Raw genomic sequence first — 56,352 nt, 5'->3', positions numbered from 1 at the left:
ATCGGACTGTCCCGCCAGGTCACCCTGCGCCGCGAGCTGGACATCGCCGCCAACAACATCGCCAACGCCGACACCACCGGCTTCAAGGTCGAACAGCTGATGCTGGGGACCCAGGTGGAGGCCAAGGCGCGGAACGAAGGCGTGCGTCCGGGCGTCAGCTTCGTGCTGGATAATGGCGTGGGCCGCGACTTCGGCCAGGCGGCGCTGAAACAGACCAACCGGCCGCTGGACTTCGCCATCGAGGGCGAGGGCGCCTTCTTCGCCGTGCAGGACGGCGCGGGCGAGGCCTATACCCGCAACGGCGCCTTCACCCTGGACCCCGAGGGCCGGCTGACCACCCAGGACGGCAAACCGGTGCTGGGCGACGGCGGCGAGATCATGCTGGACCCGCAGCTCGGCGCCGTCAGCGTCGCCCAGGACGGAACCATCAGTCAGGACGGCCAGCCGGTCGGCCGGCTCAGCGTGGTCCGTTTCGATCTGCTGTCGGTGCTCGAGAAGGGCGGCGACGGCCTCTATCGCAACACCTCCAACGTCCAGCCGACAGACGCCCCCGAGGTGCAGGTGCGCCAGGGCATGCTGGAGGGGTCAAACGTCAATCCCCTCTTGGAAATCACCAATCTCATCGAGATCAGCCGCGCCTATGAGCGCGTCACCAAGATGATCTCCGACGCCAATGACCTGTCCAAGCGCGCCGTCGAGCGCCTTGGCAAGCCGAACTAAGGAGCCTCTAGATGCGCGCTCTCAGAACCGCAGCCTCGGGCATGGAAGCCCAGCAGCTGAACGTGGAGGTCATCTCCAACAACATCGCCAACATGAACACCGTGGGCTTCAAGCGGCAACGCGCGGAGTTCCAGGACCTGCTCTACCAGAACGTCGAACGGATGGGGGCCCAGTCCTCGACCCAGGGCACGGTGGTGCCGACGGGCATCCAGATCGGCGCGGGCGTCAAGGCCGGCAGCGTCTATCGGATCATGGAGCAGGGCACGCCCAGCATGACGGGCAACCCCTACGACCTGGCTATCGACGGTCGGGGCTATTTCCAGATCACCCTGCCGTCGGGCGACCAGGCCTATACCCGCGCCGGCAATTTCGCCGTGAACGCCGAGGGGCTACTGGTCACCGACGACGGCTATACGGTCGAGCCGGCCATCAACATCCCGCAGGACGCCATGGAGATCTCCATCTCCAAGTCCGGCCAGGTTCAGGTCGTGACCCAGGGCGAGCCCGAGCCGCAGGTCGTCGGTCAGCTGGAGCTGGCCACCTTCTTCAACGAAGCGGGGCTGGAGGCGATCGGCGACAACCTGTTGCTCGAGACCTCGGCGTCGGGCCCGGCGACCACCGGCGTGCCGGGAGAGGCGGGCTTTGGCCAGCTGCTCCAGGGCTACACCGAATCCTCGAACGTCGACGCGGTGTCGGAGATCACCTCGCTGATCGTGGCCCAGCGGGCCTATGAGATGAATTCCAAGGTCATCACCACCGCCGACGAGATGCTGAGCGTCGCCTCGCAGGTGAAGTCATGATCCGCGTTCTCTTCCTGATCGCGGCGCTGTTAATGGCCGCGCCCGCTTTCGCCGGCCCCGTCGAGATGTGGGTCGAGCCGACCGACGACGATGGCCGCGTCACCCTGAGCGACCTGTTCCCCCAGGCCGGATCCGCAGGCGACACCCTGATCGCTCGCCGCAGCGGCCCGACCGTGGTGCTGGACGCCCGCATGGTGCAGACGCGGGCTCGGGCCGCCGGTCTGGACTGGGCCAACACCACCGGCCTGCGCCGCATCGTGGTGCGCGCCGGGGCCGAGGGCGTCACGCCCGCCTCGGCCGCCGGTCAGGCCGCCGCCTCAGTGTCGCGCCCCGGCGCCACGGTCGAGGCCCTGACCTATGTCCGCTCGCTGCGCGCGGGCGACATCGTCCGGCCCGAGGACGTGGCTTGGTCCGAGGTCCAGGCCCATCTGGCCCAGGCCGGTGGCCCTCAGGACGCCGAGGCCGTGATCGGCCTGTCGGCCCGCCGCGCCCTGCGCGCCGGCGCGCCGGTTCAGATCCGAGACCTGACCGCGCCCCAGGTGATCAAGCGGAATGATCTGGTCCAGGTGGCCTTCATCCAGTCGGGCGTGCGCCTGACCATCACCGGCCGGGCCATGGCCGACGCCGCGGTCGGCGAAAATTTCCCGGTCCGGAACACCACGTCCGACCGCACCATCGAGGCGGTCGCCACCGCCCCTGGTCAGGCCGTGGTCGGCGCGGCCGCCCGTCAGGCCCGCACCCAACAGTTCGCCGCCCTCCGCTAGGATTGGATCGCCGTATGCGTATCGCCGCCGTTTCCGCCGCCGCTCTGGCCACGCTCGCCCTGGGCGCCTGCTCCACCGCCATGGAGGCCGTGCGCGGGCCCGAACTGGCTCCCATGGCCTTTCCCGCCGCCATGATCCCGGCCCATCAGCAAATCCTGCCGCCCCAGGCCCCGGCCTATGCGCCCCAGCGGGCGAGCGCCAACAGCCTGTGGCAGGCCGGCTCTCGCAGCTTCTTCGGTGATCAGCGGGCCCGCAACATCGGCGACATCCTGACCGTCGCCATCGAGATCGACGACCGCGCCCAGACCCAGAACACCACGTCGCGCACGCGCTCGAACGAAATCAATTCCGGGATCAGCAACTTCTTCGGCATCGAGACCGAGGTGGCTGACGCCGTCGGCGGCGCCTTCGACCCCTCGGCCCTGATCGGCTTCGGCGGGGGCTCGACCTCGACCGGCACCGGCGTGATCAGCAGGGCCGAACGGATCAATGTCACCGTCGCGGCGGTGGTCACCCACGTCATGCCCAACGGCAATCTGGTCATCCAGGGCCGCCAGGAGGTGCGCACCAACCGCGAGGTGCGCGAGCTGACCGTGGCCGGCATCGTGCGGCCGCAGGACATCTCCAGCGCCAACACCATCAATCACACCCAGATCGCCGAGGCGCGCATCAGCTATGGCGGCCGCGGCGACGTCAGCCGCATCCAGGGCGCCCCGGCCGCCCAGTCGCTGGTCGAGCGCTTCAACCCGTTCTGAGGCGATCAGCCCCTCGGCGTCACGTCGCCGACCCGGGTCGGCTGGCCGCCGAACTGGTCGGCGTATTCGGGGCCGAGCAGATTCTGGAAGGTCGAGAGCGGCAGGACGATCTCATAGGATCCCTCCGCATAGGGCCCGACCATGTAGGGACCGATCAGGAAGGTCAGGCCGCCGGCCTTGCCGGGCGTTGTCGAGGCCGCCAGGGCGTAGGGCGTGGCCGACGCCTTGGGGCAGGCCCAGTCGGTTCCGCCAGGCCGGATGGTCGGGGCCGAGGGGTCGCGCGCCTTCTTGGCCGCGTTGATGGCCGTGCACAGCGCCTGGTCCAGCCGGGCCATGTCGGCGCCCGGGGCGAACAGGGTGTCGGCCCTGACCGGCCGACCCAGCGCCTTGTCCCAAAGCATCGCCGAATACAGGGTGTTGCCGTGCGCCCCCCCGGTGAAGTCGTAGTCGGTGCGGGCCAGGCTGATCAGGCCGTCGGTCTCGGCTGTTTCGGTCCAGGTGATCTCCTTGGCGTAGGGCGGCAGGTCCTCGGCGCCGCCGAACTCGGTGCGGTCCGCCTGGGCGCCCTCGTTGAAGGTGGCCAGCTCGTCGACGCCCTCGCGATACAGCCGCGAGACCAGTTGCGGCTGGTCCTTGATGGTTTCGGGCAGGGTCAGCTCGACCGCCGCATACGGGGTCTCGCTCTGATAGGTCAGGGGTGTCTCGGTGGCGGGCGCCGGGGCGCCCGTCTGTTGGGTGTCGGTCTCCGCCTCGCGCCGCTGGCAGGCCGAGACCGCGATCAGGGCCGCGAGGGCTGGGACGAGAAGGCGGGCGGATCGACGCATGGGAAAACTCCGGAGGCGGCGGGGAGGACTTTCAGACGGTCAGGGCGCCGATCACGATGGCGACCAGCAGGATCAGGCCGGCCTCCCGGTTCGACTTGAACAAGGCTAACGCCCGCGCTGGATCGTTCAAGCTCATCTGGCGCACCTGGTTCAGCAGATGGGCCGCGAAGGCAAGCAGTCCGAGATAGAACATCGGGCCCAGACCCGCCGTCGCCCCCGCCGCCCCGGCGAAGATGACGGCGATCAGATAGAAGAAGGCCACGCCGTCGCGCGCCTTGGGCCCCAGCCGTCGCGCCGACGATTTCACCCCGACCAGGGCGTCGTCCTCGATGTCCTGCAGCGCATAGAGAGTATCGTAGCCGAGGGTCCAGAACAGGCCGGACAGATACAACATAACCGCCGGCTGATAGGCCGAGCCGTGCAGGCGGATGCCGAACTCGCCCGCGATCGGGGCCTGCCACCAGAAGGCGCGAAACTCCGCGATCGCCTCGGGCGGCAACAGGGCGGCGGCGGCCAGCGGCAGGGCGGCGGCGAATCCCATCAGGGCGCCCCAGTTGAAGGTCAGGCCCAGCCACGCCTGGGGCCACCAGGTGATCCGCTTCATGAAGGGATAGGCGGCGACCAGCACGAGCGAGGCCAGGCCCAGCTGGATGGCCGTGATCGGCAGGGTCAGCAGGATCAGCAGGCTGACCAGGCTGCAGCCGACCACGAAGGCCCAGGCCTGTTTCACCGAAATGCGTCCGGACGGGATCGGCCGCGCCGCGGTGCGCGCCACCTTCGCGTCGATGTCGCGATCGACGATGTCGTTGTAGGCGCAACCGGCAGACCGCATCAGCACGGCGCCGAGGGCAAAGCCGAGGAACAGCCAAAGTTCGTAAGGGCCAGGGAGGCGCTTGTACTGCGACAGGGCCAGGGCGATGCCCTGCCACCCGGGCAGCAGCAGCAGCCACACCCCGATGGGCCGATCGACCCGCCCCAGCTTCAGCCACGGCTTCAACCCTTCCGGAGCGCGCCGGTCCACCCAGTTGTCGCCGGCGTCGGGAAGGGGCGCGGAGGTCATGCCGCTGTCCTAAGGCGCGTGGCGTCGGAGGGCCAGCACGCGCATGAAGTTCTTGCTTTGTTCTCTTTTCGGCGCCATGGTCTCCGTCATGGTCGAGACGGCGAAGGGACGCGGGGCGCGGAGCAATGCCAGCGGACGGTATGAAACGGATCGCAGGGAAGCCTTCGATGATGGCTGGGATGCCGACGACGTCGAAGCCCCGCCCCTGCGCACCCAGCTCATGGCCGAGCACCCCAAGACCATCATCGCCAAAAACACCTCGCCCGACATCGGTTTCGACCGCTCCATCAACCCCTACAAGGGCTGCGAACATGGTTGCATCTACTGCTACGCCCGTCCGTCCCATGCCTGGATGGGCCTATCCCCGGGCCTGGATTTCGAGAGCCGCATCTTCTTCAAGCCCGAAGGCGCGCGTCTCCTGGAACAGGAGCTGTCCCGGCCCCGGTACCGCTGCAAACGCATCAACATAGGCGGCAACACCGACCCCTATCAGCCGGTGGAGCGCGAGACGGGAGCGACCCGCGCGATCCTCGAGGTGCTGCAGCGGTTCAATCACCCGTTCTCGATCATCACCAAGTCGGTGCTGATCGCCCGCGATCTCGACATTCTGGCCCCGATGGGTCGCGACGGCCTGGCCTCGGCCTATGTCTCGATCACCACGCTGGATCGGGCTCTTGCCCGGGCGATGGAGCCGCGCGCCTCGACCCCCGCAAAACGGCTGGAGGCGATCAGCCGTCTGGCCGAGGCGGGCGTTCCGGTGGGCGTCGGCTTCGCCCCGGTCATTCCCGGCCTGAACGACCATGAGCTGGAGGCCGTGCTGGAGGCGGCGGCCAAGGCCGGGGCGACCAGCGCCATGTATGTGACGCTTCGCCTGCCGCTTGAGATCAAGGATCTGTTCCAGGAGTGGCTGGCGGACGCCCGGCCGGACCGGGCCGCGCGTGTCATGTCCCTGGTGCGCCAGACGCGCGGCGGCCGCGATTACGACCCCGACTGGAACACGCGGATGAAGGGGGCAGGGCCGCTGTCGGAACTGCTCGCCGTCCGCTTCAAGGCGGCGGTGAAGCGATATCGACTGGACCAGCCGCGCCATCAACTGGACGAGACGAAATTCCGCGTGCCGCCCGAGATGAAGCGCCAACTGGAGCTGTTCTGACCAGCGTCAGCGCCGGAAGACCCCGACCAGTTCGACATGGGTCGACCACAGGAACTGATCGACCGGCGTCACCCGCTCCAGCCGCCAGCCCGCGCCGACCAGGGCCCGGGCGTCGCGAACGAAGGTCTGGGGGTTGCAGGAGACGCCGACGATTACTTCGGCCTTCGTCCCACTCATCTGCTCGACCTGGGCCTGGGCGCCGGCGCGGGGCGGGTCGAAGACGATGGCCTCTACGCCCTTCAGGTCGAAGGGACTCAGCGGGCGGCGGAACAGGTCGCGGGCCTGGGCCTCGATCGGCTTCAGGCCCGAGGCCGTGGCGGCGCCGGCCTTCAGCGCGGCGATGGCCGAGGCCGATCCGTCGGCCGCAATGACTGAAGCGACCTCGGCCATGGGAAAGGTGAAGGTTCCGGCGCCGCAGAACAGATCCGCGACCCGTTTGACGCCCTCGATCGCCTCGACCGCGAGCCGGGCCATGGCGGCCTCGGCCTCGGGTGCGGCCTGCAGGAATCCGCCAGGAGGCAAGGGCACGGTCGCCCGGCCGAAACGGACCGTCGGCTGGCGCTGCATGGCCAGCACCTCGCCATCCAGGCTGAGCCGCGCCAGATCGGCCTGCATCGCCAGACGCACGGCATGCTGGGCGCGGTCGCGCGACCAGCCGCGCTTCTCCACGCCGGTGACGTCCAGATCGAGCCCGGTGTCGGTCAGGGTGACATGCAGGGTCGGGGCCGATCTGGCGCCGACAAGAAAGGCTTCGGCCACCTTGCGCAAGGCCGGCAGTGCCGCGACCAGGCGCGGGTCCGACACCGGACAGGTCTCGATCGGCACGACCCGCCAGGACCGCCGCGCCTTGAAGCCGAGCACGACCTGGCCATCCTCTCCGCGCCGCGCGTGCAGCGCCAGCCTGCGCCGGCTGGCGGGCGAGACCGGGATGATGGCAGCCACCTCGGCGTCCAGACCCTCGCGCTCCAGGGCCTCGACCACCAGCGATCGCTTCCAGTCCAGATAGGGCCCGGTCGCCCAGTGCTGCAGCGGGGCCACCCCGGTTTCGGCGTGGGCCGTTGAGGCCACCGGGACCCGGTCAGCGCTTGGTTCGAGCACGGTCAGGCCATCGGCCCGGCCATCCACGACCCGATCGACCCGGACGCGCTCGCCAGGCAGGGCGCCGGGCACGAAGACGCGCCCGTCAGACCCTGTTGCGAGGCCGTCGCCCTGGTGGCCGACGCTATCGATGAGGAGATCGAGGCTCATCGCTCAGGCGCGCCTCAGCCCTTGGCCGCATAGCCCTTTCCGCCGTTGGACGGACGGCGACGGCGGAACTTGAACTCGCCCTTGGGCTTGGCGGCGCCCGCCTCGGCCGCGACCGGCTTGGGACCGCGATCGGCGGCCATGGGGTCGAAGGCCGGACGGGCGGCGGCCGGACGCTCGGCGTGGTGGGTGCGGTCGCGCGGCGGACCCTTGCGGACACGGTGCGGCTGACCCTTGCCGCCCTCGGGACGGACGCCGTCACGGCGCGGATTGCGGTTGCGCCCACCCCGGCCCTGTCCTTCGGACTTGCCGGCCGAGTCGATGCTGGCCTTCTTGCCCACGCCGGCGGCCATGATCGAGGCGTCGAGCGCGGCCAGGGTCTTGTCGTTGCGACGGTCCTGGGTCGGGATTTTCTGGCGGGTGACCTTCTCGATCTCCTTGAGCAGCTTCATCTCGTCGCCGGCGACGAAGCTGATCGCCGAGCCGTCGGCGCCGGCGCGCGCGGTGCGGCCGATGCGGTGGACATAGCTCTCGGGCACGTGCGGCAGCTCGAAGTTGACCACGTGGGTGACCTTGTCGACGTCGATACCGCGCGCGGCGATGTCGGTGGCGACCAGGACGCGCAGCTTGCCCTGTTTGAAGGCCTCGAGCGCGCGCTCGCGTTGGGGCTGGCTCTTGTTGCCGTGGATGGCCCCGGCCTCGACGCCGCCGGCTTCCAGATAGGCCGCGACCTTGTCGGCGCCGTGCTTGGTCTTGGTGAAGACCAGGCAGCGCGTGTAGGCGGGATCGGAGAACATCTCGGTCAGCAGGGCGCGCTTCTTGCCCTGTTCGACCCAGACGATCGACTGCTTGATGCGTTCGACGGTGGTGGCCTGGGGCGTCACCTGGACCTTGACCGGATCCTTGAGCAGTTCGCCGGCCAGCTTGCCGATCTCGGTGGGCATGGTGGCCGAGAAGAACAGGTTCTGGCGCTTGGCCGTCATGCGGCTGACGACCTGGCGGATCGGCTTGATGAAGCCGAGGTCCAGCATCTGGTCGGCCTCGTCCAGCACGAAGATTTCGGTGGCCGACAGGTCGATGTTGCGCTGCTGGATATGATCCAGCAGACGGCCGGGCGCGGCGACCAGGACGTCGAGGCCCTGCTGCATCGCGCGTTCCTGGGCGCCGTATTTCACGCCGCCGAAGACGACCGCGACGCGGAAGCCCAGATGCTTGCCATAGGTCTTGAAGCTCTCGCCGATCTGGGTGGCCAGTTCGCGGGTGGGCGAAAGGATCAGGCAGCGCGTCGTGCGCGGCACGGGCGCGGTGCGGTTGGCGGCCAGGCGGTGCAGGATCGGCAGGGCGAAAGCCGCCGTCTTGCCGGTGCCGGTCTGGGCGATGCCCAGCAGGTCCTTGCCCTGCATCACGTCAGGGATGGCCTGAGCCTGGATTGGGGTCGGGGTCGTGTAGCCCTCGGCGCTGAGCGCCTGAAGGAGGGCGGGGTTGAGGCCCATGGCCTCGAAAGTGGTCTTGGTCACGTGAGTGCGTCTTTCGAATGCGATCGCGCGCAAACGAGCCTGTTCATCAGGACCGCGCACGACCGTCCCGACGGATCGGGAGGAGATCGGGCGCCGTCCCGCGTGTCCGGACGACGAATGAATCTGAAAATGAGCCGGCCGCTCGACAGTCAGGCCTTCGTTTCTGAAGACCCACACGCGCTGGAGCGCGCCGGACATCGCATGGTGCGATGCACAATCATGTGCGCCTCGATTGCGGTGAAGTCAAGGCAAGCGGTCGGCCCGTCAGTTTAGTGTGCGCCGTTCAGCAGGCCATAGACCTCCTCATAGCGGCCGTCGATCTCGGCGAAGCGCAGCGGCTTGACCCGCTCCACCAGAATCTCGCCGCGCGGCGTCTCGCCCCGCTCGATCAGTCCGACAACTTCGGAGATGTATTCGGCCAGCGGCATGGAGGCCGGGTTTTCAGCATGGCCGGGCATCAGGTCGGTGGCCACCCCGGGCGGCGCCAGTTCCAGCACCTCGATCGCCGTGGAGGCCAGCTGGGTGCGCAGGGATTGGGTCCAGGAATGGATCGCCGCCTTGGTGGCGTTGTAGGTCGGGGTGGCCACCAGCGGGGTGAAGGCGAGACCCGAGGTCACCGTCATGATGGTCGCCTGGGGCTGGGCCTTCAGGTGGGCGATCAGGGCCGAGGTCAGGCGAATAGGGCCCAGCAGGTTGGTGGCGACGATGGCCTCGGCGGTCGCGGTCTCGAAGTCGTCGGCGGCGATATCCTCGGGACGCATGATGCCGGCGTTGTGGATGACGGCGTTCAGACCGGGGTGGTCGCGGGTCACCTCGGCGCCGAAGGCCCTGATGGCGGCGGGGTCGTCGATATCGAGCGTGGCCCAGGCCATGCCGGGATTGGCGTCGGCCACCGCCTTCAGCGCCGCCTCGCGGCGGCCGGCGATGATGATCTTCGCGCCGCGCGCGTGGAAGGCCTCGGCAAGGCCCTGGCCGATGCCCGAGCCGCCGCCGGTGATGAGGATGGTGGAGGTCTTGATGTCCATAGTCTGTCTCCCTGGGGCTGGACCGTGCGGAAACCCCAGCTATGGTCATCACTCTCTGATGGGAAGTAGGCACCGAAACCTTCCCTACGCACCGTTTGGAAAGCATCAGCCATGACGGCTCTCGCCCCCGCCCGTATTAGGAGCCCCGAGACCGGTGAGACAGCCGATCCCAGGGTCGAGGCTCTGGTCAACGACGTCATCGGTCGGGTGGCGGACAAGTGGACCATGCTGGTTCTGGAGGTGCTGGCCGAGCATGGCGAGCAGCGCTTCACCCAGGTTGGCGCCCTGGTCGGCGGCATCAGCCAAAAGATGCTGACCCAGACCCTCAGGGCCATGGAGCGCGACGGGCTGGTTGTGCGCACCGTGCATCCGGTCGTGCCGCCCAAGGTTGAATACCGGCTGACCGATCTGGGCGGTTCTCTGGCCGAGGCCTTCTGCGGCGTCTGGACCTGGGCCGAGGCCAATGTCGAGCGGATCGAGCGGTCCCGCGCCGCCTTCGACGAGGCGCGGCGATGAACGACCCCATCCGTCCGCTCGTCATGGGCATCGTCAATGTGACGCCGGACAGTTTCTCCGATGGAGGGCGTCTGACGGATACCAAGGTGGCGATCGCGCACGGACTGAGGCTGATCGAGCAGGGCGCCGACATCCTCGACATCGGCGGCGAAAGCACCCGGCCGGGGGCCGAGCCGGTCGGGCTGACCGAGGAGCTGGATCGCGTTCTGCCGGTAATCGAGGGGCTGGCCGCGCGGACAGACTGGGCGATCAGCGTCGACACCACCAAGCCGGAGGTGGCCGAGGCGGCGGTCGCGGCGGGCGCGTCGATGTGGAACGACGTGTCGGCGCTGGCCGCGCCCGGGGCGGCCGAGACGGCGGCGCGGCTGGGGTGCGAAGTGGTGCTGATGCACAGGCGGGGCGACCCGCGCACCATGCAGGACGCCCCCCACTATGACGACGTGGTCGCCGAGGTGATCGCCGAGCTGTCCGCCTTCGCCGAGGCGGCGATCGCGGCGGGCGTGGCGCGCGAGCGAATCTGGCTGGACCCCGGCATCGGCTTCGGCAAGACGGCGGCGCACAATCTGACCCTGGTCCGCTGTCTGGACCGGCTGGTGGCGCTCGGATTTCCGGTGCTGTTCGGGGCCAGTCGCAAGCGGACGATCCAGGCGATCGATCCGACCGCGACCGACGCTGATGACCGTCTCGGCGGATCTCTGGCCCTGGCGCTGGAGGCGTCGCGGGCGGGCGCGCGGGCGATCCGGGTCCATGACGTGCGCGAGACGGTTCAGGCCCTGAAACTGCAGGCGGCGATCCGCGAGGCTTGACGGCGCGACGCCGTGAGGGCGATGCAGGGTGACGAACGGGAGGCCGGATGGCGGGACGCAAGAAGACCCTGGCGCGGCGGCTGGCGACGCTGGTCTTCCTGATCGCCCTGATCCCCTTCGCCGGGGTGACGATCCACGCCGTTCTGCCTGTGCCCGTCACCTCGCTGATGGTCATCCGCGCCTTCGAGGGCGAGGGGCTGGACTATCGATGGCGGGGCTTTGACGACATCTCGCCAAACCTAGTGCGCGCCGCCATCGCCGCGGAGGACGCCCGGTTCTGCAGCCACTCCGGCTTCGACATGGAGGCGATCCAGAGAGCGCTGGCGGCCAATGAGGCGGGCGGCAATCTGCGCGGCGGCTCGACCATCAGCCAACAGACCGCCAAGAACGTCTTCCTCTGGCCCGGCCGCAGCTGGCTGCGGAAGGGGCTGGAGGCCGGCTACACCGTGCTGATCGAGGCGGTGTGGTCCAAGAAGCGGATCGTCCATGTCTATCTGAACGTCGCCGAGTTCGGACCGGGCGTGTACGGCGCCGAGGCCGGAGCGCGGCACTGGTTCGGCAAGTCGGCACGCGACCTGACGCCCACCGAGGCGGCGCGGATGGCGGCGGTGCTGCCCAGTCCCCGCCGTTACAACGCCGCCAGCCCCGGCCCGTATGTGCGGCGGCGGGCGTCGCGCATCCAGGCGGCGATGGGGACGGTGCGTGGCGAGGGCCTAGACGCCTGCGTGTTCGACGGCTCAGCGCCGCCGGCGGCTTCGGACGACGCACGAGACAGGTCGGCCCGCCGGGCGCCGCAAGCGCCGTCGGCCCCAGCCCCTCAGGCCGCAGAGCCGACCCCCACGGCGCCGGACAGTGATGACCAAATCGAAGGTCCTCGGCCCTATCTGGCTCCCGACCCGGCTGAGGCGCCGCTTGAATCCGCGTCGCCGGTCAGCGCCGCCCCGGTAGCCGCGCCCGTCGAACCAGCGCCGGCCGAGCCCTGAGCCGACCGGTCCAGCCGGGGGTCACTCCTCGTCGGCGTAGATGGCCACCTCGGCGTCGCTGTCGGACGACACCGCGCCGCGATACATGCCCGAAGTGTTGAGCGCGAAGGCATGCCCGCCGTCCGCGCCCATGACGATGACGCCGCCGTCGCCGCCGATCTGGCCGACCTCGGCGATCTCGGCCTCGCCCGCCGCTTGGGCGTCGTCGCCGCGCCCTATCCGGCCGCAGATATCCCGCGCCACCGTCGCCCGGATGAAATACTCGCCCGAGCCCGTGGCCGATACCGCGCAGCCCTCGGCGTTCGACGCATAGGTGCCGGCGCCGATGACCGGCACGTCGCCGACCCGGCCCCAGCGTTTCATGGTCATGCCCCCGGTCGAGGTGGCGGCGGCAAGATTGCCGGTCGCGTCCAGGGCCACGGCGCCGACCGTGCCGAACTTGCGCTCATTCAGGGGCGGGGCGGGAAGATCGGCGCGGTCCTCGCCTTCGGCCGGAGCGCCCTGGGGTCGTTCCGGGATCGGCAGGCCGGCCTCGGTCAGGGCGCGGACAAGGCCCTGCCAGCGGCGCTCGGTGAAGAACCAGGCGGGCTCGACCTGCTCCAGATCCTGTTCGGCGGAGAAGACGTCGGCGCCCTCGCCGATCAGGAAGACGTGGGGCGACTGCTCCATCACCGCGCGGGCGGCCGCGACCGGGTGGCGGGTGCGGGTCAGCCCGGCCACGGCCCCGGCGTTCAGGGTCGCACCGTCCATGATGGCGGCGTCCAGTTCGTTGCGTCCGGCGGCGGTGAAGACCGCCCCACGCCCGGCGTTGAACAGGGGATCGTCCTCCATCGGCTCGATGGCGGCCTGGACGGCATCCAGCGCGGAGCCACCGTTGCGGAGGATCTCGGCGCCCGCCTCCAGCGCGCGGCTCAGGGCGGCGCGATAGGCGGCGTCCTGCTCGGGGCTGAGGTCAGAGCGCTCGATCACGCCCGCCCCGCCGTGAATGGCCAGCGACCAGCGCAAAGCCCCGTCCTGGGCGACGGCCGGCGCGGCGATCAGGGCGAGGGCGAGCGCGGTGGCGACGGATTTCATGCAAGGGCTCCCAAGGACTTCGCGGCCACTGTGGACCGCGAAACGTCGCCGTCAAACCCTCAGCGCACCCCCGAAGTCGGCGGCTTTGGCGGTAGGGGTCCGTTCTTTCGCTCCCACAGCTTGCGCCAGATCAGGCCGCCGACCGAGGGGACCAGGCCGACGACGACCGAGATCAGGACGATCTGCAGAAAGCCCGCGAAGGGCCAGACGTTGACCGCCAGCCCGGCGGCGATCCCGGCGAAGCCGGGGCCGAGCCAGGGCAGCCAGTGGGGCGGCTTGGGCACGCCGCCGTCTCCCTAGGCGTCGACCTTGATGACGCCGCGCCGGATCTGGTCCAGCTCGATGGAGTCGAACAGGGCCTGGAAATTGCCCTCGCCGAAGGCCTGATTGCCCTTGCGCTGGATGATCTCGAAGAAGATCGGACCGAAGGTGTCCTGGGTGAAGATCTGCAGCAGGATGCCGTCTTCGTCGGACCCGTCGATCAGGATGCGGTTCTCGCGCATGCGCGCCACGTCCTCGCCGTGGTTGGGCAGGCGTTTGTCGATCAGGTCGAAATAGGTCTCGATGGTGTCCTGGAAGGGGATGCCGCGCCGCTTCATCTCCTCGACGGTCTCGAAGATGTTGTCGGTGGCCAGGGCGATGTGCTGGATGCCCTCGCCGTTGTAGCGACGCAGAAACTCCTCGATCTGGGAGTTTTCGTCCTGGCTCTCGTTCAGCGGAATGCGGATGGCGCGGTCAGGCGCGATCATGGCCTGGGACAGCAGGCCCGTCGCCTTGCCTTTGATGTTGAAATATTTCTGCTCCTCGAAGGCGAAGACATCGCCGTAGAAGCCGGACCAGTTGCGCATCTGGCCGCGCCGGACGTTGTGGGTCAGGTGATCCAGGGTGTGCAGCCCGACGGTGTTCTCGGCCTCCTTCGCCTGCCAGCCGTCGACCTCGTCCCAACCCGAATAGAGCGAGCCCTTCGAGCCGTAGTCGTCGATGAGGTAGAGCAGCGAGCCGCCGATGCCCTTCAGCGCATAGGCGCCCTCTCCCAGCGCGCCGCCCTGTGAACCTTCCGCCGCATGGGCGCCGCGCTTGACCGCGCCCTCGAAGGCCGCCTTGGCGTCCGAGACGCGGAAGGCCATGCCGTTGGCCGAGGGGCCATGATCCCTGGCGAACTCCTCGGCCTGACCCTGGGGCGTCATATGGAGCAGGAAGGAGATATCGCCCTGTTTCAGCCGGATCACGCCGCCGTCGGGGCGGGTGTGGGAATGGGTGAAGCCCATCAGCTCCAGCCGTTCCTTCATCGACTTCGGATCGGGGCCGGTGAATTCGACGAACTCGAAGCCGTCGACGCCCAGCGGATTGGCGGCGTCGATAGCGGCGGCGGTGGTTTCGGTGCTCATGGGGAGCGTCTCCTGAAATCTCGAGGGGGCGGTCCGATGCGCGCGCGACCCTGCACGCCGGCGCGGCCGCCGATTGACCGGGAACCTAGGCCCTCGCCCTTGCCCGAACAAGGCGAGGCGCAGGATGCAGGTCGCGTGAGGGGCTGAAACGAAGAGGTGAGGCGCACGGTCGCGTCCCCTTACGTCCCGAGCAAATCCTGCTATCGCCGAAGCATGAGCGATACTCCTCCCGGCGGCCGGCATAGCGATACGGGCCACCACGGCTTCATCGGGATGATCCGGTCCCTGGCGGACGGCGCGGGGCCGGACGGCATGACCATCGGCGAGATCCGCGACCGGCTGGACGAGCGCTCGTTCGGGCTGATGATCCTGATCCTGGCGGTGCCGTGCCTGGTGCCGGCGCTGTATGGCGTGCCCCAGATCGTCGGCGTGCCGATCATCGTCCTGGCCGGCCAGCTGTTGTTCGGGCGCGAGGAGCCGTGGCTGCCGGGCTGGATGCTGCGACGCACGGTCTCCAGGGCCTGGCTGGAGCGCATGGCCGACTTCGCCGAAAAGCGCATGGGCTGGTTCGAACGGCTGAGCCGGCCGCGGTTGAAGCTGTTCGCGGAGGGCTTTGGCGAGAAATTCGCCGCCGTGTTCATGATCATCGCCACCCTGACCATCGTGCTGCCCATGACCAACACCGTGCCCTCGGTGGCGCTGAGCCTGATGTCGGTCGGCCTGATTCAGCGCGATGGTCTGTTCGTGCTTGGCGGGGCCATCGTGGCGGCCGGATGGGCGCTGGCCCTGATCACCGTCATCGTCGGCCTGGCCTTCGGCGCCAGCTGGGTCGCCGGCCTGGGTCTTCCCTCCCCGTTCGGCGGGTGAACGGCCGCATCGACGGCGGCGCGCGGGCGGTCTAGAAGCGCTGACGATGCGCCCGGCCTATCGCCTCCTGACCCGCTGGTGGACCGCCTTCGCCGCCCTGGCCGCCCTGGCCATGCTGGGCGGCGCCCATGCGTTCGAGCGGTTCGGCGGGCTGGACCCTTGCCCCCTGTGCCTGCGCCAGCGCGAGGTGTTCTGGGCGGCGCTGGCCGTCGCCGTGCCCGCCACCCTGTGGACCGTGTTCAGCCGCGCGACGCGAGGCACGCCGCGCGTGGGAGCCTTCATGCTGTTCGTGGTCTTCGCCACCAGCGCCATCACCGCCGGCTTCCATGCTGGGGGCGAGATGGGCTGGTGGGCCCTGCCGGCAAGTTGTCAGGCCGGCGGCGAGCTGGCCGACATCGCGGCCCTGCAGGCCCTGGCCAACGGCACGGCTCCGCCGCCGGAATTTCCGAACTGCGGCGAGGTGGCCTGGAGCCTGGGCGGGATTTCGATGGCGGGATGGAACGCCCTGATCTCGGCGGCCCTGGCCATCTTCAGTGTCTTGGCGGCCAAGCGGCCCAAGGACGCGCGCGCCCCGCACGAGCCGCTGGTGGTCGCGACAGAGCCCCGCCCGGAGACCGCTCGGTGAGCGCCCGCGACATCCCCCTGCCCCGGCCCGGCCTCGGCGCACCGCGCGCTCGTCTGGCCGAGATTCTCAGGGTCGATCACGCCGGGGAATACGCCGCCGTCCATATCTACCGGGCCCAGCGCGCCGTGCTGGAGGGGCGCCGCGGCCAGGAGGCGATCAGCCGCGACCTAGCGGAGATGGAGGGGCATGAGGCTGTCCATCTGGCCCGGTTCGACGCCTTGTTGAACGAACACAAGGTGCGACCCACCGCCCTGATGCCCCTATGGCGACTGGCGGCCACGGCGCTGGGGGCCGGCACCGCCCTGATCAACGACAAAGCCGCCCACGCCTGCACAGAGGCGGTCGAAAGCGTGATCGAGAAACACTACGCCGACCAGATCGCCGAACTGCAGGACCGCGACCCGGTGCTGGCCGCCGAGCTGACCCGGTTCCGCGACGAGGAGCTGGCTCACCACGACCACGCCATTGAGCACGGCAGCCGCGAGGCCCCGGCCTATCGCCTGCTGTCGGCGGTCATCAAGGCCGGCTGCCGCGTGGCCATCAAGGCGTCGGAGAAGGTCTAGCCGGCCCCGGCGCGGTGAGCGCGCCGATCACGCCGGCCAGGACGGCGCCGGCGGCGCAGGCGAGCATCACGGCGCGAAAGGCGGCATGAAAGGCGTCGATCGCCTCTGGCGGCAAATCGGCGCCGCCGGCCATGACTTCGCCCAGCAGCGCGCGGGCCTGGGGATCGCCCGTCCCGGAAACAAACACCGCCGACAGGACGACGCCGAGCAGGGCCACGGCCAACAGGCCGGCGACGCGCGCCACGGCGTTGTTGACCCCCGAGGCGACGCCGGCGTGGCCGGGTTCGACCGCGCCCATGACCGCCGCAGTCAAGGGGCCGACCGCCAGGGTCATGCCGATCGCCAGCACCGTCATGCCAGCCAGCGGCCCGTCGACATAGCCGGCGCCGGGAGCGGGCCAGGCCAGCAGCGCCAGGCCCAGTCCGGCCAAGATCGGCCCCAGTCCCAGCGATAGTCGCGCGCCGAACCGGTCGGCCAGCCGACCCGCCAGCCCCGAGAACAGCCCCATGACGACGGCGAACGGCAGCATGGCGGCCCCCGCCAGGGTGGCGCTGAACCCCTGTACGCGGATCAGGTCGAAGGGCAGGAAGAACATCGCCCCGCTCAGGGCGAAATAAAGGAGCAAGGTCAGCAGGTTGACGCCGCTGAACACCGGCGAACGAAACAGGCCGAGGGGCATCATCGGATGACGTTGTTGAGCCTCGGCGATGACGAAGCCCGCCATCAGGGCCATGCCGCCGACCCCGGCCGCCAGCACCCGAAGGTCGCGCCAGCCGAGATCGGGGGCGACGGTCAGGGCCCAGGTGACCCCCGCCAGCCCGGCCATGGCGAGGACGGCGCCCAGCCCATCCAAACCTTTCGCCGTCTCGTCGCGGCTCTCCGGCACGACACGCCAGGTCACGATCACCGTCAGCACGGCCAGGGGCAGGTTGATCCAGAAGATCAGACGCCAGTCGGCGTGGTCGGCCAGCCAGCCCCCGATCAGCGGGCCGACCATGCCGAACAGGGCGCCCGCGCCCGCCCAGGTCCCGAAGGCTCTGCCGCGCTCCTCGGGCGGGAAGCTGGCCCCGATCACGGCCAGGGCGCCGGGCGTCAGCAACGCAGCGCCAAGGCCTTGCAGCGCGCGCCCGGCGATCAGCAGCTCGACCGTGGGGGCCAGGCCGCAGGCGGCCGACGCCAGGGCGAAGACGACGACCCCGATCAGGAAGACGCGCCGCCGGCCGAACCGATCGCCGGCCGCCCCGCCGATCAGAACCAGGGCCCCCAGGGTCAGTAGATAGGCGTTGGACACCCACTGGACGGCGGCGGTTCCGGCCTGGAGATCGCGCTGAATGCTCGGCAGGGCGACGCCCAGCGCCGATCCGTCGATGAAGGTCAGGGAAGATCCCAGAACCGTCGCCGCCAGCACCCATCGCTTTCTCGTCGGACTGAGCCCCGTCTCGGGTCGTGGGGCGGCCTGGACTTCGCCCCGGTCGCACGGGCCATGGAGATGGCTGGCCATGGCCCGTGCGCCGGCCTGTTAGTTCGGCACCAGGCTCATGTCGCGGCGGGCCATCATCTTGTCGAACTCGGACCAGACGCCGTCTGCGCCATGCCAGGCGCCTTGGGTCGCGGCCTTGGAATATTCGGTGGCGCGGGCTTCGAAGAAGTTGGCGTGTTCGACGCCCGACAGCAGGGCCTGCAGCCAGGGCAGCGGGTTCTCGCGACGACCGCCGTACAGCTCCGGCAGGTCCAGCTGGCGCAGGCGCCAGTCGGCGATGAAGCGGATATAGGCCTTGATGTCCTCGGGGGTCATGCCCTGGACCTCGCCCGCCTCGAAGGCCAGGTCGATGAACTTGTCCTCCAGCTTCACCACGGTCGCGCAGCACTGGACGATGTCGTCGGCCACGGCCTTGGTGACGCAGCCGGTTTCCTTGTTGAAGGCGTGGTACAGTTTGATGATGCCCTCGCAGTGGAGGCTCTCGTCACGCACCGACCAGCTTACGATCTGCCCCATGCCCTTCATCTTGTTCTGGCGCGGGAAGTTCATCAGCATCGCAAAGCTGGCGAACAGCTGAAGCCCCTCGGTGAAGCCGCCGAACATGGCCAGGGTCCGGGCGATGTCGGCCTCGGTGTCGACGCCGAATTCCTGCATGAAGTCATGCTTGTCGCGCATGGCCTCGTATTCCATGAAGGCGCCGAACTCGCTCTCGGGCATGCCGATGGTCTCGAGCAGCAGGGCGTAGGCCGCGATATGGATGGTCTCCATATTGCCGAACGCCGACAGCATCATCTTCACCTCGGTCGGTTTGAACACCCGACCGTATTTTTCCATGTAGTTGTCGGCGACCTCGATGTCCGACTGGGTGAAGAAGCGGAAGATCTGCGTCAGCAGGTTGCGCTCCCGGTCGTTGAGGTTCGCCGCCCAGTCCTTGCAGTCCTCGCCCAGCGGCACCTCCTCGGGCATCCAGTGGACCTGCTGCTGCTTCTTCCACATGTCGAAGGCCCACGGATAGCGGAAGGGCTTGTAGGCCGCCGAGGGGGTCAGCAATCCGGCGGTGACGGGCTTGATGAGGGTGTGGGCGTTCATCGGCGCGACTCGCGAAACGGGGTGGGGAAACAGGCGTTCACCATGCGTCCGACCACGCGCGGCGCCAAGCCGAAATGCGGCTATTTAGCGATCACTTTTTGGGCGACCACTAGATGTGGTGTCTAGCTGTCTGATTTCCGGGGAGGAATTTGGGGATGACCTATATCGTCCACGGCGCGTCCGGCTCTGGCTCCATGCCGGTCGAGGCGGCCCTGACCCTGATCGGCGCCGACTATCGGGTTGTCGAGGCGGTGACCTGGGAGGGCGAGACCGAGCGCGACAAGGTCGCCGGGGTAAATCCCATGCGTCAGATCCCGGTTCTGACCGCACCGGAGGGCGAGGTGATGACCGAGAGCGCCGCCATCCTGATGTGGCTGGCCGAGCGCCACCCCGAGGCCGGCCTGGCGCCCCTGCCCGGGGGCCCCCGCCGGGGCCAGTTCCTGCGTTGGATGAGCTTCATCCCGGCCTCGATCTATTCGATGTACTGGGTTCGGGACGAGCCGGAGCGGCTGCTGGGCCAGCATGTCGATGTCGCTGGGGACACGCTGCTGGAGCGCACCGCCGATCGTATCGCCCATTGCTGGGGCGTGATGGAGAGCCAGACCGACCCCGGCCGCTTCATCCTGGGTGACGACCTGACGGTGCTGGATCTCTACGTGACCGTGGCCAGCCGCTGGACGCCGCGGCGAAAGCGCTTCGCCGAGGTCGCGCCGCGCCTGCATGAGGTTGTTCGCCGGGTCGATGAATGGCCGGCGCTGAAGGATTTCTGGGCCGAGCGCTTCCCGTTCGAAGAGGACGAGCCGCGCTGATCGCGGCGTCGAGGTCTTGACGCAGCCGCCCGGCGCCGGGCCTTACAAGCGCATGGCCAAGACCGTCCGCCTCGACCGCCTGCTGGGCAACCTCGGCTATGGCTCGCGGGCCGAGATTCAGCGGTTAGCACGCGCCGGCGGGATCGAGCTGGACGGAGCCGATCTCAGCGATGCTTCGAAGCGGATCGCCGTAACCCCGGACCTGAGCGCGCGGATGACCGTGGACGGCCGCCCGCTGGATCCGCCGCCGGGGCTGGCCATCGTGATGCACAAGCCGCTGGGCATGACCTGTTCCAGGAAGGAGGATGGGCCGCTGGTCTATGACCTGTTGCCCTCGCGCTGGCTGAGGCGCGATCCGGCGATCTCGACCATCGGGCGGTTGGACAAGGAGACCTCGGGCCTGCTGATCCTGACGGACGATGGCGATCTGCTGCACCGGGTGATCTCGCCGCGCCGCCATGTGGCCAAGGTCTATCGCGCCACCCTGGCCCGACCGCTGACGGGGATGGAGGCCGCGTTGTTCGCCTCGGGCGAGCTGATTCTGGAGGGAGAGGACAAGCCCCTGGCGCCGGCGGTTCTGGAGCCGGTCTTGGCGACCGAGGCGCGGCTCACGGTGACGGAGGGGCGCTACCACCAGGTGCGGCGCATGTTCGCCGCCGCCGGTAATCACGTCGAGGCGCTGCACCGCGAGCGACTGGGCGGCCTGGCCCTGCCCGATGACCTCGCGCCAGGTGATTGGCGGCTACTGACGGAGGCTGAGATCGCGTCGATCTTCGCCGATCCATCCAAGGCTCTCGGGGAACCTTGATCGCCGCCGCGCCCTTTGGCTCCGCTTCCTTGGAGCAGACATGGGCGCCACCGACAAACGCGATCTGAGGACCGGGCGTTCTCTATGGGCGGACAGTCATGGCCTGGGCGTACCGGTCAAGCCGCTGACCGAGGCCGTGGCCTGCGACGTGGCCATCGTCGGGGCGGGCATCTCCGGCGCTTTCATGGCGCGCGAACTCAGCCGCGACCACGCGGTTGTGGTGCTGGATCGGCGGCCGCCGCTGATGGGCTCGACCATCGCCTCGACCGCCATGCTGCAGTGGGAGATCGACCTGCCGTTGACGGCCCTGTCCGAGCGGATCGGGCCCCGGGACGCCAACCGCGCCTATCGCCGGTCGAAGGCGGCGGTGGAGGCCCTGAAGCGGATCGTCGATCGCGAGGGCATCCGCTGCGGCCTTAAAGACAAGGCGACCCTCTATCTGGCCGGCGACGAGTACGGTTCGCGCGCCCTGGACGCCGAGGCCGAAGCGAGGGCGGCGCTAGGCTTGGACAGCGTCTATCTCAAGCCGGCCGAACTGCGCGAGCGTTTCGGCCTCGACCGCACGGGCGCCATCCTGTCCCAGGGTTCGGCCAGCGCCGACCCGGCGCGACTGGCGGCCGGGTTGCTGCGTCGCGCAGCGGGCGATGGCGCGCGGATTTTCTCGCCGGTCGAGGTCTGCGAGGCGGCCAGCGACCCCCAGGGCGTCACCCTGCTGACCGATGTCGGCCATGCGGTCAGGGCGCGCCATGTCATCTTCTGCTGCGGCTATGAGTTTCCCAAAGGGGTGCCGACGCCCGGCGCCGAGGTGATCTCGACCTGGGCTCTGGCCACGCACGAACGCACGCCCTGCCCCGCCTGGCTTAAGGATACGCTCGTCTGGGAGGCGTCAGACCCATACCTCTATTTCCGCATGGGCGGCGATGGTCGCCTGATCGTCGGCGGTGAGGACGAGGCCTCGCCCACGGCGCACACAAGCGAGGCCAAACGGCGCGCCAAGTGCGAGACCATCTCGAGGAAACTGAAACAACTGCTGCCCGAGCTGGAATTCGAAGTCGACTACAGCTGGGCCGGGGCTTTCGGCGAGAGCGCCACCGGACTGCCCTCGATCGGCCCCGTGCCCGCGATGGACCACGCCTGGGCCGTGATGGGCTTCGGCGGCAACGGCATCACCTATTCGGTCATCGCCTCCGAGGTGGTTTCGGCGGCGATCCGGGGCGAAAGCGATCCGGACGCCGATCTCTACGTATCTTGATCACCCATCACCGAGCGTGACTTCGCCATGACCCAAGCCAAGATCTGCGGCCTGACCACGCCGGAGGCTCTCGACGCCGCGCTGGACGGCGGGGCCGCCTATGTCGGCGCGGTGATCTTCCCGAAGAGCCCGCGCCACATCGACATCCTGGCGGCCCGAACCCTGTTCGAGCGCGCGCGCGGACGGGCCCAGGTCGTGGCCGTGCTGGTCGATCCCGACGACGAACTGCTCACAGAAGTCGGGCTGATCCTCAGGCCAGACCTGATCCAGCTGCATGGCGCGGAGACCACCGAGCGCTGCGCGGAAGTGGCGCGCCTGACCCGTGCGGGGATCATCAAGGCCGTGTCGGTGTCGGGGCCGTCGGACGTCGAAGGGGCGCTTCCCTACGAGGCCGTGGTCAAACACCTGATGTTCGACGCCCGGCCGCCTGAGGGCGCCGCCCTGCCCGGCGGCGTGGGGGCGCGGTTCGACTGGTCCGTGCTGAGCGGACGCGCCTTCGACAAGCCGTGGTTCCTGGCCGGGGGGCTGGACCCCGCCAATGTGGCCGAGGCCATCGCGGTCACCGGCGCGCCGCTGGTCGATGTCTCCTCTGGCGTGGAAAGCGCGCCGGGTGTTAAGGAGCCGGCCCTGATTTTGGCCTTCCTGAAGGCTGTCCACGCCGTCTCCCCGCGGCAGGAGTGATCGTGACCACCCTTCCTAACGACTACGCCTGGCCCGATGCGGAGGGTCGCTTCGGCCCCTATGGCGGGCGCTTCGTGGCCGAGACGCTGATGCCGCTGATCCACGAGCTGGACGCGGCCTATGAGGCGGCCAAGGCCGACCCGAGCTTCCAGGCGGAGCTGGACGGCTTCCTGACCGACTATGTCGGCCGCCCCAGCCCGATGTACCTGGCCGAGCGCCTCTCCGAACACCACGGCGGGGCCGACATCTGGTTCAAGCGCGACGAGCTAAACCACACCGGCGCCCACAAGGTGAACAACTGCATGGGCCAGATTCTGCTGGCCATGCGGATGGGCAAGACGCGGATCATCGCCGAGACCGGGGCCGGCCAGCACGGCGTGGCGACCGCCACTGTCTGCGCCCGCTTCGGTCTGCCCTGCGTTGTCTACATGGGCGCGACCGACGTCGAGCGGCAGCAGCCCAACGTGTTTCGCATGAAGCTGCTGGGCGCCGAGGTCATTCCGGTGACCAGCGGCCGGGCGACCCTCAAGGACGCCATGAACGAGGCGATGCGCGACTGGGTCAGCAATGTCGCCGACACCTATTATCTGATCGGCACGGCGGCGGGGCCGCACCCCTATCCGGCCATGGTGCGCGACTTCCAGGCGGTGATCGGCCGGGAGGTGCGGGCGTCGATGCTGGCGCGGCGCGAGAAACTGCCGGACGCCTGCGTGGCGGCCATCGGCGGCGGGTCCAACGCCATCGGCCTGTTCCATCCCTTCATCGCCGACGCCGGGGTGCGGCTGATCGGGGTCGAGGCGGCGGGCAAGGGGCTGGACGGGCCGGACCATGCCGCCAGCCTGCAGGGCGGGCGGCCGGGCGTGCTGCACGGCAACCGCACCTATCTGCTGCAGGACGACGACGGCCAGATCCTGGAAGGCCACTCCATCTCGGCCGGGCTCGACTATCCGGGCATCGGGCCTGAGCATGCCTGGCTGAAGGACATCGGCCGCGCCGAGTACCGCGCCGCCACCGACGCCGAGGCTCTGGAGCAGTTCCAGCTGTGCGCCAGGCTGGAGGGAATCATCCCGGCCCTGGAGCCCAGCCACGCCCTGGCCCGCGTCGGCGAGATCGCCCGCGAGGTCGGCAAGGGCGGCGACGTGGTGCTGAATATGTGCGGTCGCGGCGACAAGGACATCTTCGCCGTGGCCAAGCATCTGGGAGTGGAGTTGTGACCACCGCCCGTATCGATGCGCGCTTCGCCGCGCTGAAGGCCGAGGGTCGGGCCGCGTTCGTGGCCTATGTCATGGCCGGCGATCCGTCCCGCGACGAGGCGCTGGAGATCCTGCGCGGCCTGCCCGCCGCCGGGGCCGACATCATCGAGCTGGGCTTTCCCTTTTCGGACCCGATGGCCGAGGGGCCACCTATCCAAAAGGCGGCCTTGCGGGGCCTCAGGGCCGGTCTGACGCTGAAGGGCACGCTGGATCTGGCGCGGGCCTTTCGCAATGGCGACGCCGACACGCCCCTGATCCTGATGGGCTATCTCAATCCGATCGAGACCCACGGCTATGAAGCCTTCGCGCACGACGCCGCCGATGCGGGGGTTGATGGGCTGATCGTGGTCGATTGCCCGCCGGAGGAGGCCGGGCCGCTGTCCGACGCGCTGGACGCCCATCAGGTGTCGCTGATCCGGCTGGCCACTCCCACGTCGGACGACGCCCGGCTGAAGGTCATCGCCGAAGGGACGTCGGGCTTTGTCTATTACGTCTCGGTCGCGGGCGTGACCGGGGCCAAGGAGGCGGTGGCGGGTGACGTGGCCCCGGCCGTCGAGCGCGTGCGCGCGGCCTTCGGGCTGCCGGTCGCGGTCGGGTTCGGCATCAAGACGCCCGAACGGGCCGCCGAGATCGCCCGGGTGGCCGACGCCGTGGTGGCGGGCTCGGTGCTGGTCGATGAGGTGGCGGCGGCGCTGGCCGCGAACGAACCGGCCGCGCCCCGCGTTCTGGCCAAGGTGCGTGCGCTCTCCGACGCCGTGAAGGGTGCGCGCCCCCTAAAGAGCGTCTAGGAAGCCGACATGGCCGACAAGAACAAGCCCCAGGACGGTAAGCCCCAGCCCGAGAAGCGCGGCGGCTGGCTGTCGCGGTTCGCCCCCGGCGTCCGCAAGATCGTCACGCGCCGGGACACGCCCGACAATCTCTGGGTCAAGGATCCGGATTCCGGCGAGATGCTGTTTCGGGCCGATCTGGAGACCTCGCTATGGGTCACGCCATCGGGCCGGCACATGCGGATCGGCGCCAAGGACCGGCTGCGCTTCACCTTCGACGAGGGCCGCTACGAACAGCTGCCGACGCCCGAGGTGCCTGAGGATCCGCTCAAGTTCTCCGACGGCAAGCCCTATCGCGAGCGCCTGGCCGCCGCCCGCAAGGGCACGGGCGCGCGTGACGCCATGGCCATCGGCGTGGGCGAGATCGGCGGCGTGCCGGCCGTGGCTCTGGTCCAGGACTTCAAGTTCATGGGCGGCTCGCTGGGCATGGCGGCGGGTGAGGCCTTCATCGCCGCCGCCCGCGCGGCGATCGAGCGCGACTGTCCTTTGGTCTGTTTCACCGCCGCCGGCGGGGCGCGGATGCAGGAGGGGGCGCTGTCCCTCATGCAGATGGCCCGCACCACCCTGGCCATTCAGGAGCTGAAAGACGCGGTCCTGCCCTATGTGGTGGTGCTGACCGACCCGACCACGGGCGGTGTGACGGCCAGCTACGCCATGCTGGGCGACGTTCATCTGGCCGAGCCAGGCGCCCTGATCGGCTTCGCGGGCCCGCGGGTGATCGAAACGACGATCCGTGAGAAACTGCCGCCGGGGTTCCAGCGCGCCGAGTATCTTCAGGAAAAAGGCATGGTGGATCGCGTCGTGCCGCGCGGCGAACTGCCCAAGGTGTTGGCCGACGTCCTGTCGATCCTGATGGGCGGGCGTCGCAAGGCCGCCTGACGATCACAACCTCGCTTTGCGGCGCCTGCGACTTGGGTTAGCCCTGTCCTCATGGACACGGGGGTGACATCGAAGGGGCCGCACGCCGCGTCGAGCTGGCTGCGATGGATAACGCCGCCTCGGGAGCTGCCTCGGCCCACGCCAGTCGCGCGCCGCCTCATCGACCTGTTGTGGTTCGCCTGCCTGATCTTCGCGGTCGGCGTACAGATCGTGGCTAATACCTTCTACGTCGAGCGGGTAACCAAGGTTGAGCCTGCCTTCGCGGCTCTGGGCCTGACGGTCGATGATACCGATCGCCGGATGTGGGCGGTCCTGCCTAACTTTGACGAAACTGGCTTTTCCCCCTGGGCCGGCTTTCCCACGACCATCGACGGGCGAGACATCACCGGTCTGCCGCCCGAAGCCGTCGCCAACATGATCGCGGGGCCGGATGGCGGCGTCGTGGCCATGGGCATGCTGGACCTCGAGACCGAGCAGGTGATGGTGCGGCGGCTGGTCCGATCCGAGGCCAATCAGGCGGCGGTCTACCGGGAGAATCAGCGCCCGCTGATGCTCGGCGCCGCGGTGTTCGATGTCATTCTCGCCGTCGCTCTTGTCGCGGGAGGCGTGCTGCTGCGCTGGCGACGTTTCGATCAGCCGGTCGCGATGGTGTTCAGCTTCGCCCTGCTGCTGCTCGCCACGGTGGGCACGACGATCTTCTGGGAACGACTCCATTTTCCCGAAGGTGAGGCCATGGTCGACGCGGCCTGGCTGGCCCTGTTCCTGGTTGGAATTCCGGCGCTTCCAAACGGTCGCTACACCCCGTCGTGGGCGCGGTGGTTCATGGTTGTGGGCCCTGTCGGCGGCCTGATCCTCGGCATGCCGCATAGCCCCGTCGAACTGTCAGAGACCGCGCGCGTGGGTCTGCTCGCCGCCGCCTTCGCCTGTGTGGTGATCCGCTTTCGCTACACTCCCCGGGGGATCGAACGCCAACAGATGAAGTGGGCGTGCCTAGGCCTCGCCGCAGGTCTGATTCTCTATCTGCTGAGCCAGGTCGCCAAATGGGTGGTGCTGCTGCCGGATGTTCTCGGAACCGTTCTGGTGGTCCTGATCTGGGCGGAATTCATCCTTCATCGCAGCGCCTTCACGGTGATGGGGGCGGGCGTGCTGGTGGCGCTGCTGAACTACCGGCTCAACGACGCGGACGCCGCGATCGGACGATCCACAGGCTATGCGGTGGTGACCGGCGTTATCGCCATAACCTGGGCGTTCGGGGCGGCCTGGATCGACACCACTCTGACGCTGGTCACCGGGGCGAGCAACCCGACGCTGGCCACGGGACTCTCGACCCTGGCGGCCATGGCCATCCTTGCCCCGGCGCAGACGCGGGTGCTTGCCTGGATGGAATCGCGGTTCCAGCGCGCGCTGGTCCGACTGCGCGACCTCCCCGCCCGGCTGGCGAGACTGCGGCATCACGCCGATCCTCACCCTGTAGCCGACACAGCGCTGAAGGCTGTGGTCGAGGGCGTCAACGCCACCCAGGCCGCGCTGGTAGCCGAGGGCGAGGCGGGACTTCGGGTGCTGGCCGTCCACGGCCTCAGCGAAGAGCGAGTGCTGGCGGACATGCTCCTTGAAGCGGATCACCGTAGGTTGGCGGTTCGGTATCCGCTGCGAGACATGGATGAGCACGTCGGCTGGCTGCTGCTGGGGCCGAGGTCTGACGGCGCCAGCTACAGCGGTGACGAGCGCCGCGCGCTACACCTGATCCTCGACCCACTGGCCGACGCCATTCGGCTGACCACGCGCCGGCACGACGAGACGGCCGCGCTGAAATCGGTCATCGCGGCCATGGAGGCTCGCGTGGCCAGGGTCGAGGCTGAGCGGACCGCCACCGGACGCGCCCGGCGTCCGGCCCGGCCGCGAAGGCAGCCGGCGTGACCGCCGCGGACCCCTTCAGTCGTCGGCTTCTGGAGCGTCATCCGCAGAAGATCGATCTGTCGCTGGACCGCATGCGCGCGGTGTGCCGAGCGCTGGGCGACCCCCAGGACCGGCTGCCGCCGGTGGTTCACGTCGCAGGCACCAACGGCAAGGGATCGACCGTCGCCTTCCTGCGCGCCATGGCGGAGGCGGCCGGTCTGACGGTTCATGCCTATACCTCGCCGCACCTTGTCCGGTTCAACGAACGCATTCGGTTGGCAGGCACGCTGATCGACAACGCCACCCTCGCGGCCGCCCTCGATGCGGTCGAGGCGGCCGAGCGGCGGTCGGGGGTCAGGGCGACGGTGTTCGAGGCGACCACCGCCGCGGCCTTCCTGACCATGGCCGAAATCCCCGCGGACCTCGCCCTGATCGAGGTGGGGCTGGGCGGATCGTTGGACGCCACCAATGTGATCGGACGACCGCTGCTCAGCGTCATCACTCCCGTCGATCTGGACCACGCCGAGTTCCTGGGGCCGCATCTGGAGGGCGTGGCGGCGGAAAAGGCCGGGATTCTCAAGCCGGGCGCTCCAGCGGTGATCGCGCGTCAGGCCGAAGTGGCCATGGCGGTGATCGCCAGACGCGCAGAGCAGTTGCACGTGCCCATGCGCACAATGGGCGAGCATTTCGATGCCTGGGGCGAGCGCGGCGGTCTGGTATTCCAGGACGACGCCTGTTTCCTCGATCTGCCCGCGCCCGCCCTGGTCGGTCCGCATCAGATCGACAACGCCGGCCTGGCGGTGGCTGCGGCGCTGGAGCTGGATCTACCCGGCGAAGCCATCGCCGACGGACTGACTGAGGCGCACTGGCCGGCGCGGATGCAACGGCTGACGGGCGGCCCCCTGGCCGAGATGGCGACCCGGTTAGACGCGGAGCTGTGGCTGGATGGCGGGCACAATCCCCACGCCGCCCGCGCCCTGGTGGAGACCGTCGCCGAGCGTCACGCGAGATCGCCACGCCCCTTGGCGCTGATCGTCGGTCTTTTGACGTCGAAGGACGCGGCCGGGTTTCTGGGGCCATTGGCCGACCTGAACGCGCGGGTGCTGACTGTCAGCTTCGAGTCCGGCACTGCTTGGGACGCGCGCGATCTGGCCGATCAGGCGCGGGCGTCAGGGCTGGACGCGGACGCGAGCCCTGGAGTCGAGGCCGCGTTGCATCAAGCGCTCGTGGAGGGCGCGCGCCGCATCGTCATCTGCGGGTCGCTGTATCTGGCGGGCGAAGTGCTGGTGCTGTCTCCCGACACTTGGCCGGTGTGACTGCGAGCCTTTAGGCAGCCTCGCTCTTGGAGACGCCAGCCTCGGCCAGCCATTCGACGATCTTGCCTTTGGGCAAGGCGCCGACCTTCATCGAGGCCATCTGCCCGTCCTTGAAAAGCATCAGGGTCGGGATTCCCTTCACGCCCAGACGCGAGGGGGTCATGGGGCTGTCGTCGATATTCAGCTTGGCGATGGTGACCTGCTCGCCCAGTTCGTCGGAGATCTGCTCCAGGGCCGGGCCGATCTGCTTACAGGGCCCGCACCACTCGGCCCAGAAATCGACCAGCACGGGGCGGTCGGCCTTGAGCACGTCGGTGTCGAAGCTGTCGTCGGTGATCTTCACGGTGGCCATGCGGCAAGTCCCCTGTCAGCGCCGGATGGCGCGAGTGTCCGAGCCCAGATGTGGGGCGATTCCGGATGGATTCAACGGGTGGCGAGAAGGGCGTCGTCCATCATCGCCGCCGGGACTTCCATCAGCTTCGGCCCGTCGGTCCAGACCAGGGCGGCCTCGACCGGGCGGTCGTGATAGAGGCGGGACAGCACGGCGCGATAGGCAGCGAGCTGCAGAACATAGGCCGGGGCGGCGTCTTCGATGCGGTCGGGGGCGGGGCGGTTAGTCTTGAAGTCGATCACCAGCACCCGGTCGGGCGTCACCACCAGCCGGTCGATGCGGCCGGAGATCGATACGCCGGGCGGCAGGGCCTCGGCCGCGCCGGCCAGAGCGACCTCGGCGCGCGAGCCCGGACCAAAGACGGCGGCGAAGCGGGCGTCATCCAGCACGGCCAGGGCTGCGGCGATCATCTCGGCGCGGGCGTCGTCGCCAAGGCCGGGCTCTCGCGCCAGCAGGCGTTCGGCAAGGGCCGCGCGGGCCTCGGCCGCCACCTCCGGCAGGGTCTGGAGCAGGCGGTGGATCAGGTCGCCGCGCCGGTAGCGATCCAGCCGCCCGTCGGCACCCCGCGCCAGGGGCGAGGGCGCGGCCATGCCCTCCGAGCCCAGCAGGCGTGACGGCGACAGATGGCGCGCGCCGGCCTCGCGAGGCGGCGGCTCGGCCAGCCAGGCGGGCAGAGCGTGGGTGTCGGAGGTCGCCTCGGCGGCATGGCCCAGCACCGGCGGGCGCTGGCCGTATTCGAGGATCACCCCGGCCTCAGTTTCGACCGAGCGGCCGTCCAGTCCGGTGATCGCCTCCTCCAGGGGACCGCGCCAGGCGACTCCGGTGTCGGTGCGGTTGGCCGCCAGCCGGCCACCGACGATCAGCCGGTCGCGGGCGCGGGTCAGGCCGACATAGAGCAGGCGGAGCGACTCCTCCTCCGAGCGGCGTTTCCTCGCCTCTCGCGCCACGGCCGAGGCAGCGCAGTCGCGGCTCTGGGAGGCGCACCACAGGAAGCCGCCTTCGTCGGTCGCCAGCAAAGCGTCGCCGCGGGGCTCCTGAAACAGGGTGTCAGGCAGGATGACGATGGGCGCCTCAAGCCCCTTGGAGGCGTGGGCGGTCATGACCCGGACCTCGCCGCGCGGCTGGTCCATCTCGCGTTTGACGGTCTGGTCCAGTTCGGCGAGGGCGGCGGTGAATCGCTCCAGATCGACCAGCCCGCGCCCTTCAGCCGCCTGGGCCTGATCGAGAAAGGCGTCCAGCGCATCGCCCGCCTCGGCGCCCAGCCGGGTCACGAACCGCTGACGAACGCTGAGGCCGGTCCCGTCGGTGCGGGCCAGTAGTCGGGCGTAGAGATCGAACGGCGCGGCCCGTCCGGCCTCTTCGGCGAAACCGCTGATCAGGGTGCGGGCGGCGGCCCATTCCGGACGCTCGCCGGCGCGGGCGACCAGCGCCGACCAAAGCGATCCCTTTCGCCCATGCGCCAGGTCGAACAGACCATTTTCGTCGATGTCGCAAAGCGGGCTGCGCAGCACCCCCGCCAGGGTCAGATCGTCGGCCGGATAGAGGGCGGCGCGGCCCAGAGCCAGCAGGTCCTCGAACACCGGATGTTCCGACAGGCGAAGGCGATCGGCGCCGGCCACGGGCACGCCCGCCTGCTTCAGGCCACGCAGCACCGCCTCGAACATGGCGCCGCGCTTCTTGACCAGCACCAGAACGTCGCCATAGCCGGCCGGCCGCCAGCGGCCCCGGTCGGTGCGGTCGCCGGCGTGGACGCCCTCGCCGGTCTCGACGACCCGCTTTACCGCCTCGACGATGCGCATGGCGGCGCGGCGATAGGCGCTGTCGGGCGAGGGGGCGTCGACAGGGGCGTCCCAGGCGTCGCGGTCCTCTTCCTTGGTCTCCTGCTCGACCGGCCAGACTTCGATCAGTCCGGGCAGGTCGCGCCGACCGGCCTCGTGGCGGATCACCGGATCGGCGGGATCGCCCGCCAGACCGCGGCCAGGGCTGAGAGCGGAAGCGCGCTCGGGCGTGGCGAAGACCCGGTCGACGAAAGCCAGAACCTCGGGGGTCGAACGCCAGGACTGGATCAGCTCCACAGCCTGAAAGCGCCCGCCGGCGCCGGTGATCAGCCGATCATAAGCCTGGCTCTCGGCCAGCAGCCGCTCGGGCGCCGCGCCTTGGAAGGAGAAGATCGACTGTTTCTCGTCGCCGACCACGAAGACGGTGCGGCCCCGCCGCTGTTCGGCCAGGTCGGCGCGGGCTCCGGCGCCGGCGAAGAATTCGGCGGTCAGGGCGCGGGCGATGTCCCACTGTTCGGGCGAGGTGTCCTGGGCCTCGTCGATCAGGATGTGGTCGATGCCGCCGTCAAGCTTGTACAGCACCCAGGCCGCGCCCGGCCCGTCGGTCAGCAGCCAGCGGGCGTGGGCGATCAGGTCGGAGAAATCCAGCGCCCCGCTCTCGGCCTTGGCCGCTTCATAGGCCCCGGCGTAGGCGTGGGCCAGCAGCATCGCGGCCAGGCTGTCCTCGGCGACGGCGACGGCCCGGAGCCTGTCGAGCACGCCGCCGATGCGCGCCTGTTCGTCCAGCAGCCAGTCGCACAGGTTGGCCTTCTTCGCCGCCGCGCTCTTGCCGCACCAGGTGGCCAGCGAGCCGGTCCCGGTGAAGAACAGCGAGGTCAGGACGGCGGGGTCGGGCGCCCCGCCACGCGCGGCAGCCTCGGCCAGCGCCAGCATCTGGGCGCCGCGCTTCTGGTCCCCGGCGGCGGAGGCGTCGGCCAACACGCGAGCCGCCTCGCGCCAGCGGGCCTCGTCCCAGTCGGGGGCGGCGAAGACCTCGGCCAGAATCTTGTCAGGGTCGGCGTCGAGATAGCGCTCGAAGCCGACGCTCTGGGCGATGCGGTCGGGCAGGGTCTGGATTCCGCCGTGGGCGTCCACGAAGGCCGCGATGGCGTCGCGTTTCGCCTCGAAGGTCAGGAACATGCCCTCGAAGCTCTTGAAATCCAGCTGACCGGCGAACCGCTCATAGGCGGCGGTGAGGCCGGGCGGATCGTTATCGAGCGAGGCCTCGGCGACCCGGTCGCGGGCGCGGGCGCGGATGGCGGCGGCCTGGACCTCATCGATGACGGTGAAGCGCGGCGAGACCCGGGCCTCGACCGGGAAGCGGCGCAGCAGCTGTTCGCAAAAGGCGTGGATGGTCTGGATCTTCAGCCCGCCGGGCGTCTCCAGGGCGCGGGCGAACAGGCGGCGGGCGCGAGACAGCCGCTCGGCGTCCATCGGCGCGTCATTGCCCTCCAGCTCGCGCAGTTCGCGGGCCAGTTCGGCGTCCTCGGCCACGGCCCAGGCGCCCAGCTTCTGATACAGCCGCCGCTGCATCTCGGCCGCCGCCGCCTTGGTGAAGGTCAGGCACAGGATGGCGGCGGGCGCCGAGCCGGCTAGCAGCAGCCGCGCCACCCGATCGACCAGGGTTTTCGTCTTGCCCGATCCCGCGTTGGCCATGACGAAGGCGTTCAGCGTCGGGTCGGCGGCGATGGTCTGGGGGTCGCGGGCGATTAGCGTCTCGGTCATTCCTCGCCTCCCTCCGCGGCGATCGACCATTCGCGCACGCGGGCCAGATGGTCGTAGTCGGACACTGATTTCTGGGCGAACTGGGGCGCGGTTCGCGAGCCATAGGCAGTGCGGTCGTCGGCGAAGCGTTCGACGCGGGCGATCAGCCCTTGGTACGCCCGCTCCGCCAGGGCCTCGGCGCCGTCGTCGCCGGAGACATCGGACACTGGGTCCTTCGCGCTGTCCCGGCCGCTGACCGCGACATAAATCAAGGCTTCGGGTGCGGGTGCTCCCAGACCCCCAAACGCGCCGCGCGCGGACATGGCGGCGGTAAGCGGCAGCTGGGCCGCGAAGCCCAGCCGGACCTGTTTCTTGGTCGGCGCCGCCCCAGTCTTGAAGTCGATGACGGTCAGGCGGGCGTCATGAAGCTCCAGTCGATCGGCCTTGGCCTCTAGGGTGAAGGTTCCTGCCAGGGTCGGGATGGGCAGCTCGGCCCGTTCTTCGACGAAGACGCGGCGGCCGGTTTCGCGGCGCTCGGTCTCGAACGCCACCATGAACCGCCCGGCGCCCTCGGCCAGGGGGCGTTCGCGGGCCAGGGCCGCGCGCGGCATGCCCTCGCGGGTCAGGGCGTCCATATAGAGGTCAGCGAAACGCCGGACGCCGTCGCGCGCGCCCTCGCTCTCCCACTGGCGGGCGAAGACCTCGATGGCGTGGTGGATGGCCGTGCCCCGGATGCGGGCGTCGACCCGCTCGTCCGGCCGCGACATCTGGCGCAGGTTCAGCACATAGCGGACATAGGTCGCATAGGGGTCGCGCACCCATTCCTCGACGCGCGTCACCGACATGGCCATGGGCCGGGCGGCGACGGGCGGGCGCGGCTGCGGACGCGGCGCGGGCCTGAGCGACGGCGGGGACGCGGCCGGGGCGGCGTCCAGCGTCCGGGCCCAGGCCTCGATCTCCGGGCGGCCGGGCAAAGTACGATCCGCGCCGCCGACCAGGATCTCCAGCCGCCACAGCCAGCGCGACTTGACCGAGGGCTGGCCGCCCCGACGTTCGGTATGGACCAGCACCACTTCCGGGGCGGCGGCGGCCTGGGCGAAGTCGTGGGCCGACAGGCCGATGCGGCGCTCGGGCGACGGCAGGTCGATGGCCGCGCGCATCGGGCGCGACAGGAAGGGGTCCAGCCCCGCCCCCGCCGGCCAGACGCCCTCCTCCAACCCGGCCAGGACCACGGTGTCGGCCCGCGCCAGCCGCGCCTCGATGGCCCCGAGAATTCGCAGGCGCGGATGGACGTCGCCGCCGGTGCGGACGACCTCGGCCGCCAGCATCCGGCCCAGCATTTCGGCATAGGTCGGGGCGTCGAGCGGGCCGCTGGCCGCGCCCTCGGCGATCAATTGAGCCAGCAGTCGGGCGACTGCCTCGCCGTCCGCGCCGCGCCAGGCCCGGCCGGGGCCGCCGCAGACGGCTTCCGCCGCCTCGACCAGACGCCGGGTCCAGTCCGCCGCATCGGCGGGTGCTCCGTCGAACAGGGGCGCGAGCTTCGGCTCGACATCGGCGGCGAGGGCTGCGGCGCGGTCCAGAGCCTCCAGCCTGTGCGGCGGGGGTTCGCGGCCGTCGTCGCGCGGCGCGCGGGCGGCTTCGAAGCGGGCCTTGAGCGCGTCCCAGTCGCCGGGACGCGGCCCGCGCAGGCCGTATCGCTCCAGATCCGAAAGGGCGGCGTCGGTCTCCTCAACTCGCACCGCCGGATGTTTCAGCACGGCCAGTAGCGCGACGCCCGACAAGCCGTCCGCCATCAGTTGCGTCAGGGCGCCGATCAAGGCCCCCGTGGCTGTCCGGGACAGGGGCTCGCCGGTCGAGCTGTCGGCCTGGAGGTCCCAGCGCGCCAGCCGCGCCTGAACCCGGCGGGCCAGGGCCTGATCGGGGGTTATCAGGGCGGCGGTGCGGCCAGGCGTTTCCAGCGCCTCGCGCAGCAGGGCGGCGATCAGCCCGGCGCTCTCCTCCTCGGTGCGGCCGGTGACGAGCCCGAGGCCCTGAAGCCCGGCCGCCAGAGGGTCGGCCGCGTCCCGGGTCATCTCGTCAATGGCGTGGCGCCAGTCAGCCGTGGCCTCGGGCGGCTTAAGCGCTTCGGCCAGCAGGCGACGACGGGCGCGGCCCCGAGCAGTGGCAGGGGGCTCCTCGGGCGCGGGCCAAGGCCGGACCTGATCGCGCGAGACCCCAAAGTCTTCGATTAGGGCCTTCATCGCCCCCTGCGGATGCTGGTCCTCGACCCTGGCCCAGGCGGTGTCGGCGAGGTCGAGGTCGAGGCCGGGCAAGACCACACAGCCCAGCGGCGCACGGGCGGCGGCGTCCAGCACGGCGGCGGCGGCCGGGACGGTGCCGGTTGAGCCGGCGGCGATCACCGGATGCGCGGGCGGCCGCTCGGTCCAGCTGTCCGCTAGCCGGCGCAACAGGGTGACGCGCCGCGCCGCCGGATCGATCAGACCCAGTTCACGCAACCGCTCGGGCCAAGTCTCAAGCGCGATGGCCAGGAGGGCGGCGGACTCGCGCCAGTGTTCGGCCAGGTCCGCCTCGATCAGGGCGCCGACGCGGGCGGGGTCCTTCACCTCCTCGATCTGACAGGAGTCGAGAAAACGTCCCAACGCCTCGGCCATCTCCAGCGACGCGAGGGCGCCTAGTGGTCGGTGGAAATGGGTGCGCACCAGCCCGGCCAGCTCGAACCGGCGGGCCAGGGCGCCGATGGCGGGCGGCAGGCCGGCCTCGATCTCGCCCGGCGCGAAGGGGGCCTCGTCCTCCTCCAGATCGCCCAGCGGCCGCACCTGCGGCAGCAGCACCGGACGGCCGTCCGACGCCACGCCGAGCGCCTCAGTGAAGGCTCGCGCGGCGCGACGATTGGGGAGCAGGACCACGGCGTCCGACAGGGTCTCGGGTCGATCCTCCCCCAGCCACGCGAGCACCCCGGCCGCCAGATCGCCCAGGAACGGCCGGTGCGCCGCGATGGAGAACCAGCGTGGGCCGGGGACGGCGAAGGGGTCGAAGCGGGTCATAAAGCGGCCCTATCGCTCGCCGCGCGGCGGCTCGCTGCTTGAGGGCGCCCAACAGTCACGCGCTGTTCCTCAATCTGGCCTCGGCCTCGTCCCGCGCCTGGGGGTCGCCGACGTGCATCCAGTCGCCGGACAGCACGCAGCCGTAGAGACGCCCCGCGTCGGCGGACCGTCGCCACAGGGGGCTGAGCGAAAAGGGGCCGTCCGGGCCGGGGTCGGCATAATCGGGCCGGGTGATGTGCACGCCCATATAGGCAAAGGGGGCGCTGGCGGCCTCGCCGCGGAAGGTCAGTTTTCCGTCGTCAGCCAGGAAGAAATCGCCGTCGCCTTCGAAGCCGATCGTGCCCTCGCGCCGGGCCAGCAGCAGGGCGGCGTCCATTCGCTCCGGATCCCACAGGCGGACCAGATCGCCGAGCGCATCCCCCCGGTCGATCCAGACGCTGTCGATATTGGCCACGAATACCGGGTCGTCGCCCAGAAGAGGCTGGGCCTTCTTGAGGCCGCCGCCGGTCTCGAGCAGTTCGGCGCGTTCGTCGGAAATGACGATCTCCGGCCCGCGCCCGCGTGCTTTCAGATGCCCCTCCAGCCGGTCGGCGAACCAGTGGGCATTGACCACGGCCCGCTCGACCCCCGCTTCGGCCAGCCGGTCCAGCACATGGTCGATCAGGGCGCGCCCGCCGACCTCGACCAAGGCCTTGGGACGGTCATCCGTCAGCGGGCGCATGCGCGTGCCCAGGCCGGCGGCGAGGACCATGGCGGTCTTGGGTCCGGTCATGCCCGCGTCTCCTCAGGAACATAGCGCTCGAACCAGGCGCGGACCTCGGCCAACGCCGGATCGGTCAGGTTCGCCGTCAGATGCGCCCACATGCGGGGAAGGAACTGGCGATAGCGCGGCTTTCCGTCGCGGATGATCAGGCGCGCGAAGATGCCGAGGATGCGGGCCTCGTTCAGGGCCGCGAGCGCACGATACTCCGACAGGAAGGCGGCGCGGTCCACCTCGGGCCGGGCGGCCAGATAATGGTCCAGCGCCAGGCGTTCCAGGCTGTCGGGCACGTCGCGGCGGGCGTCCTGCAGCAGATGGATCAGGTCCCAGGCGGGGTGGGCGCGCACGGCATCCTGAAAGTCGATCATCCCAACGCGGGCGGCCCCGTCACGCTCCGGCAGCCAGATGAGGTTTTCCGCGTGAAAGTCGCGGTGGGCCACGACCGTGGCCCCCTCGGCGCCGCGCGCGATGATCGGCGCCCAGGCTCGGTCCCAAGCGGCGAAGGCCTCGGCGTCCAGAGCGATGCTCGGCTCCAGCTTCGGCCACCACTCGACGAACAGGTCGGCGCCGCCCTTCAGCGCCGTTTCGTCATAGGCCAGCAGAGGCCAGTCGCCGCCGGGGCCGGTCAGGAGCTCGGGCGGCGCCGCGGCGTGCAGCGCGATCAGGACGTCGACGGCGGCGAGATAAAGGTCGGGCTCGCGCTCCGGCTCGGCCTCCAACACCCGGGCGAACAGGGCGTCGCCGAAATCCTCCAGAACCGCCAGGCCGCGCGAGGCGTCCAGCGCCACGATCTCCGGCGCCGAAAGGCCCAGGCGGCGCAGATGATCGGCGACGGCCGCAAAGGCCTCGATCCGTCCGGCCGACAGGCGGGCTGTGGCGTTCCAGCCCTCGGCGCGGCGCCGCTCGGGCGACCAGGCGGGATCGCACGGGGGGCTCTCGGCTGCGGGGGCCTGGTCCATCAGCATCAGCGAGCGGCCGTCCTCGGCGGTCAGCCGTTCGTAGCGGCGGGTCGAGGCGTCGCCGGGCAGGGGATCGCGCCGCGCCCGGCTCAAGCCTGCGCGTTCCAGAAACTCGACGCGTTCCGCCTCGCGTTCGTTCATCGCCATCCCGCCATCCGCAATCGATCCTGCCAATCGCCCGCGACAGAAACGGTCGCAAGGCGGCCGTCGCCTTTTTCCGCCAGGATGATTTCGAGCCGGTTCTCGCCCAACGCCCCGTCCAGCAACGGCCCCAGGCGTTCCGCCCATTCGACCAGCACCGCGCCGCGATCCAGGGCATCCTCCAGCCCGATCTCCCAGGCCTCCTCGGGCCGGGTCAGGCGATAGAGGTCGAAATGGGCGACTGGCGGATCGCTCTCATAGAACTGCACCAGGGTGAAGGTCGGCGAGGGCACGTCCTCGTCGGGCGTGGTCAGCGCCCGGATCAGCCCACGCGCCAGGGTCGACTTGCCCATTCCCAACGGCCCCGACAGCAACACCGCGTCCCCGGCCCGCAGCAGCGGCGCCAGTCGGGCGCCCAACGCCGTTGTCGCGGCCTCGTCCGCCAGGTCGATCCTCATGCGGCCGCTCCGGGATCGAAGGCGGCGTCGGGATCGTCCGACAGCACCCGCTCGACATGGTGCTTCAGCGCCCGCGTGGTGCGAGGGGCGTCCGGGTCCAGCGCCTCGGGCGCGATGGGCTTGCCGACGATCAGGTCGAACCGGCCGCCCGTCTTGTTGAGCATCTCGTGAAACAGGGTGATGTCCCTCAGTTCCGGCGAGACCCGGTCGAACAGGTGGAAAAGCCGCGACCGGGGCCCGGACAGGTGGATCGGCACGATCGGCGCACGGTGCTTGCGCGCCAGGGAGGCGGCGGTCGGGGCCCAGGGCGGATCGACCAGCCGACCCTCGCGGCTGCGCGCCAGTCGACCGGCGGGGAACATCACCACCACGCGCTCGGCCTCGAAGGCGGCGCGGGCGGCGTCCAGGGTGGCGCGGGTCTTGTCGCGGGTGCGCTTGGCCTCCACCCACTCCACCGGGATGATCACCTCGCCCAGCCGCGGCGACACCCTCAGGGCATCGGCGTTGGCGAAGAAGACGGCGTCGGAGCGCACCGTCCTGACCGCGTCGGCCACGGCGATGCCGTCGGCGATGCCGGTCGGGTGGTTGACGACGATCAGACAGCGACCCGTCGCCGGCAGCCGCTCCAGGCCCGTGGCGCGAACGTCCAGCGACAGCAGGGTCGAGACGTGGTCCAGAGCCTCCAGCCCCGAACGGACGGCAACCGCATCGGCCATGCGCCGCGCCTTGCCATAGCCGAGCAGGGCATGGAGGCCGGGGCTGACCAGTGGCCAGAACGGCGAGGCGGTCAGCCGCGGTGCCCGTTCGGCGATCAGCACATCGACGATGTGGGCCGGGCCCCGCGCCGACGGCGCCGAGGCCGCCGCCGGAGTGAGCGCAAGGACCATGCCTGAGGATATCCCGCGCGTCGCGCGCGGGGGCAAGGGCGAGGTTGGCCGCGACCTCCAGATCGCGTTGACCGTCCCGGACCTTTCCGCTATAGGCCCCCGCTCTTTACAGGTTTCCGCGCCGTGGACGGGCGTCCGCGGCGTTTCCGTTTGATAGGTTCTGATCGATGGCCAACAACCCCGGCGCCAAAAAAGCGATCCGCAAGATCGCCGCCCGGACTGAAGTGAACAAGGCGCGCCGCACCCGCGTGCGCACCTATCTGCGTCGTTTTCAGGAGGCTGTCGCCGGCGGCGATGCCGGCGCCGCCAAGGCCGCCTTCATCGAGGCGCAGTCCGAACTGATGCGCGCTGTCTCCAAGGGCGTTGTCCACAAAAACACGGGTTCGCGAAAGGTCTCGCGTCTGGCCGCCCAACTGAAGAAGCTGTCGGCCGCCTGATCGGTCCGCCCGCTGACTTAATGGCGGAAAATATAGCGTTTACAACGGCGAAGCGGCGACAGCTGCTTCGCCGTTTCGCTGTCCGGCGCTAAGCCGAACGCCGGGTCCGGAGAAAATTTCGCTCAGTCCACTGTGGCCGAATAGTGTTTTCCCTAGGCGTTGTCTGGGCTTGCGCGAGTCAAGATTTTTATCCTCCCGAATCACATCGAATCGCCGTTGACGGACCCCGCTCGAAAAGTAACTTTGGGGGTCTGACGCACCTCCGCGGCGGCGCCCGAGCGCCTGATACGGAGACGGCGGGAAAGCGAGCTTTCCGCCGGCGCAGCAGTCTGATCTCCAGGGCGACCCCGCCCGCCGGACACCCTGTCCGGCGGACAGGAGAAGTCGTCCCTGAACCCGACAGGCTGGGGATGGTGGTGACTTCGAAGGATCGAGAGAGAGCATGGCGGGGAGCATGGGGGCGGCGGCTGCTGCGATGACAGATCCAGACCGCATCTGGTCCGAGGCGGCCCAGCGCCTGCGCGTTGAGATCGGCGAGGGAGCCTTTTCTTCCTACATCGCGCCGTCGGCGGTGCGTTGCGACACCACCGGCCAGCTGATCCTGGTGACCCCTACCGCCTATGCGCGCGACTGGGTGCGCAAGAATGCGCTGCGCCGCATCAATGAGCTGTGGCTGGCCTATGACCGGTCCTCGCGCCGCCTGGATGTGCGCTGCCGCGCCGAGATCGGGTCGGCGCCGCCGGTCGGTCTGGGCGGCCGCGCGGCGCCGCCCGCCACGACGGATGGCGTTCGCGCGCCGACCGTGGCCCAGCCCTCGGCCGACAGCCCGCGCGCGGTGCGCGCCGCCGGTTTGCAGGAGCGACTGACCTTCGACACCTTCGTGGAGGGAACCGGAAACGCCTTCGCCCTGGCCATCGCTCGTCAGACCGCCGCCTGGGCGGAGGGCCATTTCAATCCGATCTTCCTGTGCGGGCCCTATGGTTACGGCAAGACCCACCTGCTGAACGCCATCGCCTGGGAGGCCCAGCGTCTGAAGCCGGACGCCAAGGTGGTCTATCTGACCTCCGAACGCTTCCTGACCACCTTCGTGCGCGCCGTTCAGGACCGCCAGACCGCCGCCTTCAAGGACGGGTTGCGCTCGGCCGACATGCTGCTGCTGGACGATGTCCAGATGCTCGCCGGCAAGACCCAGACCCAGGAAGAGTTGCTGGCCACCCTCACCGCCCTGATGGAGGACGGCAAGAAGGTGGTGCTGGCCGCCGACCGCGCGCCCCTGGCGCTGACGGACATCGAACAGCGCCTCCGCTCGCATCTGTCGTCGGGCCTGACCTGCCCGGTCGAGCCCGCCGATCGCGATCTGCGGCTGCAACTGGCCGCGCGCCGGCTGAAGTCCCTGGCCGAGATCGGCCTGGTCGAGGGCGAGGCGCGTCCGGAGGTGCTGGAGCATCTGGTCGAGCGCACCCCGGGCACGATGCGCGAGCTTGAAGGGGCTATCAACACGTTGGCGGCCGCCGCCGGTCGCCGGCTGGCAGGACTGAGCCTGGAGGAGGCGCAAGGCCTGCTGGGCGCGGCGCTGCGCTCCGGACCCGAGCGCCGAATCACGGTGGATGAAATCCAGAAGGTCACGGCCGACCACTTCGGTCTGAAACAGGCTGATCTGCTCAGCGAACGCCGCACCCGCACCATCGCCCGCCCTCGTCAGATCGCCATGTATCTGTGCAAGCAAAACACCACGCGCTCCTATCCGGACATTGGCCGCCGCTTTGGCGGGCGCGACCACACTACCGTGTTGCACGGAGTGCGCCGGATCGAAGAGATGCTGACGACCGACGACCAGATCGCCCGCGACGTTGAGGCGCTGACGCGGAAGTTGAGGGGTTAGGGCCGGTGGGTCGGATTCCCTAGCCTCAAGCCCCTTCCCTCGCCAGCCCAAGCCGCTAATGTCCGAGCCACTTGAAGACGCGGCCTTTCGGCGCCGCCAGACGTCCGGGGCGTGAACCTATGCAACTGACCATCGAACGCTCGGCCCTGATCAAGGCCCTGGGCCACGTGCAGAGCGTGGTGGAGCGTCGCAACACCATCCCGATCCTGTCCAACGTCCTGCTGTCCGCGGGGCGGGACAAGCTGGCCTTCGCCGCCACCGATCTGGACATGGAGATGGTCGACGAGGCCGAGGCCATGGTGAATGTCGAGGGACAGATCACCGCCCCAGCCCACACCCTGTATGAAATCGTGCGGAAACTGCCGGACGGGGCCGAGGTTTCGCTGAGCTATTCCGGGGATGATCCGCGCCTTGTGGTGTCGGCCGGGCGCTCGCGGTTCAATCTGCCGGTCCTGCCGGCGGGCGACTTCCCGGTAATGTCGTCCGAGGCCGGCGGCGCGCGCTATACGCTGGCGCGCGAGGAGCTGGCCCGGCTGATCGACAAGACCCGCTTCGCCGTCTCGACCGAGGAGACGCGCTATTATCTGAACGGGCTCTATCTGCACACCGTGGCCGAGGGCGGCGTTCCGCTGCTGCGCGCCGTCGCCACCGACGGCCACCGCCTGGCCCTGGCCGAGACCCCGGCGCCGGAAGGCGCGGCGGGCGGGCCGGGCGTCATCGTGCCCCGGAAGACCGTGGACCAGGTGCGGCGTTTGCTGGACGCCGGTCAGGGCGAGGTGTCGGTGCAGGTCTCGGCCCAGAAGATCCGTTTCGAACTGGGCGAGGCCAGCCTGACCTCCAAGGTCATCGACGGCGCCTTTCCCGACTATCTGCGCGTCATCCCGCGCGGCAACGACAAGACCGCCGACATCGACAACAGCCTGTTCGCCCAGGCCGTCGACCGGGTGGCCACCATCTCGGCCGAGAAGAGCCGCTCGGTGAAACTGGCCTTCGACACCGACCGGGTGAAGCTGACGGTGCGCAATATGGAGGCGGGCCAGGCCGAGGAGGAGGTCGAGATCGGCTATTCCGACGAGCCGTTCGAGATCGGCTTCAACGCCCGCTACCTGATGGACGTCGCCGGCCAGATCACCGGCGAGAACGCCAGCTTCAAATTCGCCGACCCGGCCAGCCCGACCCTGGTGCTCGATCCTGGCGATCCGGGCGTGCAGTATGTGTTGATGCCGCTGAGGGTGTGAAACCGACAATAATCCGGGCGGTGCCTGCTTGGGCGTCGGCAGCGACAGTCGTCATCGCGCTCACGTTTGTCGGGATGCTGGCTGACTTTCTTATCGGCGCTTGGCCGGAGTTAACCTGGCTTCGCAAGTCCATCACCTTCGGGAGTGCAGCAGCCATTGCGGTGGCTGCAACATTGGCTGCGGGCGAGTTGCTGAGGCCCACCCGACTGGTCATCGATGATCTGGGCGTCCGCACTGTCGGTCTCTGGCGCACGATGAATATACCTTGGCGAGACATCGAGCGGTTTGTGCTGTTGGATCAACGGCAAGGCTGGGGCGTCAATTGGCATGTCGGGTACGTACTGACGGATGAAGCTCGAGCAAATCGCCGTGACACATGGCGTCGCTGGGCCGCCCTGAATGTGTGCGATGGCGTTCTCGCCTCGTCTCCGTGCCGGCCTCGTGCCCGTTTGCATAAGTTGCTCGAACTCCGACTTCGACGAGCTTCCGAACGTCAACATGAAACCAATGGGTCGGTCCGCACTCTCTAGAGGAGGTGACGGCGGCGGCTCAGGCCGCTAGAGCATCCGGCCCATGACCGACCTCGCCCAGCTCGAACTCGATCTCATCCAGGCCATCGGCCAGACCGCGACCACCACGGAGGTCGAGGCCCTGCGCGTGCAGGCGTTGGGCAAGACCGGGACCATCTCCGGCCTGTTGAAGGGCATGGGAGCGATGAGCCCCGAGGAGCGGCGCGAGAAGGGGCCGATGATCAACGGCCTACGCGACCGGGTCGGGGCGGCGCTGGCCGCCAAGAAGGCCGAGCTGGAGGCCGCCGAGCTGGACGCACGGCTGCTGGCCGAGCGCATCGACCTGACCCTGCCCGCGCCGCCGCGCCGCCGGGGATCGGTGCATCCGACCATGCAGGTGATGGACGAGATGATCGCCCTGTTCGCCGAGATGGGCTTTGCGGTCGCGGAAGGCCCGGACATCGAGGACGATTTCCACAATTTCACCGCCCTGAACTTTCCGCCCAAGCATCCGGCGCGGGAGATGCACGACACCTTCTTCCTGAAGCCCGATCCGGAGACGGGCGAGCGCAAGGTGCTGAGAACCCACACCTCGCCGGTGCAGATCCGAGCCATGCGGGCGGGCGAAAAGGCGCCGGCGCCGTGGATCGCCTCGGGCCAGGAGCCGCCGATCCGCATCATCGCGCCGGGCCGGACTTTCCGGAAGGATTCGGACGCCACCCACACCCCGATGTTCCACCAGATCGAGGGTCTGGTGATCGATCGCGACATCCACATGGGCCACTTGAAGGGGACGCTGGAGGCGTTTGTCGCCCGCTTCTTCGAGATGGATCAGGTCGACGCCCGGTTCCGCCCTCACCACTTCCCCTTCACCGAGCCCTCGGCCGAGATGGACATCCGTTGTGACCGGTCCGGCGGGCGGCTGCGCCTGAACGAGGGCGAGGACTGGATGGAGATCCTGGGCTGCGGGATGGTGCATCCCAAGGTGCTGATCGCCTGCGGCCTGGATCCCGACGAATGGCAGGGCTTCGCCTTCGGCATGGGGGTGGATCGCCTGGCCATGCTGAAATACGGCATCCCGGACCTGCGCCCCATGTTCGACGCCGACACCCGCTGGCTGGCCCATTACGGGTTCTCCGCCTTCGCCGCGCCCAACCTGGCCACCGGCCTGAGCTGATCGAGTAATGCCATGACCGACAAGACCCTCGACGTGATGTCCGAAACCTACGGGCGCGCGCTCGTCGCCGAAACCGCCTACGAGAAGCGCGCGATCTGGCTGCCGCTGCTGGCCGTTCACACGCTCAACGCCGGCGAACCGGTTATCAAGGGCAAGACCTTCACCGACTGCGTCATCGAGGGCCCCGCGCTCGTGGCCGTGTTGCAGGGCACCACGTTCGAAGGCTGCGACATGGGTGCGTCGAGCGACGCCAAATCGCTGCTGTTCACTCCGCACGGGCCGCGCTTGGTCGGCGCCATAGGACTGCAGGACTGCAAGTTTGTGCGCTGCCGGTTCCGCCAGATTGCCTATACCGGGTCGCCAGCCTTCATCGAAGGAATGAGCACGGAGATCACCGGGCGCGGAGGCGCGGGACGATGAGTTATGTTCCGATCAACCGACCTGTCCAGGTGGCGGCCAATCTCAACGCGACGAGCTTCGAGGACGCAGACATCAACCTGTTCGAATTGTTCGTCACGGTGATGGGCGGCACCAAGCCCGGGCGGATCGAAGGCCGGACCTTCCGGCGCTGCCGCCTGCAGGGTCCGGCGATCCTGCTGCTGGCGGGCGGCGTGGAGCTGGAAAGCTGCAACCTGGGCGACAGCGGCGGCGACATCCGCAATCTGTTGCTCCAACCCTTGGGCGACTTCTCCTTGGGCACCATTCCGATGCGCAATTGTCGTTTCGACAACTGCGAATTCTTCAATGTCGGCTTCACTGGGTCGCAGGCCGTGCTCGACATGCTCGCCGGCGTTTCCCCTGGAGCGCGGGCGTGAAGTTCACCCTCGACTGGCTGAAAGACCACCTCGACACCGAGGCCGACGTCGAGACGGTGGCGCGCGCCATGACCATGGCCGGGCTGGAGGTCGAGGACGTCATCGATCCGGTGGCGAAACTCGCGCCCTTCACCGTGGCGCGGATCGTCTCGGCCGAACAGCATCCCAACGCCGACCGACTGCGGGTGTGCCAGGTGGAGACCGTCGACGGCATGAAGGAGATCGTCTGCGGTGCGCCCAATGCGCGGGCGGGACTGGTCACCATCTATGCGCCGATCGGGGCCTATGTGCCGGGCCTGGGCGTGACCCTGGTCGAGAAGCCGGTGCGCGGCGTGGTGTCGAACGGCATGCTGTGCTCGGCGTCGGAACTGGAGCTGTCGGATGAGTCCGACGGCATTCTGGACCTGCCGGGCGACCTGACGGTGGGCCGGCCGGCGGCGGGCGTGTTCGGCGCCCAGCCGGTGATCGATTTCGAGGTGACGCCGAACCGGCCGGACTGGCTGGGCGTCGCCGGCATCGCCCGCGATCTGGCGGCGGCGGGTCTGGGGACGCTGAAGACGCCAGCGATCGAGGCCGTGCCGGGGGCCTTCCCCTCGCCTCTCTCGATCCGCATCGAGCGGCCGGACCTGTGCGCCGTCTTCGCGGGACGGCTGATCCGGGGCGTGCGCAACGGGCCGTCGCCGCAGTGGCTGCAGGACCGGCTGCGGGCCATCGGCCTGAGGCCCATCAGCGCCCTGGTGGATATCACCAATCTGGTCTCCTACGACCGCGCCCGGCCGCTGCACGTCTATGATGCCTCGAAGCTGGTAGGCGGCGAGCTCGTCGCGAGGGGCGGACAGAGCGCGCGCGACAGCGGCGAGCCTGAACATCTGATCGCGCTGGACGGCAAGACCTATGCGCCCGGCCCCAACGCCTGCGTCATCGCCGACGCGGCGGGCGAGCGGCCGATCGGCCTGGGCGGCGTCATGGGCGGGGAGTCCACCGGCTGCGACGAGGCCACGGTCGATGTCTTCGTCGAGAGCGCCTGGTTCGATCCCCTGGCCACGGCTCAGACCGGACGTGATCTCGGCATCATCTCGGACGCCCAGTACCGGTTCGCCCGCGGCGTCGATCCGGCCTCGGTGGTTCCTGGACTGGAGCTGGCGACGGCGCTGATCCTGGAGCTGTGCGGCGGGGAACCGTCGGAGATGGTTGTGGCCGGCGAAGCGCCCGCATCGCCGGCGTCCTTCGCCTTCGATCCCGCCCGGGTCGAGCGGCTGACCGGGCTGGAGGTCGGGGACGAGCAGATTGCCGATATCCTGACCGCCCTGGGCTTTCAGATCGCGCGCGGCGACCACTGGATCGTCACCCCGCCCAGCTGGCGACGCGATGTCGAGGGGCCTGCCGACCTGGTCGAAGAGGTCGCCCGCATCGTCGGCTATGACGCCCTGCCGTCCACGCCCCTGCCCGAAACGCAGCGCGCACCATCCGGCGTGCTTTCGCCGCGGCAGGCGCGGATGCGGACGGCGCGCCGGGCGCTGGCGGCTCTGGGCTGGCGCGAGGCCGTGACCTGGTCCTTTACCTCGCGGAAGATCGCCCAGCTGTTCGGCGGCGGAGACGAGCGGCTGGTGCTGGACAATCCGATCGCCTCCGACCTGGACTGCATGCGGCCCTCGGCCCTCCCCAACCTGATCCAGGCGGCGGCCAGGAACGCCGCGCGGGGCCATGCCGACGCGGCCCTGTTCGAGATCGGCCCGGTCTATGCCGGCGACCGACCGCAGGACCAGACCACCACGATCACCGGCGTGCTTGCGCCCCACGCGCCACGCGCCTGGACCGGAGCGCCGGTTGATCCTCTGTTCGCGCTGAAGGCCGATCTGTTGGCGCTGCTGGAAGAGCTGGGGGCGCCCGTCGCGTCGCTGCAGCTGGTCCAGGGGCAGAACCCCGGCTGGTGGCATCCTGGGCGCTCGGCCCGGCTGCAACTGGGGCCCAAGGCCGTCGTCGCCCAGTTCGGCGCGTTGCACCCCGGCGTGCTGAAGGCGCTGGACGCCGACGGGCCGATGCTGGCGTTCGAGATCGTGCTGGACACCCTGCCGCAACCGCGTGCGGCCAAGAGCGGATCAAAGGCACGGCCGGCCGCCGAGCTGTCCGCGCTGATGCCCCTGACCCGCGACTTCGCCTTCGTCGCGCCCGAGGATCTGGTCGCCGGCGATCTGATGCGCGCAGTGCAGGGCGCGGATAAGGCCCTGATCTCCGAGGCGCGTCTGTTCGACCTGTATCGCGGCAAGGGAGTGGACGACGGCATGAAGTCGCTGGCGGTCGAGGTGGTGATCCAGCCGCGCGAGGCCACCCTGACCGAGGCCGAGATCGAGGCGCTGTCGACCAAGATCGTCGCGGCGGCGGACAAGCTGGGCGCGCGGCTTCGCAGCTGAGGTTACGGGGCCATTAACCTTGTGGCCGCACATCAGCCGTAAAAGCGGGTGACCGTCGCCGGACGAACGCCCGCGCGCGACGGGCGAAATCAGTCTTTCGGAGCCCGCATCATGCACCGCCGCACCCTCATCACCACGGGCCTCGCCGCCGCCGGCCTTTCGGCCTGCGCCACCAACCGGCCGCCGAACGATCCGAACTATCCGGTGCCGTCGGACCGCAACGCCCAGGCCTATTCCTTCGAGGAGCTGACCGCCGCCGGATCGCGCGAGCTGGGCATCGCGGCCGAGGCCGTGGGCGGCGCCATCGAGCGCATCTTCGCCGATCAGGGTGACCGCCCGACCGCCTATATCGCGGGCGAAGAGGGCGCCGGCGCCGCCGCCGTGGGCCTGCGCTATGGCCGCGGCGCGCTGCACATGAAGGACCTGTCGGCGTCGCAGGAGGTGTTCTGGCAGGGCATTTCGATCGGTTGGGACATCGGGGGCAACGCGAGCCGGGTCTTCACTCTGGTCTACGGCCTGTATCACCCGGACATGATCTATCGCCGCTACCCCGGCGTGGAGGGCACCGCCTATGTGGTCGCCGGTCTGGGCGTGAATTATCAGCAGGCGGACGGAATCGTGCTCGCCCCCGTGCGAACCGGCGTCGGCCTGCGCCTCGGCGCCAACGTCGGCACCATGGCCTATAGCCGCCAGCGAAATCTTTTGCCTTTCTAGGGATCGCTAACGCCGCAAACGCGGTTCTCGGCTGCTTGAGCGAGGTTGGGCGTCTCGCTGGCCGGCAGGCGCGCTCTTGGCTAGCAGCCCCCTCATCCGTCTCGCTACGCGAGCCACCCTCTCCCCCGAGGGAAGAAGGATAATCGGTCGCTCAGGTAGCGAGCCGCCGCGCGGCGAGCGATAGCGACCCTCTAGATATGAATGGCGTGGCCCAGCGCCCTGAGGCTGGCCTCGTGGAAGGCTTCGCCGAGGGTGGGGTGGACGTGGATGGTGCCGGCCACATCCTCCAGCACCGCACCCATCTCCAGCATCTGGGCGAAGCTGTTCGACAGCTCCGAGACGTGCTGGCCGACGGCCTGGATGCCTAGGAGACGGTGGTCGGACTTCGACGCGATCACCCGCACGAAGCCGCCGTCGTCGCCCGCCTCGATGGCCAGGGCGCGGCCGATGGCCATCAGGGGGAAGACCGACTGGATCACGTCATCGCGGCCCTCGACGTCCTGCGGGCCAAGACCGGCGGAGACGATCTCGGGCTCGGTGAAACAGACGGCGGCGATGGTGACGGGGTCGAAACGCTTGTCGTGACCGGCGATGATCTCGGCCACGACCTCGCCCTGGGCCGAGCCCTTGTGGGCCAGCATGGGTTCGCCGGTCAGGTCGCCGACAGCCCAGACGTTCCGCATGCTGGTGGCGCAGCGGTCGTCGATCTTCACGAACGGCCCGGCCATTGCCACGCCCATGTTCTCGAGGCCCCAGCCCTGGGTGCGGGGCTTGCGGCCGACGGTGACCAGCACCTTGTCGGCGGGAAGCGTGATCGCCTGTCCGTCCTTGTCGGTGACGTTGAGCTTGCCCTTGTCGAAGCCGCCCGCCTTGGCGCCCAGCATCAGGGTGACGCCGTGCTTCTCCATCCATTTGGCGACCGGATCGGTCAGAGCCTTGTCATAGAGCGGCAGGATGCGGTCGGCCATTTCGACCACGGTGACCTCGGCGCCCAGCTTGCGATAGGCGATGCCCAGCTCCAGCCCGATATAGCCGCCGCCTACGACGACGAGCTTGCCGGGCACCTTGTCCAGCGACAGGGCCTCGGTCGAGGAGATGACGTCGCCGCCGAACTTGAGGAACGGCAGTTCCACGGGATCTGAGCCGGTGGCCAGGATGACGTATTCGGCGGTGATGGTGATGTCGCCGTCGGCCGTTTTGACCGTGCAGGTCTTGGCGTCGGAGAAGGTGGCCCACCCCTTGATCACCTTGACCTTGGCCTTCTTGAGCAGGGCCGCGACGCCGCCGTTCAGCTTCTTGACGATGCCGTCCTTCCACGCCGTGGTCTGGGCCATGTCGATGGCGGGCTTGGACGCCGTGATGCCCAGGGTGCCGCCGTCCGCCGCCTTGGCCACGGTCTCGAACTTGTTGGCCGCGTGGATGATCGCCTTGGACGGAATGCAGCCGACGTTCAGGCAGGTGCCGCCCAGGCCATCGCCGCCGTCCACCAGCACGGTGTCGAGGCCCAGCTGGCCGCAGCGGATGCCCGCGACATAGCCGCCGGTGCCGGCGCCGATGATGAGGACTTTGGTTTTGAGCGTTTGTGTCATTGCTTACCTGCCGAGCGCATCTGAGCGACGAAACCGGCAGCTACCAGCGCGCCGATCCTTCTCAATTCATTTTCGTGAAGCTGAACGGTCCATTTCACCGCATCCACTTCCCCGCCTAATTCGAAGCCAACGAGGTATTTCCCCTCGTTAACCGGCTTGCTCGAACGTAAGCCCGCATGCGCTGAAGCATTTCTTAGGTCGTCCAGCGCGTCGAAAACGTTCTTCTGGTCGAGAGGGGACGGCAGCGACCAAGGGGCGTCACTAGCAGGGAGCTCTTTCCATCGCTTCTTCAGGTCGGCTCCTAGATGCTCTTCTGACTTCTTCACCCGCTGGATCACCCAAGCGAGGATCGTGGTGAAGTAGGCCAGCGCTTCGGTTGTCGAGAAAGGCCGCCCCGGTGTTTGGCGAAGCATCTCCGCCAGCCGTTCAACCACCTCAAACTCGAGGGCCTTCTGCTCGATCTGGCCCATTCGCTCACCCCATCCACAACGTCGCGGGATGCTCCAGAAGCCCCTTGATCCGCTGGACGAAGACCGCCGCGTCGTGGCCGTCGACGATGCGGTGGTCGAAGCTGGAGGAGAGGTTCATCATCTTTCGCACGACCATCTGGCCGTCCTTCACCACGACCCGCTCCTGGATCTTGTTGGGGCCGACGATGGCGACCTCGGGGTGGTTGATGATGGGGGTGTGGGTGATCCCGCCCAGCGTGCCCAGCGAGGTGATGGTGATGGTCGAGCCGCTAAGCTCCTCGCGCTTGGCCGAGCCGTCCTTGGCGGCGCCCGAGACGCGGGCGATCTCCAGGGCGGTGTCGTAGGGATCACGCGCCTCCGCGTTACGGACCACCGGCACCATCAGACCGTTCGGCGTCTGGGCGGCGATCCCGAGGTGGACGGCGTTGTGCGTCGTCAGGACGCCGGCCTCGTCGTCATAGTGGCTGTTGATCGTCGGCTGGTCGCGCAGGGCGACGACGATGGCGCGGGCGATGAAGGGCAGGACGTTGAGCTTGGGCTTGCCCGTCTTCTTCGCCTCGGCGTTGAGGTGAGCGCGAAGCTCCTCCAGCGCCGTGACGTCGATCTCCTCGACATAGGTGATGTGCGGGATGCGGCGCACGCTCTCGGCCATCTTCTCCGCGATCTTGCGGCGCAGGCCGATGATGCGGGTCTCGGTGGCGCCTTCGGCCTTGGCGAAGGTGGACCCGGTCGATCCTCCGTGACCGGACGATCCCCTGCCGCCCCCGGACACATAGGCGTCCAGGTCGCCGTGCTCGATGCGGCCGGCGGGGCCGGATCCTGGGACGAACTGCAGCTCCACACCCAGGTCGCGCGCGCGCTGACGCACGGCGGGCGAGGCGAGCGGGCGCTGGCCGCGTTCGGAAAGCTTGGCTTCCGAGCCCTTCCCCCTGGAGGGGGGAAGGGTTGGGTTGGGGGTGGAGGCGGTGGATCTGGCCTCGACCTTCGACGCGGCGGCCGCCGAGGGTGCGGACGGATTTCCACCCCCATCCCCGGCCCTTCCCCCCTCCAGGGGGAAGGGGGCAGGTTGGACATTCCCCTTGCCCTCAACCTTGAAGCTGACCAGCGGGCCGCCGACGGCGAGCTGCTGGCCGGCCTCTCCGTGCAGGGCGACGACAGTTCCGGTGACGGGCGAGGTAATCTCCACCGTCGCCTTGTCGGTCATGACCTCGGCCAGGATCTGGTCTTCCTCGACCGCGTCGCCGACCTTGACGTGCCAGCCGACCAGTTCGGCCTCGGCCGTGCCCTCGCCGACGTCGGGCAGTTTGAAGACATGGTTGGCCGATCCTGAGCCCTCCCCCTGCGCCAACGGGGAGGGTTGGGTGGGGGTGGAGGCGGTGGCTGCCGGTTCGGCGCCAAACGCGTCCGACTCAGAGTTCGCGGACGGGCTTCCACCCCCATCCCCGGCCCTTCCCCCCTCCAGGGGGAAGGGAGTTTCGGCGGCCGCGGCATTGCCGGCGCCCTCGACCTCGAACTCGACCAGGGGGCCGCGGACGGCCAGCATCTCGCCGGGTTCGCCGTGCAGTTTCGACACCGTGCCGGAAACCGGGGCGGTGATCTCGACCGTGGCCTTGTCGGTCATGACGTCGGCGACGATCTGGTCCTCCTCGACCGCGTCGCCGACCTTGACGTGCCAGCCGACCAGCTCGGCCTCGGCCGTGCCCTCGCCCACGTCAGGCAGTTTGAAGACATAGCGACCCATCTCAGCGGCCTCCCGACATAACGGACTTGAGCGCGTCGGCGACCCGCTCGGGGCCGGGGAAATATTCCCACTCGAAGGCGTGGGGATAGGGGGTGTCCCAGCCGGTCACCCGCGCGATCGGCGCCTCCAGATGATAGAAGCAGCGCTCCTGGACCAGGGCCGAGAGCTCCGCGCCGTAGCCCGAGGTGCGCGGCGCCTCGTGCACGATGACGCAGCGGCCGGTCTTCTTCACCGAGGCCTCGATGGTCTCGATGTCGAGCGGGACCAGGGTGCGCAGATCGATGACCTCGGCGTCCACCCCGGCGTGTTCGGCGCCCGCCAGGGAGACCCAGACCATGGTGCCGTAGGCCAGAATGGTGACGTCGGCCCCTTCCCTCACCACCCGCGCCTTGCCCAGCGGCTCGACATACTTGCCGGTCGGCACCTGAGCGAGCTCCTGGGCCTTCCAGGGCGACACCGGCTTTTCGTGCCACCCGTCGAAGGGGCCGTTGTAGAGCCGCTTGGGCTCCAGGAAGATCACCGGATCATCATCCTCGATCGCGGCGGTCAGCAGACCCTTGGCGTCATAGGGATTGGACGGGATCACCACCTTCAGGCCGGCGATGTGGGTGAACAGGCTTTCGGGCGACTGGCTATGGGTCTGGCCGCCGAAGATGCCGCCGCCATAGGGGCTGCGCACCACGATCGGCGAGGTGAACTGACCGCCGGAGCGGTAGCGCATCTTGGCCGCCTCGGAGACGATCTGGTCGTAGGCCGGATAGATGTAATCGGCGAACTGGATCTCGACGACGGGGCGCAGTCCATAGGCGCCCATGCCGATGGCGGCGGCGACGATGCCGCATTCCGAGATCGGGGCGTCGAAGCTGCGGGTCAGGCCGTGCTTCTGCTGCAGTTGGTCGGTGACGCGGAAGACGCCGCCGAAATAACCGGCGTCCTCGCCGAAGCTGAGGACGTCGGGATCCTCAGCCATCTTGACGTGCAGCGCCGAGTTCAGCGCCTGGATCATGTTCATCGGCCCTACGCCGCCCGAGGCGGGCGCCACGGAGGCGGGGGCGGCGTCCTGGTCGACCATGTCGGGCTCGATGCCGTCGGCGCGGTCGGATTCGGTGAAGGTGGTTTGCTCGCTCATGATCAGACCCCCACCTCGCGACGTTGCTCGACCAAGCGCCAGTCGTCGGTGGCGTACACCTCCTCGAACATGGTCTTCACGCTGGGGCGCGACTGGCCCAGCGTGCCGATGGCCTCGGACTCCTTGCCGGCGGCCCGGACCTGGGCGACGGCATCGGTCTCGGCCTCGGTCTGCTGGTCATCCGACCACTCGCCCAGCGCGATCAGATGCTGCTTCAGGCGCTGGACCGGATCGCCCAGGGGCCATTTCTCGTGCTCGTCGCCGGGGCGATAGCGGCTGGGGTCGTCGGAGGTGGAGTGAGGCGCGCCACGATAGGTGAACAACTCGATCACCGTCGCGCCCTGGTTCGACCGGGCCCGCTCCTCGGCCCACTGGGTCGCGGCCCAGACGGCCAGGAAGTCGTTGCCGTCGACGCGCAGCGCCGGCAGGCCGTAGCCTATGGCCTTGGAGGCGAAGGTCGTCTGATCGCCGCCGGCGATGCCCATGAACGACGAGATGGCCCACTGGTTGTTGACGATGTTCAGGATCACCGGGGCGCGATAGACGGCCGCGAAGGTCAGGGCGTTGTGGAAGTCGCCTTCCGCCGTTGCCCCGTCGCCGATCCAGGTGATGGCCAGCTTGTCGTCGCCCTTGTAGGCGCTGGCCATGGCCCAGCCGACCGCCTGCGGCACCTGGGTGCCGAGGTTGCCCGAGATGGTGAAGAAGCCGTGGTCCTTGGCCGAATACATGATCGGCAGCTGGCGGCCTTTGATCGGGTCCTCGGCGTTGGAATAGATCTGGTTCATCATCGCCGCCAGCGGATAGCCGCGCGCGATCAAGAGTCCCTGCTGGCGATAGGTGGGAAAGCCCATGTCCTCGCGGCTCAGGATCATGCCCTGTGCCACCGCGATGGCCTCCTCGCCGGTGCACTTCATGTAGAAGCTGGTCTTTCCCTGGCGGTGGGCGCGGTGCATCCGGTCGTCGAAGGCGCGGGTCAGGATCATGGCCTTCAGGCCCCGGCGTAGGGTCTCGGGGTCCAGCTTGGGATCCCACGGGCCCACCGCCCGCCCCTGATCGTCCAGCACCCGGATCAGGCGAAAGGCGTGGTCGCGCATCTCGGCCGGCGCCGTCGAGGCCTCGGGGCGATCCACCGCGCCGGGCTCATCGAGCTTCAGATGGCTGAAGTCGGGTGTGTCGCCGGGCCGGCCCGAGGGTTCGGGCACCCGCAGCGACAGGGGCTGGCGATTGGCTCGGCCCGCCGGAGCGGCGGCGGTGGTCGGCTCGGTCATGCGGGGCCCTTTTAGGTCTCTGCGCGGCGTTTCCTTTAGGGGCGGACTTAGCACGTCGCAAATGCAGGTGCTTGCCAAAGGTCCGCCTTGCAACCGGCCCGTCTCGGGTATTTTATTGCGACGAATGCCGGATAGGGGAAACACATTGGCGGCCGATCTCGATCCCATCGACGCGCGCATCCTCGACATCCTGCAACAGGACGCCGGGCTCTCGGTGGCCGAGGTGGCCGAACGGGTGGGGCTGTCGGCCTCGCCCTGCTGGCGGCGCATCAAGCGGCTGGAGGACGCCGGGCTGATCGTGCGGCGGGTCACCCTGCTGGACGCCGAGAAGCTCGGCCTGGACTTCGAGGTCTATGCGATCGTCAAACTGAACCTGCCGTCGCGGGACAATCTGAACCAGTTCGAACAGGCGGTGCACGCCTGGCCCGAGGTGGTGCAGTGCGCCACCATCACCGGCCGCGAGGACTATGTGCTCAGGATCGTGACGCGCGACATGCACGCCTTTGACCTGTTCCTGAGGGACAAGCTGCTGAGCCTGGGGATCGTCTCGGACTGCGAGAGCCATATCGTCACTAGGGGGGTCAAGAACGTCACCGCCCTGCCGCTCAACCTGATCACGCCGCATCTGGGACAAGGCTCATGATCGACCTGCTGATCGACGCGCGTCGCAAGGATCTGGGCGGGTTCGAGGTCGGGCGGGTGCTGCCCTATGCGGGGCGACGCATGGTCGGGCCGTTCATCTTCCTAGACCAGATGGGCCCGGCGGAGTTCGCGCCGGGGGCGGACGCCATCAATGTGCGGCCGCATCCGCACATCGGCCTGTCGACCCTGACCTATCTGTTCGAGGGCGAGATCATGCACCGCGACAGCCTGGGCGTGACCCAGGCGATTCGGCCGGGCGAGGTCAACTGGATGACGGCCGGAAAGGGCATCGTCCATTCCGAGCGCACCGATCCGCTGAAGAAGAGCCAGGGCGGGCCGATGCATGGGATGCAGGCCTGGATCGCCCTGCCCGACGACAAGGAAGAAACTGAGCCGGATTTCCAGCATCACGGCGAGGAGAGCCTGCCGACCTATCAGAACGGCGGCCTGTTCGCGCGGCTGGTGGCGGGCTCGGCTTATGGCGAGACGGCCAGGGTTCAGGGGGCGTCGCCGCTGTTTTATGTGCATTGGGAGATGGCCGAAGGAACGACGGCCGCGCCGCCGCCGGGGCGGGGCGACGGCGGCTATTCCGAGCGGTCGGTGTTCGTGGCGCGCGGGGCGGTCGAGGTCGACGGCCAGACGGTTCGGACCGGCCAGCTGGCGGTGCTGAAGCCAGAGGCCCAGCCGACGATCACGGCCCTGGAGCCCTCGACCGTCATGCTGCTGGGCGGCGAGCCGGTCGGCGAGCGGCTGATCTGGTGGAATTTCGTGGCATCTTCGCAGGCGCGGATCGATCAGGCCAAGGCCGACTGGAAAGCCGGCCGCATGAAACTGCCGACCGACGACCAGCTGGAGTTCATCCCCCTGCCGGAAGAGCCGCCGGCGTCCAGGCCTCCGCCGCCGACCGACCCCGTGTGAGGCTTGCATAGACGGCCGTCTGGTCCTTTAAGCGCGGGCGCGCGCCCTCCCCCTCCGCCGCGCACGATCGAAGGATTTCGCCCATGTCCGTTTCCGATGCTCCCAAGAAGGTGGTCCTTGCCTATTCCGGCGGATTGGACACCTCGATCATCCTGAAATGGCTGCAGACCGAATATGGGGCGGAGGTGGTCACCTTCACCGCCGATCTGGGCCAGGGCGAGGAGCTGGAGCCCGCGCGGGAAAAAGCGCTGAAGATGGGCATCAAGCCCGAGAACA

Annotated in this window: 52 protein-coding genes and 1 pseudogene (2 of these 53 cut by a window edge); 31 read left to right on the top strand and 22 right to left on the bottom strand. The window is 69.2% G+C overall.

The window, feature by feature from the left end; all coding sequences use genetic code 11:
- The 4 genes in view from flgF to flgH are tightly spaced (at most 14 nt apart) and all read left to right on the top strand, a layout consistent with a single transcriptional unit that may run on beyond the window.
- Positions 1–720: the 3' portion of a flagellar basal-body rod protein FlgF gene (flgF, locus tag EES48_RS00875; RefSeq protein ID WP_122464495.1), read on the top strand. 18 nt of this gene lie to the left of the window's left edge; only the last 720 of its 738 coding nucleotides appear in the window; its start codon lies off the left edge, out of view; its stop codon occupies positions 718–720.
- Positions 721–731: 11 nt separating this feature from the next.
- Positions 732–1,520, top strand: coding sequence for a flagellar basal-body rod protein FlgG (gene flgG / locus EES48_RS00870; RefSeq protein ID WP_122464494.1), 789 nt, complete (start codon positions 732–734; stop codon positions 1,518–1,520).
- Positions 1,517–2,284, top strand: a complete 768-nt coding sequence (flgA, locus tag EES48_RS00865) for a flagellar basal body P-ring formation chaperone FlgA (protein ID WP_122464493.1) — start codon at positions 1,517–1,519, stop codon at positions 2,282–2,284. The genes flgG and flgA overlap by 4 nt, the downstream gene beginning before the upstream one ends.
- A 14-nt stretch (positions 2,285–2,298) precedes the next feature.
- Positions 2,299–3,039 (top strand): flagellar basal body L-ring protein FlgH, encoded by a 741-nt coding sequence (flgH, locus tag EES48_RS00860; RefSeq protein ID WP_122464492.1) that lies wholly within the window; start codon positions 2,299–2,301, stop codon positions 3,037–3,039.
- A gap of 5 nt (positions 3,040–3,044) precedes the next feature.
- Here the strand turns inward: flgH and EES48_RS00855 are convergent, their stop codons facing one another.
- Positions 3,045–3,863 (bottom strand): DUF3298 and DUF4163 domain-containing protein, encoded by an 819-nt coding sequence (locus tag EES48_RS00855; protein ID WP_122464491.1) that lies wholly within the window; start codon positions 3,861–3,863, stop codon positions 3,045–3,047.
- Positions 3,864–3,894: 31 nt separating this feature from the next.
- Positions 3,895–4,923 carry a UbiA family prenyltransferase gene (locus tag EES48_RS00850; protein ID WP_122464490.1) on the bottom strand — a complete coding sequence of 343 codons (1,029 nt, stop codon included), beginning with the start codon at positions 4,921–4,923 and terminating at the stop codon, positions 3,895–3,897.
- Positions 4,924–5,011: 88 nt separating this feature from the next.
- On the opposite strand from EES48_RS00850, the gene EES48_RS00845 reads away from it, so the two are divergent.
- Positions 5,012–6,076: a PA0069 family radical SAM protein gene (locus tag EES48_RS00845; protein ID WP_122465075.1), complete on the top strand. Its 1,065-nt coding sequence runs from the start codon at positions 5,012–5,014 to the stop codon at positions 6,074–6,076.
- A 6-nt stretch (positions 6,077–6,082) separates the two neighbouring features.
- Here the strand turns inward: EES48_RS00845 and EES48_RS00840 are convergent, their stop codons facing one another.
- The 3 genes from EES48_RS00840 to EES48_RS00830 form a co-directional block, all read right to left on the bottom strand.
- The gene (locus tag EES48_RS00840) at positions 6,083–7,324 is read right to left on the bottom strand and encodes a class I SAM-dependent RNA methyltransferase (RefSeq protein ID WP_122464489.1); all 1,242 of its coding nucleotides are present in this window, start codon (positions 7,322–7,324) and stop codon (positions 6,083–6,085) included.
- A gap of 14 nt (positions 7,325–7,338) precedes the next feature.
- A complete protein-coding gene (locus EES48_RS00835; protein WP_122465074.1) occupies positions 7,339–8,814 on the bottom strand; it encodes a DEAD/DEAH box helicase in 1,476 nt (491 codons plus the stop codon).
- Positions 8,815–9,107: 293 nt separating this feature from the next.
- Positions 9,108–9,863 carry an SDR family oxidoreductase gene (locus EES48_RS00830; protein WP_122464488.1) on the bottom strand — a complete coding sequence of 252 codons (756 nt, stop codon included), beginning with the start codon at positions 9,861–9,863 and terminating at the stop codon, positions 9,108–9,110.
- A gap of 111 nt (positions 9,864–9,974) precedes the next feature.
- On the opposite strand from EES48_RS00830, the gene EES48_RS00825 reads away from it, so the two are divergent.
- From EES48_RS00825 to mtgA, 3 genes and pseudogenes are all read left to right on the top strand, one after another.
- On the top strand, positions 9,975–10,379 hold the full coding sequence (locus EES48_RS00825) for a winged helix-turn-helix transcriptional regulator (protein WP_122464487.1): 405 nt from the start codon (positions 9,975–9,977) through the stop codon (positions 10,377–10,379).
- Positions 10,376–11,185 carry a dihydropteroate synthase gene (gene folP, locus EES48_RS00820; RefSeq protein ID WP_122464486.1) on the top strand — a complete coding sequence of 270 codons (810 nt, stop codon included), beginning with the start codon at positions 10,376–10,378 and terminating at the stop codon, positions 11,183–11,185. Before EES48_RS00825 ends, folP begins: the two co-directional genes overlap by 4 nt.
- Positions 11,186–11,232: 47 nt before the next feature.
- Positions 11,233–11,913, top strand: a pseudogene (gene mtgA, locus EES48_RS00815) (monofunctional biosynthetic peptidoglycan transglycosylase); the annotation flags it as partial.
- Positions 11,914–12,189: 276 nt separating this feature from the next.
- Here mtgA and EES48_RS00810 read toward each other — a convergent pair.
- From EES48_RS00810 to hppD, 3 genes are read right to left on the bottom strand one after another with little or no spacing between them, the layout of a single operon-like run.
- On the bottom strand, positions 12,190–13,242 hold the full coding sequence (locus EES48_RS00810; protein ID WP_122464484.1) for an isoaspartyl peptidase/L-asparaginase family protein: 1,053 nt from the start codon (positions 13,240–13,242) through the stop codon (positions 12,190–12,192).
- Between the two features lie 59 nt (positions 13,243–13,301).
- Positions 13,302–13,526 (bottom strand): hypothetical protein, encoded by a 225-nt coding sequence (locus EES48_RS00805; RefSeq protein WP_122464483.1) that lies wholly within the window; start codon positions 13,524–13,526, stop codon positions 13,302–13,304.
- A gap of 12 nt (positions 13,527–13,538) precedes the next feature.
- Positions 13,539–14,630: a 4-hydroxyphenylpyruvate dioxygenase gene (gene hppD, locus EES48_RS00800; RefSeq protein WP_122464482.1), complete on the bottom strand. Its 1,092-nt coding sequence runs from the start codon at positions 14,628–14,630 to the stop codon at positions 13,539–13,541.
- A gap of 213 nt (positions 14,631–14,843) precedes the next feature.
- Between hppD and EES48_RS00795 the strand changes: the two genes are divergently transcribed.
- Genes EES48_RS00795 through EES48_RS00785 form a run of 3 tightly spaced genes read left to right on the top strand, consistent with a single transcriptional unit; the run spans position 14,844 to position 16,685 of the window.
- Positions 14,844–15,497, top strand: coding sequence for an exopolysaccharide biosynthesis protein (locus tag EES48_RS00795; RefSeq protein ID WP_122464481.1), 654 nt, complete (start codon positions 14,844–14,846; stop codon positions 15,495–15,497).
- Between the two features lie 46 nt (positions 15,498–15,543).
- The gene (locus EES48_RS00790; RefSeq protein WP_122464480.1) at positions 15,544–16,122 is read left to right on the top strand and encodes a disulfide bond formation protein B; all 579 of its coding nucleotides are present in this window, start codon (positions 15,544–15,546) and stop codon (positions 16,120–16,122) included.
- Positions 16,119–16,685, top strand: coding sequence for a demethoxyubiquinone hydroxylase family protein (locus EES48_RS00785; protein ID WP_205679347.1), 567 nt, complete (start codon positions 16,119–16,121; stop codon positions 16,683–16,685). Before EES48_RS00790 ends, EES48_RS00785 begins: the two co-directional genes overlap by 4 nt.
- Here the strand turns inward: EES48_RS00785 and EES48_RS00780 are convergent.
- The gene (locus EES48_RS00780; RefSeq protein WP_122464478.1) at positions 16,663–18,186 is read right to left on the bottom strand and encodes an MFS transporter; all 1,524 of its coding nucleotides are present in this window, start codon (positions 18,184–18,186) and stop codon (positions 16,663–16,665) included. The genes EES48_RS00785 and EES48_RS00780 overlap by 23 nt on opposite strands.
- An 18-nt stretch (positions 18,187–18,204) precedes the next feature.
- Positions 18,205–19,254, bottom strand: coding sequence for a ribonucleotide-diphosphate reductase subunit beta (locus EES48_RS00775; RefSeq protein ID WP_122464477.1), 1,050 nt, complete (start codon positions 19,252–19,254; stop codon positions 18,205–18,207).
- 155 nt (positions 19,255–19,409) lie between these two features.
- Here EES48_RS00775 and EES48_RS00770 point away from each other — a divergent pair, with 155 nt between their 5' ends.
- The 9 genes from EES48_RS00770 (at position 19,410) to EES48_RS00730 (ending at position 28,975) form a co-directional block, all read left to right on the top strand.
- The gene (locus EES48_RS00770; protein WP_122464476.1) at positions 19,410–20,063 is read left to right on the top strand and encodes a glutathione S-transferase family protein; all 654 of its coding nucleotides are present in this window, start codon (positions 19,410–19,412) and stop codon (positions 20,061–20,063) included.
- Between the two features lie 52 nt (positions 20,064–20,115).
- Complete coding sequence (locus EES48_RS00765; RefSeq protein ID WP_122464475.1) at positions 20,116–20,871, top strand: 16S rRNA pseudouridine(516) synthase; 756 nt, start codon at positions 20,116–20,118, stop codon at positions 20,869–20,871.
- A 40-nt stretch (positions 20,872–20,911) separates the two neighbouring features.
- A complete protein-coding gene (locus tag EES48_RS00760) occupies positions 20,912–22,123 on the top strand; it encodes an NAD(P)/FAD-dependent oxidoreductase (protein ID WP_122464474.1) in 1,212 nt (403 codons plus the stop codon).
- A gap of 27 nt (positions 22,124–22,150) precedes the next feature.
- The gene (locus EES48_RS00755; protein WP_122464473.1) at positions 22,151–22,804 is read left to right on the top strand and encodes a phosphoribosylanthranilate isomerase; all 654 of its coding nucleotides are present in this window, start codon (positions 22,151–22,153) and stop codon (positions 22,802–22,804) included.
- 2 nt (positions 22,805–22,806) lie between these two features.
- A complete protein-coding gene (gene trpB, locus EES48_RS00750) occupies positions 22,807–24,018 on the top strand; it encodes a tryptophan synthase subunit beta (RefSeq protein WP_420807940.1) in 1,212 nt (403 codons plus the stop codon).
- Positions 24,015–24,845, top strand: a complete 831-nt coding sequence (gene trpA, locus EES48_RS00745; protein ID WP_122464471.1) for a tryptophan synthase subunit alpha — start codon at positions 24,015–24,017, stop codon at positions 24,843–24,845. Before trpB ends, trpA begins: the two co-directional genes overlap by 4 nt.
- A gap of 9 nt (positions 24,846–24,854) precedes the next feature.
- Positions 24,855–25,763 (top strand): acetyl-CoA carboxylase carboxyltransferase subunit beta, encoded by a 909-nt coding sequence (locus tag EES48_RS00740; protein ID WP_122464470.1) that lies wholly within the window; start codon positions 24,855–24,857, stop codon positions 25,761–25,763.
- A gap of 210 nt (positions 25,764–25,973) precedes the next feature.
- Positions 25,974–27,680, top strand: coding sequence for a hypothetical protein (locus tag EES48_RS00735; RefSeq protein WP_162997944.1), 1,707 nt, complete (start codon positions 25,974–25,976; stop codon positions 27,678–27,680).
- A complete protein-coding gene (locus EES48_RS00730) occupies positions 27,677–28,975 on the top strand; it encodes a bifunctional folylpolyglutamate synthase/dihydrofolate synthase (protein ID WP_240623170.1) in 1,299 nt (432 codons plus the stop codon). The genes EES48_RS00735 and EES48_RS00730 overlap by 4 nt, the downstream gene beginning before the upstream one ends.
- Positions 28,976–28,985: 10 nt before the next feature.
- Here EES48_RS00730 and trxA read toward each other — a convergent pair whose 3' ends face one another.
- From trxA to EES48_RS00695, 7 genes are all read right to left on the bottom strand, one after another.
- Positions 28,986–29,327, bottom strand: coding sequence for a thioredoxin TrxA (gene trxA / locus EES48_RS00725; protein WP_122464468.1), 342 nt, complete (start codon positions 29,325–29,327; stop codon positions 28,986–28,988).
- 71 nt (positions 29,328–29,398) lie between these two features.
- Positions 29,399–32,908, bottom strand: a complete 3,510-nt coding sequence (gene addA, locus EES48_RS00720) for a double-strand break repair helicase AddA (protein WP_122464467.1) — start codon at positions 32,906–32,908, stop codon at positions 29,399–29,401.
- The gene (gene addB / locus EES48_RS00715) at positions 32,905–35,931 is read right to left on the bottom strand and encodes a double-strand break repair protein AddB (RefSeq protein ID WP_122464466.1); all 3,027 of its coding nucleotides are present in this window, start codon (positions 35,929–35,931) and stop codon (positions 32,905–32,907) included. Before addB ends, addA begins: the two co-directional genes overlap by 4 nt.
- Positions 35,932–35,986: 55 nt before the next feature.
- On the bottom strand, positions 35,987–36,703 hold the full coding sequence (gene murU / locus EES48_RS00710) for an N-acetylmuramate alpha-1-phosphate uridylyltransferase MurU (RefSeq protein WP_162997943.1): 717 nt from the start codon (positions 36,701–36,703) through the stop codon (positions 35,987–35,989).
- Positions 36,700–37,791, bottom strand: coding sequence for an N-acetylmuramate/N-acetylglucosamine kinase AmgK (amgK, locus tag EES48_RS00705; protein WP_122465071.1), 1,092 nt, complete (start codon positions 37,789–37,791; stop codon positions 36,700–36,702). The genes murU and amgK overlap by 4 nt, the downstream gene beginning before the upstream one ends.
- A complete protein-coding gene (gene tsaE, locus EES48_RS00700) occupies positions 37,788–38,249 on the bottom strand; it encodes a tRNA (adenosine(37)-N6)-threonylcarbamoyltransferase complex ATPase subunit type 1 TsaE (RefSeq protein ID WP_122464465.1) in 462 nt (153 codons plus the stop codon). Before tsaE ends, amgK begins: the two co-directional genes overlap by 4 nt.
- Complete coding sequence (locus tag EES48_RS00695) at positions 38,246–39,136, bottom strand: 1-acyl-sn-glycerol-3-phosphate acyltransferase (protein WP_122464464.1); 891 nt, start codon at positions 39,134–39,136, stop codon at positions 38,246–38,248. The genes tsaE and EES48_RS00695 overlap by 4 nt, the downstream gene beginning before the upstream one ends.
- Positions 39,137–39,303: 167 nt before the next feature.
- On the opposite strand from EES48_RS00695, the gene rpsT reads away from it, so the two are divergent.
- The 8 genes from rpsT to EES48_RS00655 all read left to right on the top strand — a co-directional run bounded on the left by rpsT (position 39,304) and on the right by EES48_RS00655 (position 48,319).
- Positions 39,304–39,573 (top strand): 30S ribosomal protein S20, encoded by a 270-nt coding sequence (rpsT, locus tag EES48_RS00690; RefSeq protein WP_122464463.1) that lies wholly within the window; start codon positions 39,304–39,306, stop codon positions 39,571–39,573.
- A 442-nt stretch (positions 39,574–40,015) separates the two neighbouring features.
- Positions 40,016–41,455 (top strand): chromosomal replication initiator protein DnaA, encoded by a 1,440-nt coding sequence (gene dnaA / locus EES48_RS00685; protein WP_122464462.1) that lies wholly within the window; start codon positions 40,016–40,018, stop codon positions 41,453–41,455.
- Between the two features lie 119 nt (positions 41,456–41,574).
- Positions 41,575–42,693, top strand: a complete 1,119-nt coding sequence (gene dnaN, locus EES48_RS00680) for a DNA polymerase III subunit beta (protein WP_122464461.1) — start codon at positions 41,575–41,577, stop codon at positions 42,691–42,693.
- 573 nt (positions 42,694–43,266) lie between these two features.
- The gene (gene pheS / locus EES48_RS00675; RefSeq protein WP_122464460.1) at positions 43,267–44,379 is read left to right on the top strand and encodes a phenylalanine--tRNA ligase subunit alpha; all 1,113 of its coding nucleotides are present in this window, start codon (positions 43,267–43,269) and stop codon (positions 44,377–44,379) included.
- A 12-nt stretch (positions 44,380–44,391) separates the two neighbouring features.
- Positions 44,392–44,799 carry a hypothetical protein gene (locus EES48_RS00670; RefSeq protein ID WP_122464459.1) on the top strand — a complete coding sequence of 136 codons (408 nt, stop codon included), beginning with the start codon at positions 44,392–44,394 and terminating at the stop codon, positions 44,797–44,799.
- Positions 44,796–45,194 (top strand): hypothetical protein, encoded by a 399-nt coding sequence (locus tag EES48_RS00665; protein ID WP_122464458.1) that lies wholly within the window; start codon positions 44,796–44,798, stop codon positions 45,192–45,194. The genes EES48_RS00670 and EES48_RS00665 overlap by 4 nt, the downstream gene beginning before the upstream one ends.
- A complete protein-coding gene (gene pheT / locus EES48_RS00660) occupies positions 45,191–47,605 on the top strand; it encodes a phenylalanine--tRNA ligase subunit beta (protein WP_122464457.1) in 2,415 nt (804 codons plus the stop codon). Before EES48_RS00665 ends, pheT begins: the two co-directional genes overlap by 4 nt.
- A 111-nt stretch (positions 47,606–47,716) precedes the next feature.
- Entirely contained in the window at positions 47,717–48,319 is a 603-nt protein-coding gene (locus EES48_RS00655) for an EipA family protein (RefSeq protein WP_122464456.1), read from the top strand.
- A 191-nt stretch (positions 48,320–48,510) separates the two neighbouring features.
- On the opposite strand, the gene lpdA is transcribed toward EES48_RS00655, so the two are convergent.
- Genes lpdA through EES48_RS00630 form a run of 5 tightly spaced genes read right to left on the bottom strand, consistent with a single transcriptional unit; the run spans position 48,511 to position 54,516 of the window.
- A complete protein-coding gene (gene lpdA / locus EES48_RS00650) occupies positions 48,511–49,908 on the bottom strand; it encodes a dihydrolipoyl dehydrogenase (RefSeq protein ID WP_122464455.1) in 1,398 nt (465 codons plus the stop codon).
- Positions 49,905–50,378 carry a hypothetical protein gene (locus EES48_RS00645; protein ID WP_122464454.1) on the bottom strand — a complete coding sequence of 158 codons (474 nt, stop codon included), beginning with the start codon at positions 50,376–50,378 and terminating at the stop codon, positions 49,905–49,907. The genes lpdA and EES48_RS00645 overlap by 4 nt, the downstream gene beginning before the upstream one ends.
- Positions 50,379–50,382: 4 nt before the next feature.
- The gene (locus EES48_RS00640; protein ID WP_122464453.1) at positions 50,383–52,119 is read right to left on the bottom strand and encodes a 2-oxo acid dehydrogenase subunit E2; all 1,737 of its coding nucleotides are present in this window, start codon (positions 52,117–52,119) and stop codon (positions 50,383–50,385) included.
- Between the two features lies 1 nt (position 52,120).
- A complete protein-coding gene (locus EES48_RS00635) occupies positions 52,121–53,248 on the bottom strand; it encodes an alpha-ketoacid dehydrogenase subunit beta (RefSeq protein ID WP_205679316.1) in 1,128 nt (375 codons plus the stop codon).
- A gap of 2 nt (positions 53,249–53,250) precedes the next feature.
- Positions 53,251–54,516, bottom strand: a complete 1,266-nt coding sequence (locus tag EES48_RS00630) for a 3-methyl-2-oxobutanoate dehydrogenase (2-methylpropanoyl-transferring) subunit alpha (protein WP_122464452.1) — start codon at positions 54,514–54,516, stop codon at positions 53,251–53,253.
- A gap of 145 nt (positions 54,517–54,661) precedes the next feature.
- Here EES48_RS00630 and EES48_RS00625 point away from each other — a divergent pair, with 145 nt between their 5' ends.
- The 3 genes from EES48_RS00625 to EES48_RS00615 form a co-directional block, all read left to right on the top strand.
- A complete protein-coding gene (locus EES48_RS00625) occupies positions 54,662–55,159 on the top strand; it encodes an Lrp/AsnC family transcriptional regulator (protein WP_122464451.1) in 498 nt (165 codons plus the stop codon).
- Positions 55,156–56,076, top strand: a complete 921-nt coding sequence (locus EES48_RS00620) for a pirin family protein (RefSeq protein ID WP_122464450.1) — start codon at positions 55,156–55,158, stop codon at positions 56,074–56,076. Before EES48_RS00625 ends, EES48_RS00620 begins: the two co-directional genes overlap by 4 nt.
- 83 nt (positions 56,077–56,159) lie before the next feature.
- Positions 56,160–56,352, top strand: the 5' end (the start) of a protein-coding gene (locus tag EES48_RS00615) for an argininosuccinate synthase (RefSeq protein ID WP_122464449.1). Its footprint extends 1,040 nt past the window's final position; the window shows 193 of its 1,233 coding nt (coding positions 1–193); its start codon is at positions 56,160–56,162; the stop codon falls past the right edge of the window.

The organism is Brevundimonas lutea (genome assembly GCF_003704105.1).
Lineage (GTDB): Bacteria > Pseudomonadota > Alphaproteobacteria > Caulobacterales > Caulobacteraceae > Brevundimonas > Brevundimonas lutea.
This window is presented reverse-complemented; position numbering and strand designations above follow the sequence as displayed.

Coding starts and splice junctions, on each gene's coding strand:
- EES48_RS00810 (WP_122464484.1), bottom strand. CDS start 13,242: ATGAAATCCGTCGCCACCGCGCTCGCCCTCGCCCTGATCGCCGCGCCG.
- murU (WP_162997943.1), bottom strand. CDS start 36,703: ATGACCGGACCCAAGACCGCCATGGTCCTCGCCGCCGGCCTGGGCACG.
- flgA (WP_122464493.1), top strand. CDS start 1,517: ATGATCCGCGTTCTCTTCCTGATCGCGGCGCTGTTAATGGCCGCGCCC.
- EES48_RS00850 (WP_122464490.1), bottom strand. CDS start 4,923: ATGACCTCCGCGCCCCTTCCCGACGCCGGCGACAACTGGGTGGACCGG.
- EES48_RS00845 (WP_122465075.1), top strand. CDS start 5,012: ATGGTCGAGACGGCGAAGGGACGCGGGGCGCGGAGCAATGCCAGCGGA.
- dnaA (WP_122464462.1), top strand. CDS start 40,016: ATGGCGGGGAGCATGGGGGCGGCGGCTGCTGCGATGACAGATCCAGAC.
- EES48_RS00765 (WP_122464475.1), top strand. CDS start 20,116: ATGGCCAAGACCGTCCGCCTCGACCGCCTGCTGGGCAACCTCGGCTAT.
- EES48_RS00790 (WP_122464480.1), top strand. CDS start 15,544: ATGCGCCCGGCCTATCGCCTCCTGACCCGCTGGTGGACCGCCTTCGCC.
- EES48_RS00740 (WP_122464470.1), top strand. CDS start 24,855: ATGGCCGACAAGAACAAGCCCCAGGACGGTAAGCCCCAGCCCGAGAAG.
- trxA (WP_122464468.1), bottom strand. CDS start 29,327: ATGGCCACCGTGAAGATCACCGACGACAGCTTCGACACCGACGTGCTC.
- addA (WP_122464467.1), bottom strand. CDS start 32,908: ATGACCGAGACGCTAATCGCCCGCGACCCCCAGACCATCGCCGCCGAC.
- folP (WP_122464486.1), top strand. CDS start 10,376: ATGAACGACCCCATCCGTCCGCTCGTCATGGGCATCGTCAATGTGACG.
- EES48_RS00830 (WP_122464488.1), bottom strand. CDS start 9,863: ATGGACATCAAGACCTCCACCATCCTCATCACCGGCGGCGGCTCGGGC.
- EES48_RS00760 (WP_122464474.1), top strand. CDS start 20,912: ATGGGCGCCACCGACAAACGCGATCTGAGGACCGGGCGTTCTCTATGG.
- flgG (WP_122464494.1), top strand. CDS start 732: ATGCGCGCTCTCAGAACCGCAGCCTCGGGCATGGAAGCCCAGCAGCTG.
- flgH (WP_122464492.1), top strand. CDS start 2,299: ATGCGTATCGCCGCCGTTTCCGCCGCCGCTCTGGCCACGCTCGCCCTG.
- EES48_RS00640 (WP_122464453.1), bottom strand. CDS start 52,119: ATGGGTCGCTATGTCTTCAAACTGCCTGACGTGGGCGAGGGCACGGCC.
- addB (WP_122464466.1), bottom strand. CDS start 35,931: ATGACCCGCTTCGACCCCTTCGCCGTCCCCGGCCCACGCTGGTTCTCC.
- tsaE (WP_122464465.1), bottom strand. CDS start 38,249: ATGAGGATCGACCTGGCGGACGAGGCCGCGACAACGGCGTTGGGCGCC.
- EES48_RS00795 (WP_122464481.1), top strand. CDS start 14,844: ATGAGCGATACTCCTCCCGGCGGCCGGCATAGCGATACGGGCCACCAC.
- EES48_RS00835 (WP_122465074.1), bottom strand. CDS start 8,814: ATGGGCCTCAACCCCGCCCTCCTTCAGGCGCTCAGCGCCGAGGGCTAC.
- lpdA (WP_122464455.1), bottom strand. CDS start 49,908: ATGACACAAACGCTCAAAACCAAAGTCCTCATCATCGGCGCCGGCACC.
- hppD (WP_122464482.1), bottom strand. CDS start 14,630: ATGAGCACCGAAACCACCGCCGCCGCTATCGACGCCGCCAATCCGCTG.
- EES48_RS00645 (WP_122464454.1), bottom strand. CDS start 50,378: ATGGGCCAGATCGAGCAGAAGGCCCTCGAGTTTGAGGTGGTTGAACGG.
- EES48_RS00620 (WP_122464450.1), top strand. CDS start 55,156: ATGATCGACCTGCTGATCGACGCGCGTCGCAAGGATCTGGGCGGGTTC.
- EES48_RS00855 (WP_122464491.1), bottom strand. CDS start 3,863: ATGCGTCGATCCGCCCGCCTTCTCGTCCCAGCCCTCGCGGCCCTGATC.
- EES48_RS00755 (WP_122464473.1), top strand. CDS start 22,151: ATGACCCAAGCCAAGATCTGCGGCCTGACCACGCCGGAGGCTCTCGAC.
- EES48_RS00770 (WP_122464476.1), top strand. CDS start 19,410: ATGACCTATATCGTCCACGGCGCGTCCGGCTCTGGCTCCATGCCGGTC.
- EES48_RS00695 (WP_122464464.1), bottom strand. CDS start 39,136: ATGGTCCTTGCGCTCACTCCGGCGGCGGCCTCGGCGCCGTCGGCGCGG.
- EES48_RS00665 (WP_122464458.1), top strand. CDS start 44,796: ATGAGTTATGTTCCGATCAACCGACCTGTCCAGGTGGCGGCCAATCTC.
- rpsT (WP_122464463.1), top strand. CDS start 39,304: ATGGCCAACAACCCCGGCGCCAAAAAAGCGATCCGCAAGATCGCCGCC.
- EES48_RS00670 (WP_122464459.1), top strand. CDS start 44,392: ATGACCGACAAGACCCTCGACGTGATGTCCGAAACCTACGGGCGCGCG.
- EES48_RS00655 (WP_122464456.1), top strand. CDS start 47,717: ATGCACCGCCGCACCCTCATCACCACGGGCCTCGCCGCCGCCGGCCTT.
- EES48_RS00840 (WP_122464489.1), bottom strand. CDS start 7,324: ATGAGCCTCGATCTCCTCATCGATAGCGTCGGCCACCAGGGCGACGGC.
- pheS (WP_122464460.1), top strand. CDS start 43,267: ATGACCGACCTCGCCCAGCTCGAACTCGATCTCATCCAGGCCATCGGC.
- EES48_RS00825 (WP_122464487.1), top strand. CDS start 9,975: ATGACGGCTCTCGCCCCCGCCCGTATTAGGAGCCCCGAGACCGGTGAG.
- EES48_RS00630 (WP_122464452.1), bottom strand. CDS start 54,516: ATGACCGAGCCGACCACCGCCGCCGCTCCGGCGGGCCGAGCCAATCGC.
- EES48_RS00775 (WP_122464477.1), bottom strand. CDS start 19,254: ATGAACGCCCACACCCTCATCAAGCCCGTCACCGCCGGATTGCTGACC.
- EES48_RS00635 (WP_205679316.1), bottom strand. CDS start 53,248: ATGAGCGAGCAAACCACCTTCACCGAATCCGACCGCGCCGACGGCATC.
- EES48_RS00780 (WP_122464478.1), bottom strand. CDS start 18,186: ATGGCCAGCCATCTCCATGGCCCGTGCGACCGGGGCGAAGTCCAGGCC.
- amgK (WP_122465071.1), bottom strand. CDS start 37,791: ATGAACGAACGCGAGGCGGAACGCGTCGAGTTTCTGGAACGCGCAGGC.
- dnaN (WP_122464461.1), top strand. CDS start 41,575: ATGCAACTGACCATCGAACGCTCGGCCCTGATCAAGGCCCTGGGCCAC.